The organism is Acidimicrobiales bacterium, assembly GCA_035531755.1.
Classification (GTDB): Bacteria; Actinomycetota; Acidimicrobiia; order Acidimicrobiales; family UBA8190; genus DATKSK01.
In genome coordinates, this window is record DATKSK010000068.1 from 57,672 (window position 1) to 98,537 (window position 40,866).

The following is a 40,866-nucleotide window of genomic DNA, read 5'->3' on the forward strand; positions in this document are numbered from 1 at the left end:
GCAGATGTACCGGGCCGAGGCCTCGTCGTGGAACCTCCGTGACCGGCACATGGCGGGAACGCTCGATGCGCTCGTCGAGCATCTCGACCGGCACCTTCCCCGAGCGAAGGTCGTCGTGTGGGAGCACAACTCGCACGTGGGTGACGCGCGCGCCACCGAGATGAGCGCACGGGGCGAGCTCAACGTCGGGCAGCTCGCCCGGCAGCGCTATGGAAAGCAATGCTTGCTCGTGGGCTTGACGACATTCGACGGAACGGTCACGGCAGCCACGGATTGGGGCGGACCCGCGGAACGCAAGCGAGTGCGCCCCGCGTCGGCTGATTCTCACGAGGCACTCCTCCATCAGAGCGGAGTGCCGCGCTTCATGCTCGATGCAATGACGCCCCCCGTACATGAGATCTTGGCGGTCCCGCGCCTAGAGCGGGCCATCGGGGTCATCTATCGGCCCCAGACCGAGCGCAGAAGTCACTACTTCGAGGCTCGCCTTGCCGATCAGTTCGATGCGGTGATCCACTTCGATCGTACCCAGGCACTCGAGCCGCTCGAACGCAGCCCACTGTGGGACGAGGGTGAGCCCCCGGAGACCTTTCCGAGCGGCCTCTGAACCTGAAGCACGACATGTGTCGGGCCATTCGACTCTTGGCGGGCCGGTCACCGTGGGCGCAGGCTGACTTCATGAACGCCGACCTGGCCGCGGTGGCAGCAGGGGTGCCCGCGCCCGGGATGCGGGAGGGTGCGGCGGACAGACCGGAGCCCGCAGTCGAGGCGTCCGGCCTCTCGAAGCGGTACGGCGAGGTCGAGGCCGTCAAGGACGTGTCGTTCTCGGTGTCCCGGGGCGAGGTCTTCGCCTTCCTCGGCCCCAACGGGGCGGGCAAGACCACCACGATCAAGATGCTGTGCACCCTGGCCCGGCCGACGGGCGGAACGGCGACCGTGGGCGGCTTCGACGTGCAGCGCCAGCCCAAGGCCGTGCGGCGCCACATCGGGCTCGTCTTCCAGGAGCAGACCCTGGACGACCAGCTGACGGCCGAGGAGAACCTCCGCTTCCATGCCGTGCTCTACCACGTCCCTCGCGCCGAGGTCGACGGGCGGATCGACCGAGTGCTGCGGCTGGTGGCGCTCGAGAGTCGGCGAAAGGACCTGATCTCGACCTTTTCGGGCGGCATGGCCAGGCGCCTCGAGATCGCCCGGGGCATGGTGCACACCCCGGCAGTGCTCTTCCTCGACGAACCCACGATCGGCCTCGACCCGCAGACCCGGGCACTCATGTGGGAGGACGTCCTCCGGCTCCGCCGGGAGGCAGGGGTCACGATCTTCCTGACGACCCACTACATGGACGAGGCCGAGTACGCCGATCGGATCGCCATCATCGACCAGGGCTCGATCGTCGCCCTCGACACACCCGACGAGCTCAAACACCTGGTCGGGGCAGACACGGTCGAGCTCACCACCGGCGACGACGCCGTGGCATCGGCCCGCCTTTCCCGGGCCGGCTTCCGGGTGGGCGGGGGCGGTGAGACCCTGGTGGTCTTCGCCGAGAACGGTGAGGCCCAGGTCGCCCGGCTGATCGAGGTCGCCGGAGTGCCGGTGAGCAACGTCCACGTCCACCGCCCGACGCTCGACGATGTCTTCCTGCACTTCACCGGGCGTCAGATCCGCGAGGACCATGTCGAACACGCCATGCCCATGCGCATGCGGGCAATGGCTCGGCGCCGCTAGGAGAGCAGGTGGCCACCGTGGACCAGTCCAACCACAGCGCTGTCCTTGTCGATGAGGGGGAGGACCTCGCTTCGGAGCTGCGGACCATCGGCATGGTGTGGGAGCGGGAGCTCATCCGCTTCGCCCGCACCCGCACGCGGATCCTGTCGAGCTTCATGCAGCCCGTCTTGTTCCTGTTCGTCCTGGGCTACGGGATGTCGACCCTGATCGGGACGACGGAAGGCTTCGACTTCAAGAAGTTCGTGTTCCCCGGCATCGTGGCGATGTCGGTGGTCATGACGGCGATGTTCTCCGCCATCTCGATCGTCTGGGACCGCGAGTTCGGCTTCCTGCGCGAGATGGTCGTCGCCCCGGTCAGCCGGGCGGCGCTCGTGATCGGCAAGACCCTCGGGGGGGCGAGCATCGCCACGATCCAGGGCACGATCATGCTGGTGCTCGCCCCGCTCATCGGCGTGCATCTCACCGTGCTCCTCGTGGTGGAGGTGATCGGGCTCGAGCTGCTCATGGCAGTGGCGATGACGACGTTCGGGGTCTTCATCGCCAGCCGCATCCAGAAGATGGAGGGGTTCCAGGTCGTCATGCAGCTGCTGCTGTTCCCGATGCTCTTTCTCTCCGGGGCACTCTTCCCCCTGAAGGGCCTGCCGACCTGGCTGGCGGTCATCACCCGCGTCAACCCCCTCACGTATGCGGTGGACCCCCTTCGGCACGTCGTCTTCGCCGTGCAGCACATGCCGCCGGCCGCTGCGGCTCGGTTCTCGACCGGTGTGACCCTGTTCGGTTACAGGCTGCCGCTGGCGGTGGAGGTCGGCTTCGTGTGCGTCTTCGCCCTCCTGTTCCTGGTGGTGGCGGTCGCCGGCTTCGGACGACCCGAATGACCGGGGCCCGCCCTCGAGGTCGCACACGGATCGACCGGGCGCCCGAGTGTCGGGATGGGGACGCGGGCGCCGTCGGAGGGATCCGTGCGGATGTTCGGTCCCCGACGATCGGGCGTCCCGGCGCCCGGGCATTGGGGCTGGGCGGGGCTCAGAGACCCACGACCATCCGGGTGATGCGGTCCCTGATCCCGGTGGGGATGAGGGGTTGGGCGAGGGCAATGGCCCGGGCATCGGGGCCGACGAGGTAGCGGGCCCTGGGCGAACGCGCCGTGAGCGCCTTGCCGATCGTCCTTGCCACGCCCGCGGGCTGACCCATGACGCCCGAGAACATGGTGAGCAAGGTGCGAGCCCGCTCATAGCCGACCTCGTAGTCCGACCGACCGTGCCGGGCGACATCCCGGTCGAGCTCCTCCCAGATCCCGGTCTTCACCCCCCCGGGCTCGATCAGCACGACTCTGACCCTGTCGCGGACGACTTCGAGACGCAGGGCGTCGGAGGCCGCCTCGAGGGCGTGCTTGCAGGCTTGGTACCACCCGCTCAGCGGTGTCGTCGTCAACCCGTAGATCGACGAGACGTTCACGACCCTGCCCCCGCCCGATTCGCGCATGTGGGGCAGGGCCAGCCTGGCCAGCCGCATCGGCGCGACCACCATCGTCTCGAGCTGTCGACGCGCCTCCTCGTCGGTCGTGTCCTCGATGGCGCCGATGCCCGAGTACCCGGCGTTGTTGACGACCGCCCAAGGCCGCAGCTCCTCGATGACAGCGGCGCAGCGCTCGGCATCGGTCACGTCGAGCAGGATCGTGTCCACCGAGGTGCCGGAGCTCGCGGCCGCCTTGGCGACGTCTGCTCCCTTCGACTCCGACCGGACCGAACCGACCGAGTGGAACCCGAGGCCGGCCAGGTGCACCACGGTGGCCAGGCCGATGCCCGAATTGGCCCCCGTGGTCAGAACCGTCCGCTTGTCACCACTCAACGCAACGCGCCGCGTCGTCGGCTACTTCGGCGAGTGGGAGGGCCCTTCGGTCGAGCCACACCTCGTCGGTCGCCTTCACGGTCTTCTCCGCCGCCTGGGTCCGTGCACCGAGCGGTTGCCCGACGATCCGGTCCACGGTGCCGTGGTCTGTGCTGGTCATGATGCCGTCCTCGTCGATCGCGCGCCTCCCGGCGGAGGCCCCCGACCTGCAGATCACGTTGACAGCGTCGACCCAGGCGGAATAGAGCCTTTGTCCCCTGCTGCTCGTCCCCTGCTGCTCGTCCCCTGCTGCGACCCGGCTGTCGACGACCTGCAGGGGGCGGGGGCCTGGGACGCCCGGCGTGCGGCCGCGTCACCCCTGCCGTGCGAGGCGCCAGCGCGCCAGTTCGTGGTGCAGCCAGCCGCTCTCCCAGAAGCTGACGTCGCCGCCCCCGTCGAGGAGGGCCTGGTGGGCGTCGATCATGACGTCGACGGCGGCGCCGTGCGACGGCTCGCGCCGGAGGACGGCCTCGGCCAGATGGATGGCCACGACGGCCTCGCCCGCCCCGAGCCTGGTGCGCGCCCGTGCGGCCACGGCGTCGGGCCCGGCCAGGTCGACGAGCTCGGCGAGCGCTTCTCCGGGCTCCACCGGGTACAGCTCGGTAGTCGAGCGCAGGCGGAACCATCCCACGTACGTCTCCCAGATGGTGCGCACGCCCCACGCCACCGTGCCGTAGCCCTCCCCCACGCGCAGCTCGGGTGGCAGGCGGATCTCGCGCATCAGCGTGAACACGTCCGTGCCCTCGTTCATGCCGACCAGCGTCGCGCGGTGCACGTGGTCGACGGCGTCGTGGAGCCGGGCCAGCGATCCGTCGATGAGCGCCTGCCCGACGATGGGCTGGTGGCGCCCGGTCACCAGCATCGAGGGCCGCAGCGCCCGGACGGTGCGGATCGACGCCAGGTACGGCTCCACCAGGCGGTAGCGGTCGCCCCGCAGGGTGTTGAGGTTCGGGAAGTGCGGGAAGAGCGGACCCACCAGGTTGCTGATCATGCAGATGCCGTGCTGCGGCAGCCACACCACGCAGCTGTCGACGGTCTCGCCGCCCGGCGTGGCGATGAGCTCCAGTTCGAGGCCGCCCACCCGGAGCTCGAGGCGTCGCACGAAGGTGTCGTCGGGGACCGGCTTGTCCTGGCGCATGGGGATGCCCGGGTTCTGCGCGGCGATCTCCTTCGCCCGGCGGCCGCTGACGTCGAACCACACGGCGGCCGTGCGCAGCCGCAGGGCGGCGATGCGCTCGTCGTCGTGCTGGCATGCCTGGTTGTCGGCCTGGGCCACGTAGCGCGTGCCGGGCTCCCGGAACAACCCGACGCCGCCGACGTGGTCGACGTGCGCCTGGGTGGTCACGACGTACGGCGTCGGGCCCGGGCACACGGCGTCGAAGACGCGCTTGTGGTGCGGCGCCTCGTAGCCCATGCCCGTGTTCACGATCACCCGGCCGGCATCGGTCACGAGCATGTAGGCCGCCGTCGTCCCCCCCGAGCGGTACAGGAAGTCGGTCAGGCGGTGCGCCGGGTCGTCGTAGACGGGGGTCAACAGCTCCTTGCCGGGTCGCTCGTCGACCAGACGGTCCACGGCCCCCGGGTCGACGGGGGTGGTGTCGTCATGCGTCGGACTGCTGGCACTCATCGGACCTCCACCTCCACCGGGACGGCGTCGTGGTAGAAGCTGAAGTGGGCGCGCACCTCGTCGGGCCGGACGCCGAAGTCGACACGCAGGTCGTAGGCGACCTGGCCGTCCTTGTCCCGCGGGTGACCGGCGACGTAGGCCCTGATCTGCGCCCGCGCCCCGTCGGTCACGGCCAGCCCGGCTGTCTCGTAGATGCGCTCGACGGTGGCCTCGTCGTCGGCCATGAATTCGTGGAACAGCACGTCCGCCCGCCGGTCGGCCGGCACGAGGTGCCCGTCGCGGAGGGACGCCTCGAGCAGGCGGCGGATGCGGTCGGTCCAGTAGGTGAGGTACCAGTCGGGCTCCGGGGTGCGGTAGCTCATGCGGGCCGCGTAGGCCATCATCGTCGCCGCCGACTGCACCACCGACACCGGGTCGCGGTGCGTGACCACCACGGTGGCGTCCGGGAAGGTGGCGAGCAGCGGGCCCAGCTGCTCCAGGTGCTGCGGGGACTTGAGCACCCAGCGCTCGCCGGGACGACGCCACTGCAGGATCTGCAGCACCGTCTTCAGGTAGCCGTAGTGCGGGGTCTGGTCGTGCGCCAGGTAGTGGTCACGCCAGCGCGGGGCGCGGGCGACCCATTCGAGCTGGTAGCTCGAGAAGTCGGGCAGCTGCAGCTCCAGCTCCTCGTGGACGTGGTCGGGGCGCATGGGGTGCATGGCGGCCATGACGGGGAGCATGGCCTCCATGCCCTTCCAGTCCTGTTCCGCCCGGCGGTAGCGGGGGTCGGCGGCGGGTGACGCAGCCGGCGCATCGTCGGGGCCCGGTACCGGCTCGTAGCTCTCCCACAGCGGCAGCGAGCGCAGGCGCCGGTCGGCGGCGATGAGGTTGACCAGGTGGGTGGTGCCCGACCGGGGCAGCCCGACCACGACGATGGGCGAGGCGATCTCGACGTCGAGGATCTCCGGGTGCCGGGTGAGCAGGTCCCGGATGCGGAGGCGGTTGCCGGCGTAGCGCACGCAGTCCCGGAACAGCATCATCCGCCCGAGCCCGGTGCGCTCGGGGTCGGCGTCGACCTCGTCGAGCCACAGGCCGAGGCGGGCCCGGAAGTCGTCGGCCCCGAAGTCGGCGAGGTCGGTGCGCTCGACGGCGGCCGCCAGAACGGCGTCCACCGTCAGCTCGACGGGGTGGCGCTCGCCGTGGTCGAGGGCGGCGCGCTGCACGTCGGTGAGCTCGGGCTCACGCAGGTCGGTGATGCGGATGCGCGCCCCGGAGGTCATCCCTGGACCGAGAAGCCGCCGTCGACCGGGAGGGTCTGTCCGGTGACGTAGCGCGCCGCCGGGCTGGCGAGGAACAGGACGACGGGCGCGATGTCGGCGGGCGTGCCGAAGCGACGCATCGGGGTGCGCTCCAGGATCGGCTTGGTGATGGCGTCGTGCGGCATCATGATCGCGGTCATGTTGGTCTCGATGACGCCGGGCGCCACCGCGTTCACGCGGATGCCGTGGCGGGCCCAGGCGACGGCCAGGGTCTTGGTCATCTGCACCACGCCCGCCTTGGCGGCGCCGTAGCCGGGGACGAACTCGATGCCGAAGTAGCTCGCCATCGAGCCCAGGTTGACGAGGCTGGCGCCCCCGTCGACGGTGCTCGCCTCCAGGAGCGGCCGGCAGGCGCTCGCCATGCGGAAGGCGGAGAAGAGGTTGACGGCCACCACCTCCTCGAACACCGCCGGGTCGTACTCGCTGCGGCCGCCGGGCAGGTTCTGGCCGGCGTTGTTGACGAGCACGTCGAGGCCGGGCAGGGCGGCGGCCACGGCGTCGACGGCCCCGGGGTCGGGCAACCGGCAGGGGTGGTAGGCGAAACCGCTGAGGTCGTGGTCGTACTCGCCGGCCGATCCCCGGGTGCCGGTGATGGCCACCTCGGCGCCGGCGTCGCGAAAGGCGGTGGCGATGCCGAGGCCGATGCCGTTCGAGCCGCCGGTGACGAGCACGCGTGCCCCGGAGTAGTCGAAGGTGGTCGCTACCACACCGGCTCCCACCGGCCCGAGGCCGCCGAGCGCACCATCGCCAGCGCGGCGCGCACCTCGCCCAGCGAGTGCTCCGCACCCGCGGGCGCGGGGACGCCGTCGAGCACGGCCGCCTCGAAGGCGGCCATCTGGCGCTCGTAGCTCTGCAGATAGCCACCCTGGCCGACGACCGTGCCGCCGGGGTCGGACCCGTCGTAGTGCTTCACCCGCCCGAGGACGTCGATCACGAGCTCGCCGCGGCTGCCGGTGACCTGGAACAGCGGGAGTGGCGCCGTGGGCCCCGGCGACAGCACGACGTCGAAGCTGGCCACCACGCCGGACTCGAAGCGGCACAGCGCCCGGCACATGGACTCCCCCTCCATGGCCTCGAACGGGCGGGCGGTGGCCGCCACCACCTCGGACAGCTCCCCCAGCCACATGCGCAGCGGGCGCATCCAGTGCGAGCCCACGTCGAGGGCCACGCCGCCTCCGGCGTCGGCCACCGAGAAGCGCCAGTTGCCGGGGCCGGCGAACTCGGCCATGGGCGGGGCGCAGTGCCAGGCCCGCGCCGTGATCACCTCACCCACCGCACCCTCGTCGACGAGACCCTTGGTCAAGACCACCTCCGGCCAATACTGGGCGTTCTCGGCCACGAGGAAGACCGCCGGCGAGCGCCGGGCGGCGGCGAGGATGCGATCGCACGCCTCCACCGTGGGTGCCATGGGCTTCTCCAAGAGCACGTGCCGGCCGGCGTCGAGGGCGGCGACGGCCAGCCCCTCGTGGAGCCGGTGCGGGACCATGATCAGCGCGGCGTCGAAGGCGTCGGCGTCGAGGGCGTCCTCGAGGGAGCCGAACGCCTCGGCGCCGGTCTGCTTCGCCATGACCCGGGCGCGCTCGACGTCGACGTCGACGGCGGCGGTGACGTCGGTGCGCGGCGCGCCGGCGCGCAGGGCGGTCAGGTGCCACGGCGCGATGGCCCCGCACCCCACGAAGGCCAACCGCAGGCGACGCCCGGCGTCGGGGACTGGCGCGACCATGGGGGGCTACCCTACGTGCGCGCTATGGGACCTGCACAGGAGCCGGGACGGCCGACGGCACGGCGGGCGGCGCGGCCCGGGGCCGTCCTCCCCGGGCCCGTCCGGCAGAACGGCTATGTCGTGCGCCACCTGCAGCGCGCCGTCGACGCCTGGCTCGAGGCCGGTGTCGGTCCCTGGCTCGTGATGCCGCACATGAAGCAGACGGGCTCGCTCTACCGGGGACGGCCGACCGAGCCGGTGGTGTCCATCGCCTTCGCCAACTCGGGCGAGCTCCAGCTCGAGCTCATCGAGCAGGAGGACGACGCCCCCAGCATCTACCGGGAGTTCCTCGACGCCGGCCGGGAGGGGTTCCACCACCTGGCCTGGTGGGCCGAGGACTTCGGGGCCGTGGCCCGGGCCGCCGGGGAGGCGGGCTGGCCGCTGGTGCACGCCGGCGACGGCGGAGGCATGGCGCAGTTCGCGTACTACGACACCGGCGGCGTCACGAGCACCGTGGTGGAGGTCATGGAGCTGACCGACGCCACCCGTTGGCTGGTCAGCACGGTGCGCGACGCCTCGGTCGGCTGGGACGGCTCCGACCCGGTCCGGAGCCTCTTCTGACTCCCGGCCGTCTCCACCCCGTGCCGGGGGTCGGAGTTATGGCAGGATCACGCCGGTCCTCGCCAGGCCGGCGGGGTCGGAGGGGGTGTGCGATGGAGATCGCGGTCGTGGGAGCGGGCGTCGGCCGGACGGGGACGCATTCGCTGAAGCTGGCGCTCGAGCAGCTGCTGGGGGGCCCGTGCCACCACATGATCGAGATGATGGGCGATCCCAGCCAGATCCCCGCCTGGACCGACGCCATCGACGGCAAGCCCGTCGACTGGTCGGAGATGCTGGCGCGCTACCGGGCCATCGTGGACTGGCCGGGTGGCTCGTTCTGGCCGGAGCTGTCCGGCGCCTTCCCCGACGCCCTCGTGCTGCTGTCGGTGCGCGACCCCGATGTCTGGTACCGCAGCGCCGCCAACACCATCTTCCTGGCATTCGACCAGGTGCCCCCGGAGCTCGCGCCGTGGATGGAGGCGGTGCGCCGCCTGCTGCGCGACCGGTTCAGTGACAAGTTCGACGACCCGACGGCCATGATGGACGCCTTCGCGCGCCACAACGACGCCGTGCGCGCCGCCGTCCCCGCCGGCCGCCTGCTGGAGTGGTCCCCCGAGGACGGCTGGGGCCCGATCTGCGAGCGGTTGGGGTTGGCGGTCCCCGCCGAGCCGTTCCCCCTCACCAACTCGACGGCCGAATTCCGCGAGATGCTGGGCCTGGCCCCGCTCAGCTAGACAGCAGAGCGACACCGGCGAGTCGGCACCGGCGAGTCGGCACCGGCGAGCTTTGATCGGGCCCGGCGTCGGCCGCCGGGCACGGAAGGGGGATGCATGGCCGTTCGGTACGCGGCGAGGAGCCCGGAGCAGCTGCGCAGCCGGGAGGTCGAGAAGACCTCGGTCGGCGCCTGGTCCACCGTACTGGTCGCCACCTTCGAGACGGATCCCGACGTCCTGGCCTCGGTGCTCCCCCAGCCCCTGGAGCCATCGTCCCGGCCGCTCGCCAAGGCCACCTTCGCCAGCGTCGACATCCCGGGCCTGCCGACCTTCGGGGCCGGGAGCGTCTCCGTGCAGTGCATGCACGAGGGCACCGTCGGCTACTACTGCCTGGTGATGCCCATGAGCACCGAGCAGTCGGTCATCGGCGGCCGCGAGACGTTCGGGGAGCCCAAGAAGATCGGCCAGGTCACCGTGACCGTCGACGGCGACGACGTGCGGGGCACCATGGGTCGGATGGGCGTCACCTTCGCCGAGTTCACCGGCCGCGTCACGAGGGAGCTCGACGTGCCCCCGGTCGAGACACGCACCGACTTCTACTTCAAGGCCCTCCCCGCCCCCGACGGCAAGGGACTCGACGCCGACCCCAGCCTCGTCTACTGCACCCGCGAGGAGACCGTGCGGTGGGTGAAGGCGTGCGAGGGCGAGCTCGTGCTGCGCGAGTCGCGCGTCGACCCGGTTGCCGACCTCCCGGTCCGGGCACTCACCGACGTGACCGTCGGGGAGCGCAATTCCATCCAGCGGGGGCGGATCCACTCGACGGTCCCGGCGGCGTGGATCGTGCCGTTCATGCACCAGCGCTACGACGACCTGTCCCCGCTGGGCGAGGGCTGACGGGCCGATGCGGGTCCACGGAGCGGGCCCGACGACGGCACGGTCGACGACGGCACGGCCGACGACGCAGGCGGGCTGACGGCGATGGACTACGAGGACAAGGTGGCCGTGGTCACGGGCGGCGCCGGCGGCATCGGCCGGGGGCTCGTGCACGCGCTGCTCGACCGGGGGGCGCGTGTGGTCGTCGCCGACGTGGAAGAGGGCGCGCTCGACATCGCCGTGCGCGAGTGCACGGCGCGCGGCGCGGTGCGCGGGGTGCGCACCGACGTGGCCGACACCGCCTCGGTCGAGGCCCTCGCCGACGACGTCTACACCACCGAGGGCCGCTGCGATCTGCTGTTCGCCAACGCCGGGGTCACCTCGGGGGGAGGCGGCCTGCCGTGGGAGCAGGAGATCAACGACTGGCGGTGGTGCTTCTCGGTGAACGTCTTCGGGGTGGCCGCCACCGTGCTCACCTTCCTGCCCCGCATGCTCGACGCCGGCGCGCCGGCCGACGTCGTGGCCACCTCGTCGGGCGACGGGGGCGTGGCCCCGGTGCCCCACGCCAGCGTGTACGCCGCGTCCAAGGCCGCCGTGAGCTGCTTCATCGAGGCCGTGGCCCACCAGCTCCGTACAGTCGGCGCTCCGGTCGACGCCCACGTCTTCTACCCCGGTGGCGGGCTCCTCGACACCGGCCTGTGGACCGCGGCGCGCAACCGGCCGCCCGAGTTCGAGCGCGTGCGGCCCCGCAAGCCGGCACCCGGCACGACCTTCGCCGAGTTCAAGTCCCAGCTCGAAGCGGCCGGGCTCCCGGCCACGGTCGTCGACCTCGACCGGCTCGGGACCAAGGTCCTGGAGGACCTCGACGAGGGGCGCTACGTCCTGGGACCGGACGCGGCGCGCTTCGGGCCCCTGCTGCACCGCCGGGCCGACGCCATCGCCGGCGGGGAGCTGCCCCCGACGCTGCTGCACTGAACGCCCGTTGCACCGAGACACTGCGCACGCAACGCCTGTGCGCCGAGACACTGCGCACCGAGCATCTGTGCGCCGAGACACTGCGCACCGAACGCCTGTGCGCCGACTGGAGCCCGGTATGGAGAACCGCTACACGGTCATCTCGTCCGACACCCACTGCGGGGCCGACGTCACGGACTACCGGCCGTACCTGGCGTCTCGGTTCCACGACGAGTTCGACGCCTGGGCCGCCACCTACGAGGTACCCTTCGCCGACCTGCGCGCCCCCACCGCCTACCGCAGCTGGGACTCCGACCGGCGCATGGCCGAGCACGAGTCCGACGGCATCGTGGCCGAGGTCCTCTTCCCCAACACGGTCCCGCCGTTCTTCGAGGAGGGCAACCTGGTGGCGCTGCCCCCGGGCGAAGCCGACTACGAGCGGCGCTGGGCGGGCGTGCAGGCCCACAACCGCTGGCTCGCCGACTTCTGCGCGGCGGTACCGGGCCGGCGGGCCGGCGTCGTCCAGGTCTTCGTCAACCGGCTCGAGGACGCCCTGGCGGAGGTGTCGTGGGCGGCGGAGCACGTCGACGTCTTCGGGGGCGTCCTCCTGCCGTCGATCCCGCCGGGTTCCGACCTCCCCCCCCTGTACGACCCGCACTACGACCCGCTGTGGCGCCGCTGCGAGGAGCTCGGCGCCGTGGTCAACGTGCACGCCGGCGCGGGACTGCCGGCCTACGGGGAGCTCGAGATCGCCCGGGCCATCATGCTGGTGGAGCTGCCCTGGTTCAGCCACCGGGCGCTGTGGCACCTCATCTTCGGCGGTGTGCTGGAGCGCTTCCCCGCCCTGAAGGTGGCCCTCACCGAGCAGGGCGTGGCGTGGCTGCCGCGCGGGCTCGAGACCCTCGACTGGTTCTACGGCCGCATGGTCCACGGCGGGGCGGCCGAGGCCCTGTACTTCGGCGCCGCCGCCAAGGGCATGTCGATGAAGCCGTCGGAGTACTTCGCCCGCAACGTGTGGGTGGGCGCCTCGTTCCTGCGGTCGTCGGAGTCCGCCCTGCGGCCCGGGTTCGGCCCCGACCGCATCATGTGGGGCGACGACTACCCCCACTCCGAGGGGACGTGGCCCTTCAGCCGCGAGGCCCTGCGCGTCGCCTTCGCCGGCGAGGACCCCGAGGTCGTGCAGCGCTGCGTCGGGGCCAACGCCGCCGCCCTGTACGGCTTCGACCTCGACGCCCTCGCCCCCCTGGCGGCGCGGTTCGGGCCGCTCGTCGACGAGATCGCCGTGCCCATCGACGCCGGTGACTACCCGGTGGCGTCCACCTCCAACGCCTTCGACACCACCCAGGTGCTCCGGGCCTGGTAGCTCCGGTCAGCGGGTGGGCGTGATGCCATACTCCGCCAGCCACCACTTCGCCGACGCCGCCGCGCCCGGGTCCGCCGCCAGCGCCGGGTCCTGGCCGAGGTCGTGCGGCGTCGGGCCGATGCGGTCGGCCACCGGCTGCAGGGCCTCGAGGTCGAAACCGTAGACCCGGGCGGCGGTGGCCCCGAGCAGCTGCTTGGTCTCGTCGACGGGCACGTCGCAGAAGTCGGCCTTCAGCTTGGCGGCGGTGTTCGGCCACGAGCCCTCGGGGTGCGGGTAGTCGGTCCCCCACATCACGGCGTCGAGGCCCAGGACGTGGCGCCGGCGGATCTCCTCCTTCGACATGGTCGACGCCCCCGCGAAGAGGTTGGTGCCGAAGTACTCCGACGGCAGCTTGGAGATCTTGCCCTCCAGCATCGCCGCCATCTTCTTGGTGGTGTGCCCCCCGCCCATGTACTGGTCCCACTTCCACTTGGAGTCGGCGACCCAGTAGGCGGCGGCTTCGGTGACCACGAACATGAGCCCGGGGTGCCGCTCGAAGGCCCCGGAGAACAGCAGGTGCCACGACGGGCGCGCCGCCCACCACACCACCTCGGCCAGGTAGATGCCGAGGTGCCCGTTGTACTCCTCCTGCGGTGCCTCCCCCGAGTGGGTGTGCACGGGAAGGTGCCCGGCCGCGCACGCCGCCCAGAAGGGCTCGTACACCTCGCTGCTGTAGGGCGGGCGGTCCCGCCACATCGTGGGGATCATGACCCCGCGGATGCCGGGCTGCTCGGCGGCCCACTCCGCCTCCTGCACGGCCCGCGCCGGGTCGTGGCACAGCGGCACCAGCGCGATGCCGGCCCGGCGCTCGGGGCTGGTGGCGCACAGCTCGGCCAGGAACCGGTTGTGCGCCCGGGCCCCGGCGAAGGCGAGGTCGGGGTCGTCGATCTCCCCCGCCGACAGCCCGGCGCCGAACGGCGGCGAGCCCATCCCGGTGATGGCGTCGGCGTCGGCGAAGAGCACGTCGGCCGCCACGCCGTCCTCGTCGAGCTCCCGGTCGCGCACCGCCGGGTCGTACGCCCCCCGGAGGCCGTCCGCGTTGGAGGTCTCCCATCCCATGATGAACTCGAAGTTCGTCTCGAGCTTCACGGCGCGCTCCGCCTCCTTGCGGGCCACCCACTCGTCGAAGGCGGGGTGCAGGCGCGACTCCAGGTACGGCCGGTAGTCGGCCAGGGGGAGGCCGCAGTGGCCGTCGGCGGAGATGATCACGTAGTGCTCGGACACGGCAACCCTCCTCGTGGACACACGACCGTCACCCGACACAGTGTCGCCGACGGGCCCCACCTCGGCAGCCGGTGCGGGGCATCAGCCGAAACGGAACCCGACACCGGTGAGCTCCTCGGACACGTCCCACAGGCGCCGGGCGGTGTCGGTGTCCCGGGCGGCCCGGACGAACGGGACCTGCTTCGGGTGCCCCCGCATGCCGAAGAGGGCGTCGGGGCCGAAGTACCGGCCGCCCTCGACGCCGGCCGCGGTGGCGCCGTAGAGGCTCGGCAGGGCCCCGGCCGCCGCGCTCTGGGCGAACACGGTGTTGGCGAGGTCGTTGCCGCGCTCCATGAGCCGCGACCCGGTCATGCGCGGTCCGACGCGCTGGAGGTTGGTGGCGGCGTAGCCGGGGTGCGACGCCACGCTGACCAGGTCCGCGCCGGCGTCGGTCGCCCGCCGGTGCAGCTCCAGCGTGAACAGCTGGTTGGCCAGCTTCGCCTGGGCGTAGGCGCTCCACTTGCCGTAGTGGCGCACACCCTGCAGGTCGTCGAACCGGATGCGGCCGATGCGCGCCACCTCGCTGCTGAGCGTCACGACCCGGGCCCCCGGACGGGCGAGGAGGGTGTCGAGCACCAGGCCGGTGAGGGCGAAGTGGCCGAGGTGATTGGTGCCGAACTGCATCTCGAACCCGTCCGCGGTCTCCCGCCGGGGGATGGCCATGACCCCGGCGTTGTTGACCAGGACGTCCAGACCGTCGAGCTCGGCGTGCAGCGCATCGGCGCACGCCCGGACCGACGACAGGTCGGCGAGGTCGAGCAGCTGGAGCCGCACGTCGGCGGCTGGCACCGCCGCCCGGATGCGGTCCACGGCGGTGCCACCCCTGGCCTCGTCCCGGCAGGCGAGGACGACCCGGGCGCCCGCCCGGGCCAGGGCCATCGCCGTCTCGAAGCCCAGGCCGCTGTTGGCCCCGGTGACCACGGCGGTACGGCCGGCGAGCGGCGGGATGTCGTCGGTGGTCCACCGGGCCATGGACAGCGACCCTACGGGGACGGGGCCGGATCTTCCAGGCCGCCGGGCCGCCGGCGTCAGCCGGGCCCTGTCAGCCGGGCCCTGTGAGCCGGGCCCTGTCAGGGAGGGCCCTTCGGCACGCTCCGTAGTGTCCTGACGTCTATCCGCGCGTGAGTCCTTCGGCCCTGCCGTCGCCGCCGGCGGCGGCCCACGATGAGACCACGGCGGGGAGGAGGTCCCGCCGGGAGGAGCCGGCGCCAACCGGGGACCGGTCGGTGCCGGGGAGGCACCAGGCGCGTCGTGGGCACGCCACCAACGGCCCCGGGGGCGCCCGAGGAGGAGGACGCATGTTGGTACGTGAGTTCATGCACAGCCCCGCCGTCACCACCGGCCCCGACGCGACGCTCGCCCACGCCGCCCGTGAGATGGACCGGTTCAACGTGGGATGCCTCGTCGTGGTCGCCGACGACGGCCACATGATCGGCATCGTGACCGACCGCGACATCGCGGTGAAGGGGGTGGGCGGGGGCCATGACGCCGGGACCTCCGTGTCCACGGTGATGACCAAGAGTGTCGCCACGATCCAGGGCAACGCGCACATCTCCGAGGCCGCCAGCAAGATGGCGGTGTGGGGTGTCCGCCGGATGCCGGTCGTCGGCGTGTCCGGTGCGCTCGAAGGCGTGATCGCTCTCGACGACGTGACGACCGCCATGAGCGACGAGATCGGGTTCCTCCGCAGGACCGTCTCGGCGCAGACGAGCGGGGGGCGCGGCTGGGACGAGCCGTGAGGGACCACCCCAAGCTGCTCGGCAACGACTTCGCCCGCCGCTGGGACCGACGGGGGCCTGCCGACGGCCCGGACCGACCCCGGGTGCTCATCGAGGAACCCGACATCGCCGAGGCCTTCGGCTGTTGGTGCCTCTTGGCCGACAACGGGTACGAGGTGTCGTGGTGCCCGGGGCCGGTGGGCCCGCCGACCCGCGTGTGCCCGCTCGTGGCCACCGGGCACTGTGGGCTGGTTCAGCACGCCGACGTGGTGGTGTCGTCACTCGGGCTTCATCGGGAGGCGTCTCGGATGGTGGTCGCGGCCCTCAGGCGCCGGCACCCGGAGACGCCGCTCGTCGTGCAATCCCCCCAGCAGTCCCTGGTGGTGCAACAGGCGCCCCGGTTCGAGGAGTCCTGGGGAGCCGTGCCGATGCCCGTGTCGTGTCGAACCCTGCTCGACTCGGTCGCGCTCGCCCTCGCCGGCCCCGTCGGAGCGCCACACGGCGATCGCACCGTCGGCTGTTGAAGGGCGCCGACGCGGCCCCGGACCGGACACTCCACGAGGTCCCCGCTGCCCGGTGCCGCCGCCCCTCGCCACCGGACCCCGGCGCGACCCACGGGGAAAGCCCGAGCCGCCGACGCGCCACGCTCGGTGGCGATATGATCGCGGCCGACTTCAACGCCGACCAGGTCCTGGCGGCGTCCGTGGCGGGAGGGTGTCATGTTCGGAGACCGGTCGGCTCGGGCCCGGTGGGCGGTGGTGGTGCCGCGGTTGGCGCTCGTCGCAGGTATCGGGGGCGTCACCCTGATCGGCGCCGGGGTGGCCACCGCGCCGGCGGCGACCCCGGCCCTCCAGATGGTGCCCAACCACTTCCTCGGCACCGCCCGCACGATCGCCCGCACGTCGTCGCCGTCGGCCTCGACCCCTGCGCCGTGCTGGGCGTCGTCGAACTGGTCCGGCTACGCGGTCAGCCAGACGGCGATCTCGGGCCTGCCGTGCGTGCCCGCCTCGGGTCAGACCTACACCGGCGTCACGGGGACGTGGACCGTCCCCACGGTCACGGGGTCGAGTCGAACGTCCACGTACTCGGCGGCCTGGGCCGGCATCGACGGCTTCGCCAACTCGAACCTCATCCAGGCCGGCACCGAGCAGGACTACACCGGCGGCAAGGCCCGGTACTCGGCCTGGTGGGAGATCCTCCCCGCGCCCGAGACGGTCATCCCGTCGATCACGGTCCTCCCCGGTGACGCCATGACGGTGTCGATCACCAAGGGCTCCTCGTCGCAGTGGTCGATCACGGTGACCGACAACGGCAAGACCGGCCACGCCGCGCAGGCGCCGTTCACCACCACCCAGACCTATGCCGGCCCGGGGACCTCGGCCGAGTGGATCCTCGAGGCGCCCCAGGTGAACGGGCGGATCGCCACCTTGGCGCAGTACGGCTCGGCGCCGTTCGACCACGGTACGGCGAACAGCGTGTCGCCGGGCCTGAAGGTCGGCACCGGCGGCGAGATGGTCCAGGGGAACTTCCGCCGTGCGCAGGTGGTCTCCATCCCGTCGAGCCCCGACACCGGCGCGCCCGCGGGTGACGGCTTCGTGACCGCCTACGGGTCGACCGCACCTCCGGCACCGACGTCGTAACCCGGCCCCGGCGCTCGGCCGGAGCGCATCCGGCCGGAGCGAACCAGGCCGGAGCGCACCAGGCCGGAGCGCCCATGGCCCGTAGCATCACGACGTGACCTCCGCCGTGGCGTCCACCCTGTCGTTCCTGGGCGCGACCGGGACCGTGACCGGGAGCCGGTTCCTCCTCGACACTCCCGGGAGCCGGGTGCTGGTCGACTGCGGGATGTACCAGGGCCTGAAGCACCTGCGAGAGCGCAACTGGGCGCCGTTCCCGGTCGACCCCCGGTCGATCGACGCCGTGGTGCTCACACACGCCCACCTCGACCACTCGGGCTACCTTCCCGCCCTCGTGCGCGACGGGTTCACGGGGCCGATCCTCGCCACCGCCCAGACCGCCGCGCTGGCGGCCATCGTCATGGTGGACTCCGGCCATCTCCAGGAGGAGGACGCCGCCTACGCCAACGCCAAGGGGTTCTCCAAGCACCACCCGGCCCGCCCGCTCTACACCGAGGAGGACGCCCACCGGGCGGCGACGCGGTTCCACCACGTGCCCTTCGCCACGTCCACCGCCGCCACCGCCGACGTCACCGTGACCCTCCGGCCGGCCGGGCACATCCTGGGCTCGTCGACCGCCGAGCTGCGCATCGGCGGTGGCGTGGACCGGACGCTGTTCGCCAGCGGGGACCTCGGCCGGTCGAACCACCCCATCCTGCGGCCGCCGGCGCCACCACCGGAGGCGGACGTCATGCTCGTCGAGTCGACCTACGGGAACCGTGTGCACACGCCGGTCGAGGAGGCCGAGGAGCGGTTGGCGGCGGTGATCTCGCGCACCGCCGCCCGAGGCGGCACCGTCGTGATCCCCAGCTTCGCCGTCGACCGGACCGAGGTGATCCTCCTGGCGTTGCGGCGCATGGTGGCGTCGGGACGCATCCCGCAGCTCCCGGTGTACGCCGACAGCCCCATGGCCCTGGCGGTGCTGCACGTCTACCGCAAGGCGATGGCGTCGGGCGATCCCGAGATCCGCCCCGAGAGCGTCACCGGCGGTGATCCGTTCGACCCCGGCTCGCTGCACGAGCTGCGCACCCCGGAGCAGTCGCGCCAGCTCAACGACGTCGACTTCCCGTCGATCATCATCTCGGCCTCGGGGATGGCGACGGGGGGACGCGTCCTGCACCACCTCGCCCGATGCCTCCCGGACCGGCGGTGCGCCGTCGTGCTCCCCGGCTTCCAGGCCGAGGGGACCCGGGGGCGGCTGCTGGCCGACGGCGCCACGACGGTCAAGATGCTCGGTCGCTACGTCCCGGTGCGCGCCGAGGTCGTGGTCGTCGACGCCTTTTCGGCCCATGCCGACGGCGACGAGATCGTCGACTGGCTCCGCCGTGCGCCGCGAGCCCCGGACACCTCGTTCGTGGTCCACGGCGAGCCCCGCGCCGCGTCCGTGCTCGCCGAGCGTCTGGCCAACGACCTCGGCTGGCACGCCGTCGTCCCCGTGCCCGGTGAGCGCGTGCGCGTGGACTGAGGCCGACCCCCGCGCCACGCACGCAGGCGTCAGGGGACGCCCGGGGTCAGTGACCTCACCGGCCTCATGGTGGGAAGCCCGGCTGGTGGGAAGCCCGGCCACGACGTGCTCCCTCGACGATCGCGGTCCTGGTGATCCGCTAGCCGCAGGTCGGCGGCGCGGGCGGTTCGGGCACCGGGCCGGACGGGCCTGGTGGATCGGACGGGCCTGGTGGATCGGACGGGCCCGCGGCTGCGCCGCGGTTGGGCAGGACGGCCAGCACGACGAAGGCGGCCGCGCCCACGACGCCGGCGCCGACCACCAGCCCGATGTCCATGCCGCTCACGAACGACCGCCTGGCCGCCGCGGTCAGTTGCGCCCCGAGGGGCCCGCCCACGCGCTGGGCCACGGCGAGGGCCCCTCCCAGCGAGCCCAGGATCAGGTGGCGGATGTCGGCGGGGATGGGCTGGTGCGCCAGGAGCGGCGCCATGCGGTCCTGGTAGCGGATGTTGAGGGCGGTTCCCAGGATGGCGACCCCGAGCGCGCCGCCGAGCTGGATGGCGGTGTCGCTCGTCGCCGATCCCACGCCGGCCTCGGCGCGGGGGATCGATCCGAGGACCGACTCGATCGACGGCGCCAGGGCCAGGCCGGTGCCCAGACCCATGAGGACGAACAGCGGAAGGGCATCGGTGTAGGTGCCGTGGACCGTCGTCCTCGACAGCAGGCCGAGCCCGACGGCGATGAGGACCATGCCCGAGAAGACGACCGGCTTGGTGCCGACGATCCGGGCGAACACGCTCGAGAGCGGGGCGGCGACCAGCAGCACCAACGCGATCGGCCCCACCCGCAGGCCGGTCTGCAGCGGGCTGTAGCCGAGGGAGAACTGGAGCCACTGGGTCAGGAGGAAGAACATCCCGAGGAGACCGAACAGCACGAGCCCCATGGCGGCGATGGCGGCGCTGAACCGGCGCGAGCGGAAGAACGCCGTCGGCAGCATGGGGTGGCGCGACCGCTGCTCCCAGCGGACGAAGACGGCGAGCACGACGGCAGCGCCACCGAGGGCGCCCAGCACCAGGGGGGATGTCCATGTGCGGCTGGGGGCCTCGATGATCCCCCACAGCAGCGCGCCCATCCCCACCACCGACAGCAGCGCGCCCACGGGATCGGGGCGCGTGGCCGCGGCGTTGCGCGAATTGGGGACGAGGAAGATGGCGGCCACCAGGCCCGCCGCCGCGATGGGGACATTGACCAGGAACACCGAGCCCCACCAGAAGTGCGACAGCAGCCACCCGCCGACGATGGGGCCGGCCGCCACTCCCAGGCCGGTCGCTCCCGACCAGATGCCGATGGCCCGTGCCCGCTCCCGCTCCTCGGTGAAGACGTTGGAGAGGATCGAGAGTGTCGACGGCATGATCGCCGCCGCCCCGATGCCCATGCAGGCCCGGGCGGCGACGAGGTGGTCCGCCGTCCCCGAGAACGCCGAGAACGCCGACCCCGCCGCGAACACGACCAGCCCGGCCAGGAACACCCACTTCCGGCCGATCCGGTCGCCGAGGCTGCCCAGGACGAGCAGGAGGCCGGCGAACGCCACGGCGTAGGCGTCGACGGTCCACTGCAGCTGGGTGGACGAGGCCTGCAGGCGCCGCACGATGGTGGGCATGGCGACGTTGAGGATGGTGGTGTCCAGGCTGATCAACAGCAGGGACACGCACAGCACCGACAGCACGATCCAACGCCTGACCCCCGCGATCACCCCCGGCGAGGCGGCCCGCGGGTCGGGCCCGGGCCCCTCCCCGCGCCGCGGCTCGACGTCCGTCATGGGCCCAAGTCTCCGACAGGGACCCCCGCCCGCCCTAGGGCCGTTCGACCTTCCCGTCCGTGCCGGAGCTCACCGGGCGAAGGCATGCCACCCGAGCCACATCCAGGCCAGCACGGCCACGCACCGCCCGACGCGGCCGGCGGTGAGCCACCGCACCATCGTGCCGAGGCCCGGTCGGCGGCCGCCCGACATCACGGCGGCGAGCTGGAACACCAGCACGACGGCGGCGAGCACCGCCCACACCAGGAGGGTCGCCTGCCGGCCGGTCACCGGGCCACCAGGTACGCGCCGAACCCCAGCCACGCGGCGACCGCCACGATCTTGCCCGCACGGCTGGCGTCGAGCAGGTCGACGAGGGTGCTGAGCGTGGGGTGGGCGGCGCGGGGCGCGCTCGCGTAGCAGTAGAGCTCCCAGCCACCGACGGCGGCGGCCAGCGCCGGCCAGACGGCCCCGCGACGGCCCCGCGGGCACGCGTGGGCCGGGTCGGTGGCCGTCACGCCGGCCGGCCCGGCCGCGTCGCCAAGTCGGGGGGCCCGCACCCGCAGCACCGTGGCCACGACCACCACGGCCAACGGGACGGCGGTCACGACGTCGGCCGCCCACGTGAACGGGTGGGTGAACGACACCAGCACCCCCCAGGCGACGGCCACGGTGGCACCGGCGGCGATCCGGCGCCGGCCACGGGCACCCTGGTGACGTCGCCACATCCCGCAGGTCTAGCTGCTCCGGCCGCCGGGGGGCGGCGGAGACGCTCTTGTGCCCGACCGGTGCCGATGCGACGATGAGCGACGCTCGAAAGGGGGGCTGCCATGACGCGCACCGAGGCACCGGACATCGATCTCATGGGCGGGGCGTTCTACGCCCACGACCCCTTCCCGGCGTTCGCCTGGATGCGGCGCAACGCCCCCGCCTACCACGACGAGGCCAACGACATCTGGGGCCTCACCCGCTACGAGGACGTCCGGGCGGCCGGGCAGGACCCCCAGACCTTCTCGAGCGCGGGCGGGTCGCGGCCGAACACTCCGCTGCCGTACATGATCGACATGGACGCCCCCGAGCACCGCAAGCGCCGGCGCCTGGTGAGCGCAGGCTTCACGCCCCAGGCCGTGCGCGACCGCGAAGGACGCATCCGCACCGCGTGCGACGACATCATCGACGCCGTGTGCGAGCGCGGCTCGTGCGACCTCGTCGCCGACATCGCCGCCCCGCTCCCCGTCGTCATGATCGCCGACATGCTCGGCTTCGGCACGGGTGACTGGGCGAAGCTCCTGGAGTGGTCCGACACCATGCTCATGTCGCAGGGGTCGGCCGACCCCGACGCTCTCGACAAGGCCACGGCGGCCTTCATCGAGTGGGACGGCTATATCCGCGAGCTCATCGACGAGCGCCGCCGCAGCTACTCGGCCGACGACCTCCTCGGGGTGCTGGTGCAGGGGGAGGTCGACGGGGAGCGCCTCGACGACACCACGCTCGTCTACGAGTCGCTGCTGCTGCTGATCGGCGGCGACGAGACCAGCCGCCACGTCATCTCGGGTGGGATGGAGGCGTTGCTGCGCAGCCCCGACCAGCTCGAGGACGTGCGGGCCGACCGCACGCTGCTGCCGGGCGCCGTCGAGGAGATGCTGCGCTGGGTGACGCCCATCAGGGACATGAACCGCCGGACCACCCGGGACGTCGAGCTGCACGGCGAGACCATCCCCGCCGGCAAGAACGTGCTCCTGATCTACCCGTCGGCCAACCGCGACGAGACCGTCTTCGACGACCCGGAGACCTTCGACATCCGCCGGTCGCCCAACGACCACGTGGCCTTCGGGTTCGGCGCCCACCTCTGCCTGGGGCACCGCCTGGCGCGCGCCGAGATCCTGACGATGGTGGACCGCGTCCTCGACCGGCTCCCCGACATCCGCCTCGCCGACGACGGGGCCCACCCGCTGCGGGAGTCGAACTTCATCGTGGGCTTCGAGTCGCTGCCCGTCACCTTCACGCCGACGGCCCGGCACGCGAGCTGACCCACCACCGGCCCACCGGCTGATCGGCCCACCGGCCCGCCGGCCCGCCGGCCCACCGGCCCACCGGCCCACCGGCCCACCGGCCCACCGGCCGATCAGCCACCCCCGATCCGGGTGTTGTAGTCCTGGATCTTGGCGTTCGCCTCCCGCTCGGCCAACGCCGCGGCGGCCTGCGGGGACTGGTGGTTGCTCAGCATCTGCACCATGCCGTCCTGCACGGCGTTACGCACGCCCTGGTAGTCGCCGATGAGCGAGCCGATGTTGGCGTTGCTGAGCGCCCCCGTGGTGAGCTGGGTGTACCCGACCCGGTAGTTGGGGTCCTGGGCCCAGCGGTTCGCCAGTACCGGCATGGTGGTGGCCGACATCCGCACCGGCACGTAGCCCCCCTCGGCCGCCATCGACGCCTGCACGGCCGGTGAGTCGAGGTACTGGATCAGCTTCCAGGCCGCGGCGCGCTTGGCCGGTGCGGAATGCGACGACAGCCACAACGACCCGTCCCCCACCGGCACCCCCCCGCCCGTGGTGAGCGCCGGCAGCGGGGCCGTGGCGATCTGCACCCCGGGGTACTGCCCGCTCGCCAGGACGGCCTCGATGGGCCCGATGGCGCTCGACGCCTCGAAGGTCATCGCCGCGTTCCCCACGGCCAGCGCGATCAGGTGGTCGAAGTTGTTGGGGTCCGAACCGGTGTCGAGGGCCAGGCCCGACTTCACCATTCCGTCCCACCACTGCCAGATCTTCATGGCGGTAGGGCTCGTCAGGTTGGCCTTCGTGGCCCGGGCAGCCCGCCCGTTCTCGTTGTTCACGTACTGGCCGCCGCTCTTGGCCAGCAGGAACTCGAAGAGATACGGCTGCTCGTGCAGCGAGATGCCGTGCGTCGCCGCGCCGGAGGACACGATCTTCTGCGAGTCCGCCTGCACCTCGGCGAGGGTCTGGGGCGGCTTGTTCGGGTCGAGCCCCGCCTTGCGGAACTTGTTGGGGTCGTAGAACAGGACGATGTTCGACACACCGAACGGCATGGCGCGCTGCACCCCTGCGTACGAGTAGAACTTCAGCGCCCGAGGCAGGTAGTCGCCGAGCGCGTAGTGGCTGGCGTCGATGCAGTCCTGCACGGGAACCGTCGACCGGCTGTCGATGAGCTGGGCGACGGTGGTGTCCTCGAACTGGGCGACGTCGGGCAGGTCGCCGCTCGACAGGCCCGCCTTGTACTTGTTGAAGAGGTCCGCGTAGCTGGGCTGCTGGTTGAGCGTGACGTGCACGTCGGATTGCGACGAGTTGAATTGGTTGATCTGTCCGACCAGCCAGTCGTTGTTGCTGCGCGCCATGGTGTGCCACAGCACGATCTGGACGGGCTTCGGGGCGGCCGCGAAGGCCTGCAGGCCGCACGCGGCGGGGTCCACCACGCCGGTCGCCTTCTTCTGGGTGGTGCTCGTCGACCCCCCGCCGCCTCCGCACGACGCCGCTACGAGGGCCGCGGCCAGAGAGAGGAGCACCACGCCGGCGCGGCGGTGACGGCGCGCCGGCGGCCGGCCCCTGGTGTCGGTGTCGGTGTCGGTGTCGGTGTGGCTGTGCATGACGCGCCTCCTCGGTGTGCTCATCCCTTCACGGCCCCGGCCGTCAGCCCCCGCACCAGTTGCTTCTGGAACACCAGCAACAGGACGAACAGGGGCAGGGCGGCCAGCACGGTGCCGGCGAAGGTGACGTTGATGTCGTTGATCTGGGTGCCGCTCAGGTACTTGAGCCCGATCTGCACCGTGCGCAGCCGGTCGTCCTTGGTCACGATGAGGGGCCACAGGTACTGGCCGAAGGCGCCGAAGAAGCTGAACAGGCCGAGTGCGGCGATCGACGGGCGCGCCAACGGCACCGCCACCCTGGTCATGAAGCGCCAGTGCCCCAGACCGTCGAGCGCCGCGGCGTCGCGCAGGTCGCGCGGCAGGCCGAGGAAGGCCTGGCGCAGCAGGAAGGCGCCGAACCCGGTGGCGAGGAAGGGCACCGTGAGCGCCAGGTACGTGTTGTACCAACCGAAGGTCACCACCGTCTGGACGTTGGTGAGGAACGTGACCTCCAGCGGCACCATCATCGTGGCCAGGAAGGTCACGAACAACGTCTTCTTGAAGGGGAACTCCAAGAAGGCGAAGGCGTAGGCCGCCGCGATGGAGGTGGCCAGCTGGCCGGCGACGATCACGATGGTGACGATGAAGCTGTTCGCCAGGTACCGGCCCAGGTGCCCCTGGGTCCACGCCGTGGCGTAGGTGGACCACACCGGGTGCGTGGGGAACAGGGTGGGTGGCCGATTGGCGATCTGGTCGGGCCGCAGCAGCGAGTTGACCACCGTGATGTAGATCGGGAAGAGCACGACCACCGCCAGGACGACCAGCAGCAGGTAGCGCCCGGCCCGCGCCGCCCGCCGGCGCGCTGCGGGGCTCCCGACCCGGGCCAGCAGCTGCAGGGCGATGCCGGCGCCGACCACCCCGGCCACGACCCACAGGAAGGTGCGGAACCCAGGCGCGATGGCGCCCGACAGGCCCGGCACGACCGCGCCCGACAGCGCGGCCCCGATGGCCCCGGGACCGGGGGCGCTACCGCTCATAGTTCACCCGCCGCTCGAGCAACTTGAGCTGCACCAGGGTCAGCACGAGCGTGATGGCGAACAGGGCGATGGCCATGATCGCCCCGCGTCCCTCGTCGCTCTGCTTGAACACCTGGTCGTAGATGGCGTACACGAGGACGTTGGTGCGGTGGATGGGTCCGCCCGCGGTGAGCAGGTCGATCTGGCCGAAGGCCTGCAGCGACAGGATCGAGCCCACGACGACGGCGAAGAAGATCGTGGGCGACAGCATGGGCAGCACGACGTGGCGGAATCGGGTCCACGTCCCCGCGCCGTCGATGCGGGCCGCCTCGAGCAGGTCGTCGGGCACGGTCTGCAGCCCGGCCGACATGAGGATGAACGACAGCCCGAGGTTCTGCCATACCGTCACCACCGACACCGCCACCAGGGCCCAGGCCGGGTCGTTCAGCAGCGACGGCTGGTTCTGGCGGCCGAGCCAGTAGGTGAACAGCCCCACCTGCGGGTTGAGCAGCGTGAAGAAGATCACCGACGCCACGGCCACCGAGGTGGCCACCGTCGACGAGAACACCGTGCGGAAGATACGGATGCCCCGCAACCGCTGGTGCGCCAGCACGGCCAGCACCAGTCCCAGGATGAGCCCGGCAGGCACCGTGTACAGCATGAAGAGCAGGGTCACCCACAGGCTGTTGAGGAAGTCGTGCGAGGCCAGCACGTGCTGGTACTGCGACAGTCCGACGTAGTGCTTGGGCAGTCCGGGGAACGGCGGCGTCTCGTACAGGCCCAGGTAGAAGTTGCGCAGGAACGGATAGAAGACGAACACCCCGAAGACCGCCATCGACGGCGCGATGAGCCCGGCGGCGAGCAGCGCCTCGCGCCGACGGCGCCGACGGCGTGTCGCACCCGGCGCCGTCGACCGCGCCCCGACCGTCTCGGCGGTATCGGCGGTCGCGGCGATATCGGCGGTCGCGGCGGTCGCGGCGGCGCCGGGGTCGGTGGTCATGCCCCGATCCGGGCGCCGGTGACGGCCTCGAAGAGGTGCAGGTGGTCCTCGGCCGTGCTCAGGTGGACGGCCTCACCTTCGGCCGGCGCCGGCACGTCGCCCGGGAGCCGCACCACGACCTGCTGGCCGTCCGCCAGGCGGCAGATCACGTGGCGCTCGTAGCCGAGCGACTCGACCACCGCCACGACAGCGGGCAACGGGCCCTCACCGTCGATGACGACGCGCTCGGGCCGCACGCCCACCACCACCTGCTGCGCCCCGCTGCGCCGTACGGCGTCCTGGTGGGCAGCGGGCAACGGGATGCGGCCGCTCCCCGTCTCGATCACGAGCTCGTCGCCCACGGCCAGGGGCGTGCCCGTGATGGTGTTCATGGGCGGGCTGCCCACGAAGCCGGCCACGAAGAGGTTGGCGGGGTGCTCGTACACCTCGACCGGAGGGGCGAGCTGCTGGAGCACGCCGTTGTCCATGATGGCCACGCGGTGGCCCATGGTCATGCCCTCCACCTGGTCGTGGGTGACGTAGAGCACGGTGATGGCGAGCCGGCGCTGCATCTCGATCAGCTCGGTGCGCGTCTGCAGGCGGAGCTTGGCGTCGAGGTTGGAGAGCGGCTCGTCCATGAGGAACGCCTGCGGGCGGCGCACGATGGCGCGGGCGAGCGCCACGCGCTGGCGCTGGCCCCCCGACATCTGGGCGGGCTTTCGGTCCAGCAGGTCGCCGAGGCCGAGGGACTCCGCCGCCTCCTTCACGAGGGCGTCGCGCTCGGGCTTGGGCACGCCCCGGCTCTTCAGGGGGAACTCGATGTTCCGCCACACGTTCATGTGGGGGTAGAGCGCGTAGCTCTGGAACACCATGGCCACGTCGCGCTCTTTGGGCTCGACGTCGTTCACCACCCGCGGCCCGATCTCGACGGTGCCCGCCGTGGGCTCCTCGAGCCCGGCCACCATGCGCAGGGCCGTGGACTTGCCGCAGCCCGACGGGCCCAGCAGCACCAGGAACTCGCGGTCGGCGACCTCGAGGGTGAGGTCGCGCACCGCCTCGACGTCGCCGAAGCGCTTCGTCACCCCGGTGAACGCCACCCGCCCCATGACCCTCCTCGCCGGGATACCCCGGTGCCGGGGTGTGGGCCGGCTCCGGCCCTCGCCGTCACCTTGGCAATCCGCAGGCCCTGGCCGACAGGGCAGAACGTCCCGGCGCGGGGGGCCCGAGGAAGGTTTCGCCCGGCGGCTCTACGATCCGTCGGTGCGGCTCGTGCCCCTGCGGATCGACGTCCGGGGCGGCGGCGCGACCTGGAGCGCGCCGGCCGCCGCCGGTCCGGTGGGGGTGGGCCCCCTCGAGGTCACACTGGCTGATGGCGGCTCGTGGCCCACGTTCACGTGGTCGCTGGCCAACCGGGGGGAGCGCCCCGTGGCCGTGCGGGCGGTGGCCGTGGTACTCGCCGTGGTGGGCGTTGCCGAGCCGCTGCGCATGTTCCGCCACGGCTACCAGTCGTGGTCGCCGTCGGGGGTGGCGACCTTCGGGGTGGACGCCGATCCCTCGACCCGGGCGCACTTCGAGTTCCTCCAAGCCGTGCACCACGCCGACCAGTGCGACGTCACCGCGCCCGGCGAGCTGCGCGCCGAATGGGTCACGGTGCTGGCCGACGCCGGCGGCTCGACGGTGCTCGCCGGGTTCGACGCCGGGACCGAGCACGACGGAACGCTGCGCCTGCGGCGCGCCCAGGACGGCCCGGGCGTGGAGCTGTGGGCGGAGGCGTTTCTTGGCGATGCCGTGATCGCCCCGGGCGAGCAGCGCCCACTGCACGGCATCGTCGTCGACGACGATGCCGCCGGCGGCGCGGCCGCGCTCCTGGCGCGCTGGGCGGCGGCCGTGGGGGGCGGCGGCGGCGCCCGCACCGGCGCGCCGTACCAGGTGGGGTGGTGCTCCTGGTACCACTACTTCGACGCCGTCACCGAGGACGACCTCCGCGCCAACCTCGTGCTGGCGGCGGACTGGCCCTTCGAGGTGTTCCAGCTCGACGACGGGTTCCAGTCGTCCATCGGGGACTGGCTCGCCACGAACGACACCTTCCCGTCGGGCCTGCCCGCCCTGGCCGGCGCCATCGGGGCGGCGGGACGACGTCCCGGCCTGTGGTTGGCACCGTTCCTCGCCGCGCCGGACTCGCGCCTCGCCGTCGAGCACCCCGACTGGCTGGCGCGCCGGCGGGCGTCCCCCGGCCACGAGGCCCGAGACAGCGGCGGCGGGCCGGGCGACGGCGCCGACCCGCTGTTCGTGTGGTGGAACCCGGCATGGGGCGGCGGGCGCGACGGGTTCATGTACGGGCTCGACACGACCAATCCCGCCGTGCTCGCCCACCTGGAAGGCCTCGCCCGCGCCCTGGTCGACATGGGCTTCACCTACCTGAAGCTCGACTTCACCTTCGCCCCGAGCGTCGACGGCTCTTGGGCCGACCCGGCCCGCACCCCGGCGCAGCGGGTACGCGCCGGCTTCGACGCCGTTCGTCGGGGCGCCGGTGAGGGTGCCTTCCTCCTGGGCTGCGGCGCCCCGCTGTCGCACGTGGTGGGTGTCGTCGACGGCAACCGCATCGGCCCCGACGTGGCGCCGCTGTGGTCGCTCGATGCGTCGGCGGAGATCGTCCCCGGCTATCTCGACGTGCAACCCGCCACCCGCGGCGCCTACGCCGCCACCGTCACCCGGAGCTTCATGCACCGCCGGCTGTGGCTGAACGACCCGGACTGCCTCATGCTGCGCGCCACGCAGACCGCACTGAGCGCCGAGGCCGCCCGGACGTGGGCGCACACCGTCGGGCTGGCGGGCGGCATGGCCATCGTGTCCGACGACCTCTCCTTGCTCGACGACGCGTCCCGCTCCCTGCTCGACGACACGCTCACCCTCGGCCGGGCCAGTGACGCCGGGGCGATCGCCGGATTCCCCGCCGCGGCTGGCGACCTCATGGAACACAATCCGCCGACGGTGCTGCACGGCGCGCGCACCACGCTCTCCACCGACCCCCACACCGGCTCGTCGCGCCTGTCGGCGCCTTGACGCCGCGGCCGACTAGGTCGATTCGCCCGACGACGCAGCCTCGCCCTCGGACGGGTCCTCGGGTCGTGCACCCTCGTCCTCGGACGCGGCGTCGACATCCGCAACGGCGTCGACATCCGCAACCACGGTGACATCCGACACGACGACGACCTCCACCACCGCGCCGGCCGCCGGCTCGTGGCCGGTCTCCGGCGAGGTGGCGGCCACCTGGGCCAGGCGCTCCTCCTCGGCGGCGTCTTCGGCGGCGGCGAACTCCCAGATGACCTGGGCGCGGAGATACAGGGCGGCCACGAAGGCGGCCCCCCCGACGACCCATGTGGCCGCGGCCATCCCGAGGTTCTCGGTGTGGTTCGACCAGATGGTGCCGCCGCCGATCCCCTGACCCCGGTAGAGCAGGAAGCTCGCCACGGCACTGTCGGCGGCGGCCGCCAGCACCACGATGAGCACGGGCACCGCCCATGAAGCCAGGCTCTTGGCCCGCAGGAGGTGGTCGAAGGCGGCCAGCAGCGTGGAGTCGTCCTCGTCGGCCCCGTCACCCGCGCCGGCCTCGTGCTGGGCGATCTCCGTGCTCCACATGCGCACCTGCCACCACACGAGGACGACGACGGCGACGAGCAACGCCGCGAAGGCGGGATTGGCCCAGGTGGTGGCGTCCTGCATGGCCAGGCCGACGACCTGCGCCGAGGTGAGGTTCGGGTCCTCCTGGCCGAACGCCGCCACGATGCCGGTCACGACGGCGGTGGTGGCGATGACGGTGAAGGCGAGCAGGATCACCGCCGCCAGGACCTCGGGGAGCTCCCACTCCGCGTGCCTGACGGCCCGGTCGGAGGGCTCGCTCATGGCCAGAGCCTACGAGGCGACGTCATCGGGTGGTGAAGACTGAGCGAGCCCGACGACACGGCACCGACCCCGCGTCAGCCGGCGGGGGGTGAGTGCGGAGGGGGCGGCTGTGTCGGCGGCGGCTGTGTCGGCGGCGGCTGTGTCGGCGGCGGCATGGGGGACGGCGCGGCCGGCGGCGGGCCCGTGATCCCGGGACTACCGATGCCGGCACCGCCGATGCCGGGCCCACCGAGCCCCGGGTCGCGCTCGGGGTCCTGCACCATCCGCAGCGTCGACCACGACACATGGCGAACCTCGGCCGGCACGAGCCGCAGGTGCATCACGAGGACGACGAGGGCGGCCAGCGCCAGGTACGAGGCGGCGAGCATGGGGCGCAGGGTCTGGACGCGCGCCTCGGAGACCTCGAAGACACCCGGCGCGATGATCCGGACCAATTCGTACAGGGCGACCACCACCGAGACCACCATGACGAAGACGGTGGTGAAGGACACGGCCGCCACGTAGCTCTGCGCCACCCGGCCCACGGGCCCGAGGCGCGGGTCGGCCCGGCCCGAGACGGCGAGGCCGCGCCGGAGGTGGACGGCCAGGACGCCGGCCCCCACCATGGTGACGATGGCGCTCGTGATGGCGACGCGCGCCACGGCGTCCCCCACGGGATGGATGGCGCTGCCGACGCTGCCGAACCCACCCGACCCGCCGAACCCTCCCGACCCGCCGAACCCTCCCGACCCGCCGGGCCCCGCGGATGCGCCGTGGCTGCCGATGAGCTGCACGAGGCCGAGCACGATGCCGAAGGTCCCGAAGAGCACGGCGAACAGCGTGAAGAACGACACCGCGAAGTAGTAGACGGCGAGCGGGCGGCGGCCGGTGGGGTCGGGCTCGGCCCGGTTGGCCACCACGATGACCACGAAGATCCCGACGATGGCCGCAACGGCGAAGAACACGCCCACCACGGAGAGCAGCGCCGTAGGCACGATCGAGTTGCTCACCGGGCCGAAGGTGGCGGAGGACATGCGCCATTTTCGGGGCGGGGGGAGCCGGAGTCAACGAATGCCCCGCCGGCCCCTCGACCCGGCCCGCCCGCCGCGGGTAGGTTCCTCGCACCCCAGAAACCCGATGAGGTTCTGCGGGCCCGGCCCCCAGGGAGGGAACGATGCGGAGCATCCGGATTCTGCTCACCGGCGCCGTGATCGCCGTCGCCGTCGCCGCCTGCAGCTCGACCACGTCGTCGTCGACGACGGCGGCCGGCTCCGGCCCGAGCATCACGATCGGCTCGACCAACTTCTCGGAGCAGGTGATCGTGGCCAACCTCTACGCCGACGTGCTGAAGCACGCCGGGGCGAAGGTCACGCTGCGCGCCAACCTGGGGACGCGTGAGGCGGTGGAACCGGCCCTGGCCGCCGGCCAGCTCGACCTGTACCCCGACTACGCGGGCACCCTGCTCATCTTCCTGAAGAGCTCGGACGCCGGCGTCGCCACCCAGACGTCCACCGCCGTCCCCGCGCTGAAGACGATCCTGGGCACCCACGGTGCCACCGTGCTCGACCCGGCGCCGGCCATCGACAGCAACGTGTTCGCCGTGACCCGGGCGACCGCCGCCAGGTACCACCTGACCACGCTGTCGAGCCTGTCATCGGTGGCGAGCCAACTGGTGCTGGGCGGCCCGCCCGAGTGCCCGCAGCGCCCCCTGTGCCAGATCGGGCTGGAGAACACCTACGGGCTGCACTTCAAGTCCTTTACGTCGCTCGACGAGGCGGGGCCGATCACCGTCTCCGCGCTGAAGTCGGGCGAGGTGCAGGTGGCCGAGCTGTTCTCGAGCGACGGCAGCATCGTCCAGAACAACTTCGTGCAGCTGACCGACGACAAGCACCTGCAGCCGGCCGACTACCTCATCCCCGTGATCCGCAAGTCGGTCGCCACGCCGACGGTGGCGGCCGCCCTCGACGGCTTGTCGGCCAAGCTCACCACCGCCGAGCTGTCACAGCTCAATATCAAGGTCAACGTGGACCACGACGACCCGAGCACGGTGGCGCAGCAGTGGCTGCAGCAGAAGCACCTCGTCTGAGCGCGCCTCACCTGGGCGCGCCTCACCTGACGCCGCCTCACCGCACGGCGGCGTCGTAGGCGAGCTCCCCGGCGACCCAGGTCTGGGCCACCGTCGGGGGGCGCGTCGCGTCGAGGTCGCCGTCGAGCACGACCATGTCGGCGACGAGCCCCGGGGCGAGCATGCCGCGCTCGGTCTCCTGGCCCCCGGCGTAGGCGGCGCCGGCCGTGTACGCGCAGAGCCAGTCCTCGTAGGAGACGGACTGCCCGGCGTCGAGGACCGCTCCCGAGCCCGTCCGGCGGCTGGCGCCGTGGGCCCCGGTGCGCAACGGCGCGTGGAAGGTGCACGGCGAGTCCGACGACGCCGCCAGCACCGCGCCGGACCGGAGGACGTCACCGAAGGGGAGCCAGGTGGCGTCGTCGAACCGCACCCCCTCCACGGACCGGCCCAGATGGTGGAGGAATCCCGGCTGCACGACCGCCACCCCGCCCAGCTCGGCCAGGCGCGTCAGCTGCAGGGGGGAGGCCAGGCAGGCGTGCTCCACGCGGAACCGGTGGTCGACCCCCGGGTGCCGACGCGCCGCGGCGGCGAAGGCGGCGAGCGCCGCCGAGAGCCCGGCGTTGCCGATGGCGTGCACCGCCACCCGGAAGCCGCGGCCCACCGCCAGCGCGACCTGCGCGTCGAGCCCGCCGAAGAGCTCGCCCACGCGCATCGGCACGCCCCCCATGTGCACGTCGATGGCGGGGAGGATCCCGCCGTCGGCGAAGAGCTTCACCGCCCCCACGCGGACGCGGCTGTCGCCCTCGCCCGTCGGCGGGCCGTCGAGGCGCGCCGCGTCCGGCTCGGCCAGCAGTGCCAGCGGGTGCGGCATGACGAGCACCGACACGGGGAGCCGGCCGGCCGCCGCCAGCGTCCGGTAGGCGGTCTCGGCCGGCGGCGGGCAGGCGGCGTCGTGGACGGCGGTGATCCCGTCGGCGAGCAGGTCCCGGGCGAGCGCCTCGATGTGGTCGGGCCACCGGTCGGGGTCGGCGAACGGCGCCAGCGACCGGGCGTGGGCCTCGCTCCAGGCACGTTCGACGAGCAGGCCGTTGGGCGTCCCGTCGGCGTCGCGCCCGATGGTCCCGGCGGGAGGGTCGGGCGTGGTGCGCCCGATGCCGAGCTCGTCGAGGGCCCGGGAGCAGACCACGGCCTGGTGCAGGCTGTAATGGGCCACCACCACGGGCCGGTCCAGCCCCAGGGCGTCGAGCTGGCGGCGGTGGGGGACGAGTCCGGTGGGAAGGTCGCTCCAGCCGGCACCCCGCACCCAGGGGGTGCCCGGCTCGCGCCGCGCCTGCGCCACCAGGGCGGCGAGCAGGTCGTCCACCGTGGTGGCGGCGGACAGATCGGCCCAGTGGGGGTGGAGCGCGGCGATCGACAGGTGGTGGTGGGCGTCGATGAACCCGGGGCACAGCACCCGGCCGGCGAGGTCCTGCACCGTGGCGTCCGGGAAGGACTGCAGGATGCCGGCGTCGCCGGCCGCCACCACCCGGCTCCCGTCGACGACCACGACCTCGGGCGTCCCCACCGTCGGCGACATGGACAGGATCCGCCCGTTCGTGAAGGCATGCGCCGGCATCGGGACCTCAGCGTGCCGGGGCCGAGCGCACCCGGATGCCTTCTCCACGTCTGGCTATCATACGGCCCGTACGGAAGATCGGGTCAGCACGGAAGATCGGGTCAGCACGGAAGATCGGGTCGGGCGGTCGAGACGGTGGAGGTGGGGCGGTGGGATACGACGTGGCCGGCAAGAAGGTCCTGGTGACGGGGGCCTCGTCGGGTATCGGCGCCGGGCTGGCGGAGGCCTTCGCCCGGGCGGGCGCCACGGTGGGCCTGTGCGCGCGGCGCCAGGATCGACTCGCCCAGGTCCTCGAGCGGTGCCGGGCCCACTCGCCCGCGTCGCAGATGTGGGTGGCCGACCTCGCCGACCCTGCGGCCGTCGACGCCTTGGCGGTGTCCGCCCTCGACGGGCTGGGCAGGGTGGACGTGCTCGTGAACAACGCCGGCATCCCCAAGCGCCGCCACGTCAGCCGCCTCGACGCCGCCACCGTCGACGCCGTGATGCGGATCAACTACTCGAGCCCGGTGCGCCTCACCCTGGCGCTGCTCCCCCAGATGCTCGAGCGCGGCGGGGGCCGGATCGTCAACGTGTCATCGGTGGCCGCCACGCTCAGCTCGCCGGGCGAGGCCGCCTACAGCGCGTCGAAGGCCGCCCTGGCGGTGTTCTCGGAGACGATGGCCGTCGACCTGTGGGAGACCGGGGTCAGGTCCATGGTCGTGTACCCGGGCGTCGTCGACACCGAGCTCTTCACGCTGCCGGACAACGACCCCTTCACCGCGGATGTGGAGGCCATCACCGTCGACGAGGCCGTGGCCGCCATCATGGCGGCCCTGGCAGACGATGCCCTGCAGGTCTACGTCCCGGCGTGGTTCGGCGGGCTGACATCGGGCAAGGCCGCCAACCTGGAGGGCTTCTTGGAAGGGGCCGCCCAGTACGTGCGCGAGCACCGGCCGAGCGCGTAGATGGGCCGTCGCCAACCGCGGGGCATGGAGACGCGGGACCGCATCCTCGCGGCCGCCCTCGCCCGGTTCGCCGGGAGGGGCTACGCGGCGGTGTCCATCGAGGACATCGCCGAGGCGGCCGGGGTCACCAAGGGCGCGGTCTACTACTGGTTCGCCGACAAGGACGACCTCGGGCGCGACCTGCAGCACGAGCTCTACGAACGGCTGGCCACCCAGGCCCTGGCGGCGCTCGACCCCGCCGGTGACGCCGTGAGCAACATGCGGCGCGCCTTCGAGGTGTACCTCGACGCGCTCGGCTCGCTGGGCGAGGCGCGCTTCTTCCTGCGCGACGCGTGGACGATCCCTGCGCTCGACGCCGGCGGGCGACGCGACCACGAGGACGCCGTGGCCATGGTGCGCGGCGTGCTCAGCGCGGCCATCGAGAACGACGAGATCGTCGCCCTCGATCCCGACGCGCTGGCCCGCGTGCTCCTCGGGGCATGGGCCGAGGGGACGCTGCACGTACTGACGACGGGCGAGCGGGCACCGGTGTTCGCCGTCGTGGAGCACCTCGTGGAATCGCTGCGCAACCCGGAGACCACCCCCGCGGCCGCCTCCGCCGCCGCTTCCGCCGCCGTCGGCGCCACGGGACGCGGCGGGCGACGGGAGGGCTGACCCGTGCCGACCGAGTCCCTGAGCCAGCGCGACGAGGCGCATCTCATCCACCCCGTCACCGCGCCCCGCGAGCTGGCGGCGGCGGGTCCCCGGATCGTCGTGTCGGGCGACGGCTGGTGGATCACCGACGAGCGCGGGCGCCGGCTCATCGACGGGTTCGCCGGGCTGTGGTGCGTGGCGGTCGGCCACGGCCGTCCCGAGATCATCGAGGCCGTCCGGTCCCAGATGGAGGTGCTCGAGTACGCCACCACCTTCCACGGCCAGTCCCATCCGCGCGCCATCGAGCTCGCCGAGAAGCTGGCGTCGCTGTTCCCGCCCGCCTACGGGCTCAACCACGTGATGTTCTCCTCGGGCGGATCGGAGGCCAACGAGACGAACTTCAAGCTGGCCCGCATGTACTGGGCCCTGCGGGGCGAGGACCGCCGCAAGACGATCGTCGCCCGCAACCACGGCTACCACGGGCTCACCATCGCCACCATGACCGCCACCGGCATCATGCCGATGCACTGGAACTTCGGGCCCGAAGCGCCGGGCTTCGCCCATGTCGCCGCCCCCTACTGCTACCGCTGCGAGCTGGGCAAGACGTACCCCGAGTGCGAGATCGCCTGTGCCGACACCCTGACGGCCCTCGTCGAGGAGCAGGGGCCCGAGACGATCGCCGCCTTCATCGCCGAGCCGGTGATCGGTGCCGGCGGCATCATCCCGCCGCCGCCGGAGTACTTCCCCAAGATCCGCGAGATCTGCGACCGCTACGGCATCCTCCTCATCGTCGACGAGGTGGTGTGCGGCTTCGGGCGCACCGGCACGCTCTTCGGCGCGCAGCAGTGGGGGGTGCGCCCCGACATCGTCACGCTGGCCAAGGGGCTCACGAGCGGCTACCTCCCGCTCGGCGCGTCCATGGTCTGCGACGAGGTGTGGACCACGATCGCCGAGCGCCTCCCCGACCGGATGCCGCTCAGCCACGGGTTCACCTACTCGGGGCACCCCGCGTGCTGCGCGGCGGCGCTGGCCAACATCGAGATCATCGAGCGCGAGGGCCTCGTCGACAACGCCGAACGGGTGGGCGCGCACCTGCTCGAGCAGATGCGCGAGCTCGAGCACTTCGAGTCCGTGGGTGAGGTGCGCGGCCTCGGCCTCATGGCCGGCATCGAGTTCGTGGCCGACCGCGGGACGCGGCGCGGCTTCTCCGACCCCCACCGCGCCTGCGAGCGCGTGGAGCACGAGGCGTGGGAGCGCGGCCTGTACTGCCGGGCCATGGGCATCGAGGTCGTCGGCCTGGCCCCCCCGCTCACCATCGACACCGACACCGCCGACCGCATGGTCGAGATCCTGGCCGACTCCATCGACGCCATGGAGCGCGACGTGCTCGCCCGGGAGCGGGCCCGGCCCGCCCGGGCGCAGCTGGCGGTGCGGTCGCCGGCCGAGTTCTTCGACGACGTGGTGCCCGGGCGCGTCGACCCCGACGCCGCCGCGGTCATCGAGGTCACGGTGCAGTTCGTCCTCGACGGTCCGGATGGGGGAACCTGGCGGCTCACGGTGCACGACGGCACGGCCGCCGTCACCACCCTCGACGCCCCCGATCCTGCCGCCACCGCCACCATCCGGGCCAGCGCCGCCGACTTCGTGCGCCTCGTGAACGGCGAGCTCTCGGGCGCCGATGCCTTCGTCTCGCAGCAGCTCGTGGTCGACGGGGACCTCGGGGCCGCCGCGCAGCTCATGAGCCTGGGCCTGCTGTGACCGGTCTCAGGCGGCGCGCGCCCGCACCGTGGTGGCGTCGGCGCCGACGCCACGCGTCCTCGCCACCTTGCCGCTGCGGCGGAGGCCGGCCGGCGTGAGCGCCCGCTGGGCGGCGGCCAGCACGAGGTCGGTGGCGAGGGCGAGCACCGCCACCAGCAACCCGCCCGCGAACGTCTGCACGTGGTTCTGGGTGTTGAGCCCGGCGAAGATGATCGACCCGAGGTCGTTGAAGCTCACGTAGGCGGCCAGGGTGGAGGTCGCCACCACCTCCACCGCCGCGGTGCGCACGCCCGCCATGACGAGCGGCAGGGCCAGGGGGGCCTCCACCCGCCGCAGCACCTGCGACGCCGTCATGCCCACGGCCCGGGCCGCCGAGCGCACGTCGGCGTCGACATCGCGCACCCCGACGTAGGCGTTGGTGAGGATGGGCGGCACCGCCAGCGCGAACAGCGCCAGGAAGGACGCCAGGAAGCCGTGGCCCTTCAGGGCGATGGCGGGCTGGATGGCGAGCAGGGTCAGCAGCGCCAACGAGGGCACGGCGCGCGCCGCGTTGGCGGCGTTGACGGCCACGAAGCCACCGCGGCCGCTGTGCCCGAGGACGAGGCCCAGGCCCACCCCCACCACCACGGCGGCCACGATGACCACGGCGGACAGCTCGAGCTGGTTGACGCTGCGCACCCAGATGCCGTCGGGCCCTCCCCAGTTGGCCGACAGCCAGTGCCCCACCTGTGACAGGAAGTGCATCTCAGGTCGCCCGCCGCAACCGGGCCCAGGGCAGGGCCACGCGCTCGGTCAGCACGATGAGCCCGTCGGCCACACCGGCCAGCAGCACCGACAGGACGAGGCCCACGACGATGGGCGAGTGGAAGTTCTCGTTGAACCCCTGGATGATCAGCTGGCCCAGGCCGCCCTGGCCGATGAACGCGGTCACGTTCACCAGGCCGACGGTGGTGACCGTGGCCACGCGCAGCCCGGCGAAGATCGACGGCAGCGCCAGCGGGAGGTCGACGCGCACGAACTCTGCCACCGGCCCGTAGCCCATGCCCCGCGCCGCCTCGCGCACCTCGTCGGGCACGGCGTCGAGCCCGGCGAGGATGTTGCGCACCAGGATGAGCAGCGTGTAGCTCGTCAGGGCGATCTCGGCGGTCGTGATGGAGAAGAACCCCGTGATCGGCTGGACGAGCACGAACAGCGCCACCGACGGGATGACGTACAGCAGGCCGCTGATGGTGACGAGCGGTGGGCGCAACGCCCGGATCTTCCAGGCCGCCACCGCCAGCGGCAGGGCGATGACGAACCCGGCGGCCACGGCGATGAGCGTCAGCTCGACGTGCTGGGCGAGGGCGGACACGATCGAACCGGCGTGGCTCGACACCCAGTCCCACCGCAGGAGCGGATCGGTCGGGGCGGTCACGGCGGCCACGCCGCGACGCTACCGGGGACCTCGGCCCGCGACCCGGGTCGGTAGCGTGGGCGGGGATGCTTCGCTTCGAGCAGGTGACCAAGCGCTACGGCGACGGCGGCGTGGCCGTCGACCACCTCGACCTCGAAGTCGGAGACGGTGAGCTGTGCGTGCTGGTGGGCCCGTCGGGGTGCGGCAAGACCACCACCCTGAGGATGGTCAACCGCCTGGTGGAGCCGACCTCGGGCCGCGTCCTGTTCGACGGGGAGGACGTCGCCACCGTCGACCCCGTGGCCCTGCGGCGGCGCATCGGCTACGTCATCCAGCAGGCGGGGCTGTTCCCCCACCTGCGCGTGGCCGAGAACGTCGCCGCGGTCCCCCGTCTCCTCGGGTGGGACAAGGCCCGCACCCGCGCCCGGGTGCACGACCTGCTCGAGCTCGTCGGGCTCGACCCCGACCAGTACGCCCGGCGCTACCCCCACGAGCTGTCCGGCGGCCAGCAGCAGCGGGTGGGCGTGGCCCGGGCCTTGGGCGGCGACCCGCCGGTGCTCCTCATGGACGAGCCCTTCGGCGCCGTGGACCCCATCGCCCGGGAACGGCTCCAGTCCGAGTTCCTCCGCCTGCAGGCGCACCTCGACAAGACGGTGATCTTCGTGACGCACGACATCGAGGAGGCGGTGACGCTCGGCGACCGCATCGCCGTGCTGCGCCAGGGCGGTGTGCTCGAGCAGGTCGACACCCCGGCCGAGGTCCTGGGCCGCCCCGCCACCGCCTTCGTCGCCGACTTCGTGGGGGCGGACCGGGGCCTGCGCCGCTTGGCGGTCACCCCCATCGAGAGCACCGACCTGCAGCAGCCACCCGTGCTGCACCCCGACGCGTCCATGGCCGACGCCCGCGCCGCCGTGGCGGCCGGCGACGACCGCTGGGCCGTGGTGGTCGACGGGGGCGGCCGGCTGATGGGCTGGGTCGACCCCGACGAGCCGGCCAGCGCGTCGGCGGACGGGGCGGACGCCGTCGCCCGCCACGTCCACACCTTCGACGCCCGCGTCACCGTCGACGAGTCGCTCAAGGCGGCCTTCGCCGAGATGCTCCAGCACGACGCCGGGTGGGTGGCCGTGCTCGACCGCGACCGCTACGTCGGCGTGCTCACACCCGACGCGCTGCACGCCGCGCTGCGCCGGTCGGTGGGCGGCGAGCCGGCCCTCCGCTGAGGGGTACGGCGGCGCCCGACTGTGCCCGCGGGATCAGCGGATGTTGAAGATGGCCGCGATGACCAGGCCCAGGACGAGGAACGACCCGGCCCGGCGCGTGTGCACGAAGGCGATGGCCGCGAACCACAGGGGCCACACCGGGAAGTTCTCCGGAGGCTCGTCCGGCTTGGGCTGGCCGAAGTACTTCCCCGCCTGGACGAGCTTGGGGACGGCGCCGAGGCTCACGAGGGCCGGCCACGGCAGGGCCCGCACGGCCACGCACACCACGACGGCCACGTAGAAGGCCACCATCATGCCGACGGTGGCAGCCCGGGCCCGGCGCTCGCCCAGGAGCACCGGCAGCGTGCGGATGCCGAGGGGCTCGTCGAAGGGCGCCTTGTCGATGTGCTTGCCCATGAGCACAGCCGTGCACAGCAGGCCGTAGGGGACCGACGCCGCCCAGATCTCCCACGGCAGGTGCCCCACCGCCGCGTAGTAGGTGCCGCACACCATGAGCGGGCCCCACACCACAAAGACGTCGGGCTCGCCCAGGCCGCGCTTCTTCAGGCGCAGCGGCGGCGCCGTGTACGCCACCGACAGCAGGAACCCGCCGAGGGCGAAGGCCACCACCGGCCAGCCACGGTAGGAGGCCAGCACGACCAGGATGGCGAGGTCGAGGACGTTCACCACCAGCGAGGCGCGCGCCAGGCGGCCCCGGCTGATCATCCCCGACAGCACCGGGTGCGGGGCGTACAGCGCCCGCGGGTAGGAGTCGGTGTCCGAGCCCACCTCGGCGTCGAACAGGTCGTTCATGAGGTTGTTGGCCATGTGCGCCAGGACGAGGCCGGCGAAGGCGAGGACCAGCAGGCCCGGCCGCAGCCCGTGGCGGTGCACGGCCAGCAGCGTCGCCACCGCGCCGGACACGAGGGTCATGGGCAGCACGGCCGCCCGGGTCAGCACGAGCCAGCGCGCCACGGGGTCGAGGGGACGACCCGTCGGCGGGTTGGTGGTGCGCAGCACCTCGACCCAGGCGGACAGCCGGCCCTGCACGTTGGGTGCCGTGCCCTTGGGTGCCGTGCCGTTGGGCGCCGTGCCGTTGGGCGCCGTGCCCTTGGGCGCCGGAACGGC

At 72.6% G+C, this 40,866-nt stretch carries 40 protein-coding genes (1 of these 40 cut by a window edge); 19 read left to right on the top strand and 21 right to left on the bottom strand.

Features of this window, described 5'->3' with window-relative positions:
- From VMV22_13640 to VMV22_13650, 3 genes are all read left to right on the top strand, one after another.
- Positions 1–604, top strand: partial view of an erythromycin esterase family protein gene (locus VMV22_13640; protein ID HUY23374.1) — the 3' end only. Its footprint begins 728 nt before the window's first position; 604 of the gene's 1,332 nt are visible here — the last part of the coding sequence; the start codon falls outside the window, past its left edge; the stop codon is at positions 602–604.
- Between the two features lie 71 nt (positions 605–675).
- Positions 676–1,719, top strand: a complete 1,044-nt coding sequence (locus VMV22_13645; GenBank protein HUY23375.1) for an ATP-binding cassette domain-containing protein — start codon at positions 676–678, stop codon at positions 1,717–1,719.
- Positions 1,720–1,727: 8 nt separating this feature from the next.
- Positions 1,728–2,594, top strand: coding sequence for an ABC transporter permease (locus VMV22_13650; GenBank protein HUY23376.1), 867 nt, complete (start codon positions 1,728–1,730; stop codon positions 2,592–2,594).
- Positions 2,595–2,742: 148 nt separating this feature from the next.
- On the opposite strand, the gene VMV22_13655 is transcribed toward VMV22_13650, so the two are convergent.
- From VMV22_13655 to VMV22_13680, 6 genes are all read right to left on the bottom strand, one after another.
- On the bottom strand, positions 2,743–3,567 hold the full coding sequence (locus VMV22_13655) for an SDR family NAD(P)-dependent oxidoreductase (protein HUY23377.1): 825 nt from the start codon (positions 3,565–3,567) through the stop codon (positions 2,743–2,745).
- The gene (locus tag VMV22_13660; protein HUY23378.1) at positions 3,557–3,727 is read right to left on the bottom strand and encodes a hypothetical protein; all 171 of its coding nucleotides are present in this window, start codon (positions 3,725–3,727) and stop codon (positions 3,557–3,559) included. Before VMV22_13660 ends, VMV22_13655 begins: the two co-directional genes overlap by 11 nt.
- A 192-nt stretch (positions 3,728–3,919) precedes the next feature.
- Positions 3,920–5,233 (bottom strand): alkyl sulfatase dimerization domain-containing protein, encoded by a 1,314-nt coding sequence (locus tag VMV22_13665; GenBank protein HUY23379.1) that lies wholly within the window; start codon positions 5,231–5,233, stop codon positions 3,920–3,922.
- The gene (locus VMV22_13670) at positions 5,230–6,492 is read right to left on the bottom strand and encodes a sulfotransferase (GenBank protein HUY23380.1); all 1,263 of its coding nucleotides are present in this window, start codon (positions 6,490–6,492) and stop codon (positions 5,230–5,232) included. Before VMV22_13670 ends, VMV22_13665 begins: the two co-directional genes overlap by 4 nt.
- Entirely contained in the window at positions 6,489–7,238 is a 750-nt protein-coding gene (locus tag VMV22_13675; protein HUY23381.1) for an SDR family oxidoreductase, read from the bottom strand. The genes VMV22_13670 and VMV22_13675 overlap by 4 nt, the downstream gene beginning before the upstream one ends.
- Entirely contained in the window at positions 7,232–8,254 is a 1,023-nt protein-coding gene (locus VMV22_13680) for a Gfo/Idh/MocA family oxidoreductase (GenBank protein ID HUY23382.1), read from the bottom strand. The genes VMV22_13675 and VMV22_13680 overlap by 7 nt, the downstream gene beginning before the upstream one ends.
- Positions 8,255–8,278: 24 nt before the next feature.
- Between VMV22_13680 and VMV22_13685 the strand changes: the two genes are divergently transcribed.
- The 5 genes from VMV22_13685 to VMV22_13705 all read left to right on the top strand — a co-directional run bounded on the left by VMV22_13685 (position 8,279) and on the right by VMV22_13705 (position 12,736).
- The gene (locus VMV22_13685; GenBank protein HUY23383.1) at positions 8,279–8,854 is read left to right on the top strand and encodes a VOC family protein; all 576 of its coding nucleotides are present in this window, start codon (positions 8,279–8,281) and stop codon (positions 8,852–8,854) included.
- 92 nt (positions 8,855–8,946) lie between these two features.
- A complete protein-coding gene (locus VMV22_13690) occupies positions 8,947–9,567 on the top strand; it encodes a sulfotransferase (protein HUY23384.1) in 621 nt (206 codons plus the stop codon).
- A 96-nt stretch (positions 9,568–9,663) separates the two neighbouring features.
- Positions 9,664–10,440, top strand: coding sequence for an acetoacetate decarboxylase family protein (locus tag VMV22_13695; protein ID HUY23385.1), 777 nt, complete (start codon positions 9,664–9,666; stop codon positions 10,438–10,440).
- Between the two features lie 84 nt (positions 10,441–10,524).
- Complete coding sequence (locus tag VMV22_13700) at positions 10,525–11,394, top strand: SDR family NAD(P)-dependent oxidoreductase (protein ID HUY23386.1); 870 nt, start codon at positions 10,525–10,527, stop codon at positions 11,392–11,394.
- Positions 11,395–11,512: 118 nt separating this feature from the next.
- A complete protein-coding gene (locus VMV22_13705; GenBank protein HUY23387.1) occupies positions 11,513–12,736 on the top strand; it encodes an amidohydrolase family protein in 1,224 nt (407 codons plus the stop codon).
- Between the two features lie 6 nt (positions 12,737–12,742).
- Here VMV22_13705 and VMV22_13710 read toward each other — a convergent pair whose 3' ends face one another.
- Positions 12,743–13,999 carry an amidohydrolase family protein gene (locus tag VMV22_13710; GenBank protein ID HUY23388.1) on the bottom strand — a complete coding sequence of 419 codons (1,257 nt, stop codon included), beginning with the start codon at positions 13,997–13,999 and terminating at the stop codon, positions 12,743–12,745.
- An 81-nt stretch (positions 14,000–14,080) separates the two neighbouring features.
- A complete protein-coding gene (locus VMV22_13715) occupies positions 14,081–15,010 on the bottom strand; it encodes an oxidoreductase (protein HUY23389.1) in 930 nt (309 codons plus the stop codon).
- 326 nt (positions 15,011–15,336) lie between these two features.
- Here VMV22_13715 and VMV22_13720 point away from each other — a divergent pair, with 326 nt between their 5' ends.
- The 4 genes from VMV22_13720 (at position 15,337) to VMV22_13735 (ending at position 18,897) form a co-directional block, all read left to right on the top strand.
- Positions 15,337–15,777: a CBS domain-containing protein gene (locus tag VMV22_13720; protein HUY23390.1), complete on the top strand. Its 441-nt coding sequence runs from the start codon at positions 15,337–15,339 to the stop codon at positions 15,775–15,777.
- Positions 15,774–16,280, top strand: a complete 507-nt coding sequence (locus VMV22_13725) for a hypothetical protein (protein ID HUY23391.1) — start codon at positions 15,774–15,776, stop codon at positions 16,278–16,280. Before VMV22_13720 ends, VMV22_13725 begins: the two co-directional genes overlap by 4 nt.
- A gap of 195 nt (positions 16,281–16,475) precedes the next feature.
- The gene (locus VMV22_13730; GenBank protein HUY23392.1) at positions 16,476–17,396 is read left to right on the top strand and encodes a G1 family glutamic endopeptidase; all 921 of its coding nucleotides are present in this window, start codon (positions 16,476–16,478) and stop codon (positions 17,394–17,396) included.
- Between the two features lie 94 nt (positions 17,397–17,490).
- A complete protein-coding gene (locus tag VMV22_13735; protein HUY23393.1) occupies positions 17,491–18,897 on the top strand; it encodes an MBL fold metallo-hydrolase in 1,407 nt (468 codons plus the stop codon).
- Positions 18,898–19,036: 139 nt separating this feature from the next.
- Here the strand turns inward: VMV22_13735 and VMV22_13740 are convergent, their stop codons facing one another.
- The 3 genes from VMV22_13740 to VMV22_13750 form a co-directional block, all read right to left on the bottom strand.
- Entirely contained in the window at positions 19,037–20,695 is a 1,659-nt protein-coding gene (locus VMV22_13740; GenBank protein HUY23394.1) for a DHA2 family efflux MFS transporter permease subunit, read from the bottom strand.
- Positions 20,696–20,764: 69 nt separating this feature from the next.
- On the bottom strand, positions 20,765–20,965 hold the full coding sequence (locus VMV22_13745) for a DUF6186 family protein (protein HUY23395.1): 201 nt from the start codon (positions 20,963–20,965) through the stop codon (positions 20,765–20,767).
- Positions 20,962–21,402, bottom strand: coding sequence for a hypothetical protein (locus VMV22_13750; GenBank protein HUY23396.1), 441 nt, complete (start codon positions 21,400–21,402; stop codon positions 20,962–20,964). Before VMV22_13750 ends, VMV22_13745 begins: the two co-directional genes overlap by 4 nt.
- Before the next feature lie 102 nt (positions 21,403–21,504).
- On the opposite strand from VMV22_13750, the gene VMV22_13755 reads away from it, so the two are divergent.
- Entirely contained in the window at positions 21,505–22,704 is a 1,200-nt protein-coding gene (locus VMV22_13755; GenBank protein ID HUY23397.1) for a cytochrome P450, read from the top strand.
- Between the two features lie 95 nt (positions 22,705–22,799).
- Here VMV22_13755 and VMV22_13760 read toward each other — a convergent pair whose 3' ends face one another.
- Genes VMV22_13760 through VMV22_13775 form a run of 4 tightly spaced genes read right to left on the bottom strand, consistent with a single transcriptional unit; the run spans position 22,800 to position 27,355 of the window.
- The gene (locus VMV22_13760) at positions 22,800–24,275 is read right to left on the bottom strand and encodes an ABC transporter substrate-binding protein (protein ID HUY23398.1); all 1,476 of its coding nucleotides are present in this window, start codon (positions 24,273–24,275) and stop codon (positions 22,800–22,802) included.
- A 20-nt stretch (positions 24,276–24,295) separates the two neighbouring features.
- Positions 24,296–25,291 carry a carbohydrate ABC transporter permease gene (locus tag VMV22_13765; GenBank protein ID HUY23399.1) on the bottom strand — a complete coding sequence of 332 codons (996 nt, stop codon included), beginning with the start codon at positions 25,289–25,291 and terminating at the stop codon, positions 24,296–24,298.
- Complete coding sequence (locus VMV22_13770; protein ID HUY23400.1) at positions 25,281–26,270, bottom strand: sugar ABC transporter permease; 990 nt, start codon at positions 26,268–26,270, stop codon at positions 25,281–25,283. The genes VMV22_13765 and VMV22_13770 overlap by 11 nt, the downstream gene beginning before the upstream one ends.
- The gene (locus tag VMV22_13775) at positions 26,267–27,355 is read right to left on the bottom strand and encodes an ABC transporter ATP-binding protein (protein ID HUY23401.1); all 1,089 of its coding nucleotides are present in this window, start codon (positions 27,353–27,355) and stop codon (positions 26,267–26,269) included. Before VMV22_13775 ends, VMV22_13770 begins: the two co-directional genes overlap by 4 nt.
- Before the next feature lie 154 nt (positions 27,356–27,509).
- Here VMV22_13775 and VMV22_13780 point away from each other — a divergent pair, with 154 nt between their 5' ends.
- A complete protein-coding gene (locus VMV22_13780; protein HUY23402.1) occupies positions 27,510–29,312 on the top strand; it encodes a glycoside hydrolase family 36 protein in 1,803 nt (600 codons plus the stop codon).
- Positions 29,313–29,324: 12 nt separating this feature from the next.
- Here VMV22_13780 and VMV22_13785 read toward each other — a convergent pair whose 3' ends face one another.
- Together VMV22_13785 and VMV22_13790 are read right to left on the bottom strand one after the other, a co-directional pair.
- Complete coding sequence (locus tag VMV22_13785) at positions 29,325–30,152, bottom strand: hypothetical protein (protein HUY23403.1); 828 nt, start codon at positions 30,150–30,152, stop codon at positions 29,325–29,327.
- Positions 30,153–30,226: 74 nt separating this feature from the next.
- On the bottom strand, positions 30,227–31,141 hold the full coding sequence (locus VMV22_13790; protein HUY23404.1) for a hypothetical protein: 915 nt from the start codon (positions 31,139–31,141) through the stop codon (positions 30,227–30,229).
- Between the two features lie 164 nt (positions 31,142–31,305).
- Here VMV22_13790 and VMV22_13795 point away from each other — a divergent pair, with 164 nt between their 5' ends.
- The gene (locus tag VMV22_13795) at positions 31,306–32,217 is read left to right on the top strand and encodes an ABC transporter substrate-binding protein (protein ID HUY23405.1); all 912 of its coding nucleotides are present in this window, start codon (positions 31,306–31,308) and stop codon (positions 32,215–32,217) included.
- Positions 32,218–32,254: 37 nt separating this feature from the next.
- Here VMV22_13795 and VMV22_13800 read toward each other — a convergent pair whose 3' ends face one another.
- Entirely contained in the window at positions 32,255–33,811 is a 1,557-nt protein-coding gene (locus VMV22_13800; GenBank protein ID HUY23406.1) for an amidohydrolase family protein, read from the bottom strand.
- 149 nt (positions 33,812–33,960) lie between these two features.
- On the opposite strand from VMV22_13800, the gene VMV22_13805 reads away from it, so the two are divergent.
- From VMV22_13805 to VMV22_13815, 3 genes are read left to right on the top strand one after another with little or no spacing between them, the layout of a single operon-like run.
- Positions 33,961–34,755, top strand: coding sequence for an SDR family oxidoreductase (locus VMV22_13805; protein HUY23407.1), 795 nt, complete (start codon positions 33,961–33,963; stop codon positions 34,753–34,755).
- A gap of 24 nt (positions 34,756–34,779) precedes the next feature.
- The gene (locus tag VMV22_13810; protein HUY23408.1) at positions 34,780–35,409 is read left to right on the top strand and encodes a TetR/AcrR family transcriptional regulator; all 630 of its coding nucleotides are present in this window, start codon (positions 34,780–34,782) and stop codon (positions 35,407–35,409) included.
- 3 nt (positions 35,410–35,412) lie between these two features.
- Entirely contained in the window at positions 35,413–37,146 is a 1,734-nt protein-coding gene (locus VMV22_13815; protein ID HUY23409.1) for an aminotransferase class III-fold pyridoxal phosphate-dependent enzyme, read from the top strand.
- A gap of 6 nt (positions 37,147–37,152) precedes the next feature.
- On the opposite strand, the gene VMV22_13820 is transcribed toward VMV22_13815, so the two are convergent.
- Positions 37,153–37,890: an ABC transporter permease gene (locus VMV22_13820; protein ID HUY23410.1), complete on the bottom strand. Its 738-nt coding sequence runs from the start codon at positions 37,888–37,890 to the stop codon at positions 37,153–37,155.
- 1 nt (position 37,891) lies between these two features.
- Positions 37,892–38,569 (bottom strand): ABC transporter permease, encoded by a 678-nt coding sequence (locus tag VMV22_13825; GenBank protein ID HUY23411.1) that lies wholly within the window; start codon positions 38,567–38,569, stop codon positions 37,892–37,894.
- Between the two features lie 56 nt (positions 38,570–38,625).
- On the opposite strand from VMV22_13825, the gene VMV22_13830 reads away from it, so the two are divergent.
- A complete protein-coding gene (locus VMV22_13830) occupies positions 38,626–39,759 on the top strand; it encodes a betaine/proline/choline family ABC transporter ATP-binding protein (GenBank protein ID HUY23412.1) in 1,134 nt (377 codons plus the stop codon).
- 33 nt (positions 39,760–39,792) lie between these two features.
- On the opposite strand, the gene VMV22_13835 is transcribed toward VMV22_13830, so the two are convergent.
- Positions 39,793–40,866: prenyltransferase (locus tag VMV22_13835; GenBank protein ID HUY23413.1), on the bottom strand; the 1,074-nt coding region annotated here is incomplete at its 5' end.

What these genes read in the sequence shown, in the direction of transcription:
- VMV22_13670 (HUY23380.1), bottom strand. Translation starts at nt 6,492, where the DNA reads ATGACCTCCGGGGCGCGCATCCGCATCACCGACCTGCGTGAGCCCGAG.
- VMV22_13720 (HUY23390.1), top strand. Translation starts at nt 15,337, where the DNA reads ATGTTGGTACGTGAGTTCATGCACAGCCCCGCCGTCACCACCGGCCCC.
- VMV22_13785 (HUY23403.1), bottom strand. Translation starts at nt 30,152, where the DNA reads ATGAGCGAGCCCTCCGACCGGGCCGTCAGGCACGCGGAGTGGGAGCTC.
- VMV22_13715 (HUY23389.1), bottom strand. Translation starts at nt 15,010, where the DNA reads ATGGCCCGGTGGACCACCGACGACATCCCGCCGCTCGCCGGCCGTACC.
- VMV22_13645 (HUY23375.1), top strand. Translation starts at nt 676, where the DNA reads ATGAACGCCGACCTGGCCGCGGTGGCAGCAGGGGTGCCCGCGCCCGGG.
- VMV22_13770 (HUY23400.1), bottom strand. Translation starts at nt 26,270, where the DNA reads ATGACCACCGACCCCGGCGCCGCCGCGACCGCCGCGACCGCCGATATC.
- VMV22_13765 (HUY23399.1), bottom strand. Translation starts at nt 25,291, where the DNA reads ATGAGCGGTAGCGCCCCCGGTCCCGGGGCCATCGGGGCCGCGCTGTCG.
- VMV22_13775 (HUY23401.1), bottom strand. Translation starts at nt 27,355, where the DNA reads ATGGGGCGGGTGGCGTTCACCGGGGTGACGAAGCGCTTCGGCGACGTC.
- VMV22_13665 (HUY23379.1), bottom strand. Translation starts at nt 5,233, where the DNA reads ATGAGTGCCAGCAGTCCGACGCATGACGACACCACCCCCGTCGACCCG.
- VMV22_13685 (HUY23383.1), top strand. Translation starts at nt 8,279, where the DNA reads ATGGGACCTGCACAGGAGCCGGGACGGCCGACGGCACGGCGGGCGGCG.
- VMV22_13795 (HUY23405.1), top strand. Translation starts at nt 31,306, where the DNA reads ATGCGGAGCATCCGGATTCTGCTCACCGGCGCCGTGATCGCCGTCGCC.
- VMV22_13705 (HUY23387.1), top strand. Translation starts at nt 11,513, where the DNA reads ATGGAGAACCGCTACACGGTCATCTCGTCCGACACCCACTGCGGGGCC.
- VMV22_13755 (HUY23397.1), top strand. Translation starts at nt 21,505, where the DNA reads ATGACGCGCACCGAGGCACCGGACATCGATCTCATGGGCGGGGCGTTC.
- VMV22_13740 (HUY23394.1), bottom strand. Translation starts at nt 20,695, where the DNA reads ATGACGGACGTCGAGCCGCGGCGCGGGGAGGGGCCCGGGCCCGACCCG.
- VMV22_13690 (HUY23384.1), top strand. Translation starts at nt 8,947, where the DNA reads ATGGAGATCGCGGTCGTGGGAGCGGGCGTCGGCCGGACGGGGACGCAT.
- VMV22_13760 (HUY23398.1), bottom strand. Translation starts at nt 24,275, where the DNA reads ATGCACAGCCACACCGACACCGACACCGACACCGACACCAGGGGCCGG.
- VMV22_13810 (HUY23408.1), top strand. Translation starts at nt 34,780, where the DNA reads ATGGAGACGCGGGACCGCATCCTCGCGGCCGCCCTCGCCCGGTTCGCC.
- VMV22_13800 (HUY23406.1), bottom strand. Translation starts at nt 33,811, where the DNA reads ATGCCGGCGCATGCCTTCACGAACGGGCGGATCCTGTCCATGTCGCCG.
- VMV22_13750 (HUY23396.1), bottom strand. Translation starts at nt 21,402, where the DNA reads ATGTGGCGACGTCACCAGGGTGCCCGTGGCCGGCGCCGGATCGCCGCC.
- VMV22_13820 (HUY23410.1), bottom strand. Translation starts at nt 37,890, where the DNA reads ATGCACTTCCTGTCACAGGTGGGGCACTGGCTGTCGGCCAACTGGGGA.
- VMV22_13695 (HUY23385.1), top strand. Translation starts at nt 9,664, where the DNA reads ATGGCCGTTCGGTACGCGGCGAGGAGCCCGGAGCAGCTGCGCAGCCGG.
- VMV22_13700 (HUY23386.1), top strand. Translation starts at nt 10,525, where the DNA reads ATGGACTACGAGGACAAGGTGGCCGTGGTCACGGGCGGCGCCGGCGGC.
- VMV22_13830 (HUY23412.1), top strand. Translation starts at nt 38,626, where the DNA reads ATGCTTCGCTTCGAGCAGGTGACCAAGCGCTACGGCGACGGCGGCGTG.
- VMV22_13660 (HUY23378.1), bottom strand. Translation starts at nt 3,727, where the DNA reads ATGACCAGCACAGACCACGGCACCGTGGACCGGATCGTCGGGCAACCG.
- VMV22_13680 (HUY23382.1), bottom strand. Translation starts at nt 8,254, where the DNA reads ATGGTCGCGCCAGTCCCCGACGCCGGGCGTCGCCTGCGGTTGGCCTTC.
- VMV22_13730 (HUY23392.1), top strand. Translation starts at nt 16,476, where the DNA reads ATGTTCGGAGACCGGTCGGCTCGGGCCCGGTGGGCGGTGGTGGTGCCG.